We start from the raw sequence: 57,671 nt of genomic DNA, 5'->3' as shown, positions 1-57,671 counted from the left end.
AATTCTGCCAAAGGAAGATCGGCCGGATGCGTTATTTTTATATTTGCCGGACTTCCGCTTACCATGGCAACTTTGTAGCCTTCAAGCTCCATGGCAGAGGCTTCGTCTGTGATATTCGCGCCTTGTGATAAACCACTTTGAAGCGCGCGTTTTAGCGATGTTGCTGGAAAAAGTTGCGGCGTTAAAGCGTGCCAAAGACCGTCTCGGTCTTCAGTGTGAGAAATAACATTTGTCGAAGGTCTGACCCGCTTCATGGTGTCACGAACAGGGGTAGCTAGAATACCGCCAGAAACGTCATCACTGCTCATTAATTCGAGCAGCGCGGAAATATCGCTCTCTTCTATACAAGGCCTCGCGGCATCGTGAACCAGTGCCCAATCGTTCTCGCCAAGTGACATAAGCCCGTTCAATACACTATCAGCGCGTTCCTTTCCGCCATCTACAACGCGAATGGGTTTTTCACGTAACCGATATTGATCAAAATACGCGTCACCTGGGCTTATCGCTACGATCACGTCATCGATTAACGGATGCTGTAGCAGCGCGTCAATCGTGTGTTCAAGAATGGTTTTACCATTTAAGGTGAGGTATTGCTTTGGGCGGTCAGCCTGCATTCGGCTGCCAACTCCGGCTGCGGGGATAACCGCAACAACGCGGGGCGATGTCATTTTCTTCACTTAGAATCTGCGGGCAAAATACGGTAGAAGGTTTCTCCCTTTTTAATCAGACCGAGTTCATTTCGGGCTCTTTCTTCAATGGCTTCTAGACCAATTTTTAAATCGCTAATATCAGCTTTAAGTAGGGCATTGCGCTGAGCGAGGTTGGCATTTTGAAGGGCTTGAGAGTGAACTTCTTGTTTTCGGTTGAAGTAATCGGGAATACTATTTTTTCCAAACCATAGCCTGTATTGCAATAGACCAAGCAGTACTATCAATACAATGGGAAGCCATTTACCTTGCAACACAGATTCACCTGACAATGTGGTTAAGCGGAAAAAAAGCAGAGGCTCTTCGCCTCTGCTGTGTCTTATTATGCCGCGAAGCAGCGTCGAGTCAAAGGCGCATTATTCACCTTGGCCCAATTTTCCTTTCAATTTATCAAACAGCTTACTTTTTTGCTGCTCAACAACGTTGTTAAGTTGAGCTTGAAGCAGCTCCTGAAGGGCGGCACTGTCGCCTTGGGCTGCACTAAGCATACTGTTTACGTCAACAAGCTCGCCTGATAGCAATGATTGTTCGTTACTTATCATGCTGTTGAGTTTGTTGTTTAATTCATCCAGCTTGTCTTTTTGGCTGGCAGTAAGCTGTGAAAGCGCCGCTTTAGCCAGCTTATTATCCAGATCAGACTTAATGTTAAAGCCAGGGTCTGAAAGCGTGCCGTCTAGCAGCATCGTCATGTTTAGGCTGGTTAACGTTTGCAGTGCCTGCGCAATAGCACTGGTGATATCACTGGTGCCAGTTGCTTCCATAACGAGCTGCTGAAGGTCAACTTCGCCCGTACCGGTAAGCATGTTATCAGTGACTTTCATCGATCCATTGGTTTTCATCAGCGCTGATTTAAGCACCGCATTTAGTGTTTCATTACCGCTAAATGAAATGTTAGACATATTTACGCCGGCTAGCTGCCAGACTTGACTGGCATCAACACCGTCGCCGTCAATCCAGAATTCACCGCTGGAAGTAAACGACTTTAGTAACTCGCCCGCTGCTTCAATAGTAAAGGTGGTGGGGTTACCGAATACTTCGTGAACGTTTGTAATGTTGTTCCATTTGCTGGTGATAGATTCATTTTGCCAAAGCACTGATACATTGGCTTCTTTCACCAAAATCGACGGCACTTCAGTCGGTGCTTCACTTTTTTCTTCACCTTGAATGAGCGGCATAACAATTTGCATTGCTGCCATAAGGTACTCAGTGTATTCCGCCGCTTTGTCGCCAAACACAAAGTAAGTGACTTGAGAAAGTGCCGCTTGGTCACCTGCAATTACCCCTTTCAGCAACACGTAATCTTCTTGTGGCGCTTTCTTAAGTGCTTCAACACTTTCACTAAGGGCTTGTTTGGCATCGCTCGCTTTTTCCGTGAAATTGCTAATAAGCGCGCGGTCGGCCTGCATTTCTTCTTTCAACTTATCAAATGAAGACTTTGCCTGTACCAAGGCTTGAGGGTCTTTGTAGTTCGTTTCTTTAAGCTGGGCTACCTGCGTTTTGTAGTACTCAATGCGCGACTTATCAGGTAAAGATTTATAGTCGTCTTTCAAACCTTTTCCAAAGGTTTCGTAGGCAGACTTTGCATTTTCAATGGCAGCAGTGGTTTTTAGTGGATTGCGGGCGAGAAGTTCGTCAACCGTAGGCACGGCTTCTTTGGCTTTTGCTTTAATTTCGTCAAATGACAGAGAACGTTCTGGAACGCGATACACTTCACCTTCAGACTCGCGCTGTGTATCGAACTGCACTTTCAGTAAATCAAGATTGTTTACGATAACTTGATCATCTAACAGTGGCTTCAGCTCAACGTCTGCGTGAGCTTCACCTACAAAAACTTGATTGTGAGTAGGCTTTGTGGGGTTGGTGAGTGCAATACCTTTCAGCGTAACAGTTGTTGGAAAAAGAGAGTGGTCGAACTCGTCGATATTCACTTCTGCTCCATAGGATTCGCCCAGCTTGGACTCAAGAATAGATTTGATGATGGTATTGGCGAACAGGAAATACACCAAAAATAGCAACACGAAAAAACCGACAACCCATAATAAAATAGGCTTACCCTTTGAACCACTGCTCATATTCAACTCCTTGATTTTTTGCGCGTCTGGCTTTTATTGCGCATAAGTCACTACTTTGGTGGCTAGTATATCGCTCAATAAAAAGTAATCGATTAACCGCCACTTATGGTGCCTCTGAGTGTAATGCACTCAGGTCTTTTCTTCCATACGCAGAAGGTAGGTGTATTGATTAAACCATGTGAGCTTTTAAACAACTTGACGTAAGAGAAGCAAAATTCGGCAAAGTTTACTTTTTTAAAAGAAAATCACCGTGAGCTATGGAGTGGTAGCAGCAGTAAACGGAGCCTGCTTCTCAATGCTTTGCAGCAAAGCGCAGCAGGCTCGTTGAAATGTAAAATGCTTTAAAGCTTAAAGCGGTTCGCAATGTCCATTATTGCTATACAGCTTGCGCGTAACGCTTGGCTCGCAGCTGCTAATTCATCTGCCGTTCTCAAGCTACTATCAGCAGCACCTGACAGTGCATTGATGCGCATATTCGCTTCGGTAGCGGCTTCCGCTTGCTGCTCGGTAGCCCGCGCTATTTCACTACTCATATCTGCAATTTCAGTCATTAAGCGATCAGCTTCTTGCAGATTTTGATTCGCCTGTATAGCGTTGTCTACCGTTTTGGTTGACGCTGACTGGCTTACTTTTACTGCATCTACTGCGCTTTTGGCATTACTTTGCAGCTTTTCTATCATCGCTTGGATTTCATCGGTACTTTGTCCGGTTCGGCTTGCTAGCGTGCGAACTTCATCCGCGACTACCGCAAAGCCTCTCCCTTGCTCGCCTGCTCTAGCGGCCTCAATAGCGGCGTTAAGTGCCAGTAAGTTAGTTTGTTCTGCAATACCGCGAATAACGTCTAATACAGCACCAATACTGTCTGTTTGCGCAGCAAGTTCCGTAACCACGGTACTTACACTTTCTATATCCGATGTGAGTGAACGAATGTCTTTAACCGTGCTATCAACCACTGCTGCGCCATTTTGAACATTGCCGCGAGCGCTAATGGTACTTTTTTCCGCAGAGTCAGCATTACTGCTGACATCGTTAATTTGTGTTGTCATCTCCTCCATTGCTGCGGCAACTTGTAGCATGTTCTCGTTCTGTGTCTGCGCTTGCGCATTGCTATTTTGACTAGACGTTTCCACGAGTTCTGCTTGCTGTGTGAGTGAACTGATATTTTCGCGAATACCCAATAATGACTGACGCATTTTATCTGTGTACTCATTGAAATAACGCGCCAAACGGGTAATCTCATCTTGCCCTTTCTCTGGAAGAGAACGCGTTAAATCGCCTTCTCCCTGAGAAATATCTTTCATACGCTCTGTTACTTCTTGAACAGGCTTTACAATGCTTCCGCCTATCACATATACCAGTACCACAACCAGTACGACGCTAACCAAACAAAACACTACAATTAGGTTTCGAAGATGGGAAAATTCCTTTTCGAGATTGGTAAGGTATATGCCCGAACCTACCGTCCAGCCCCACGGCTTGAACTCTTTCACATAAGAAATTTTATCGGTAGGGGTCTCTTCGCCGGGAAGGGGCCAGACATAATCAACGAAACCATCACCGTTCGCTTTGATTTTTTGCGCCATTTCAATAAAAAAGGTTTTGCCTTTCCCGTCTTTAAAAGTTCTTAGGTCCTTACCATCTAGCGCGGGCTTTATGGGGTGCATAACCATAGACGGCGTTTGGTCCTGAATCCAAAAGTAGTTACTGCCGTCATACCTCAGCGCCTTTACCGCCTCTAGCGCCTGTTGTTTAGCAGTAGCCTCATCTATGTCAGTACGCGCTTCAAAGCTACCAAGCATGGTATGAACCACTTCAACAAGATGCTGGTTTTCATCGTAAGACTTTTGCTTCAATGCTTCGTAGTGCCTGTTTAATACAACTGCCGTTAGCAATATAAACAGCAGCGTAATTAGCCCAACAATAATGCCCAAACGTTGAATTAAACTAAATTTTCGTAACCACATTGGCAAATACCTATCTATTTATATTTTTGTTTTTTTATAGTGTAGACGGTTTTTTAATTTCTACTTTAGAGCCTAAATTAAAATAAGCAGGCCTAGCGAAGACGAAAAGGCAGAGCACGAATATTCACAATTGCCTTTGTGGAGAGACGGGCGTAAATGTGTGGCCCGTCGCGCTGGGATAATCTATAGGTGTTCAACACTCGCTCAGTTAGCGAGTGGGAGTCGATTTGATAACTTAAGTTCTCTTAGCGAAATGCTTGATGAAATATCTGATATGCCGGGTAGTTTTCGTAATACACTATCTACAAAGTGCCCGTAGTCGTCCAAGTCTTTTGCTACAACTTGTAGCAAAAAGTCAGCGCCACCAGTGGTGTTGTGACAACTTAATACATTGTCGCACCGTTGGATAATATCAATAAAATCATTCGTCGTTTTTGAGTCATGGGCAGTATAGGTAAGTTGCACAAACGCCAACACGCCATAGCCTAACTTGCGTTTGTTCAAGTTTGCTTGGTAACTCTCAATGTACCCCTCGTTTTCTAAACGTTTAACACGCCTCCAACAAGGGGTTTCACTCATATTTAGCATTTCAGCCAGCTTGGCGTTTGACAGTTTCCCGTCTTGCTGAAGCAACGCTAAAATTTTCTTATCTACATTATCCATGCTTTTCTTTGCGTCCGGTTTGGCGGATTCTTTCTTTAATTTAGCATTGCTTGAAAGGTCCTTGCAACTTTAGCGGACCAAGCCAAACAAAAAGCAAGATTATTTCTTAACTATTAGCGTAATCTTTACGACTGTCGGTGGATGTTTATTGAACATATTTTTAAGGGGCTGTAATTATGAAAGCAGTAGTATTTGAAACGTTTGGCGGAAAATTAAATATTCAGGACGTGAAGAAGCCCACGCCTAAATCTCATGGGGTGGTGATACGTGTAAAAGCCACGGGTGTGTGCCGCAGCGATTGGCATGGCTGGATGGGGCATGACGATGGAATAAGCTTACCTCATGTACCAGGTCATGAATTTGCTGGTGTTGTCGAGTCCGTTGGAAGCGATGTAAAGCGATTCAAAGCCGGCGATAAAGTTACAGTTCCTTTCATTAGTGCGTGTGGAAGATGTTCAGAGTGCTCTTCGGGTAATCATCAGGTATGCGGTAACCAAACACAACCCGGCTTTACCCACTGGGGCTCGTTTGCAGAATACGTAGAAATTGACTTTGGCGACGTTAATCTGGTTCATCTCCCTGAAGAAATAGACTACGTGACTGCGGCTAGCTTGGGTTGCCGTTTTGCTACATCATTTCGCGCAGTGGTTGACCAAGGTAAGGTGAGCGCTGGGCAATGGGTTGCTGTTCATGGCTGCGGTGGCGTTGGTCTATCTGCTGTGATGATTGCATCGAGTATTGGCGCAAACGTTATTGCTGTTGATATATCAGATGACGCATTGGCATTGGCGAAAAAGTTAGGCGCTGATGTAGTGATTAATGCTAAGAATGAAAAGGATGTGTCTGCAACAATCAAGCGCCTTTCATTAGGCGGTGCGCATGTGTCAATTGACGCCCTAGGAAATCCTATTACCTGTGTAAATTCAGTAAACAGCCTAAGAAAGCGCGGCAAGCATGTCCAAGTTGGTCTGCTGTTAGCTGAGCAATCGACGCCACCTATTCCTATGGATGCGGTTGTTGCACACGAGCTTGAAGTAATAGGTAGTCACGGTATGCAAGCGTATCGATACGACGCCATGTTTGGCATGATCGCCACAAAAAAGCTGAATCCCCAAGCACTCATTGGGAAGATAATTTCACTGGAAGAAGCGCCCAAAGCGCTCTCTGAGATGGACAAATACTCGCAGCCAGGTGTGACGGTCGTTTCTTTTGATGAGAAGTGAAAAGCAGCGGCGATTCAGCGACATGTAAAATGTCATCCAACGCACTGACTACATAGCTTGACAGAGAAACTGAAAAACTTTGTGAGCGGGGGCTTGGCAGGGCAATTTTGTGTGCTACCATCCGCGCAAATTTGGCCCAGTCGTGATCTTCATCCAAAAGTATAAAGTTAAAAGAAGTACGACAGGTCAACGCAAGGTTCCGACTTTGCTTGTTTTTTAGCCGCTTCCATGTGACCGTGGGCAGTCTTACACGGCGGGAACGCTTTTTATTACAGCTATTTCTATGAAAGGGTTGCAATGCTCATTAACGACACGCTTCATACAACTTCACCCCTACGCCAGCGCATAAGAGATTACTATCGCATTAGTGAATCGGTGGCTGTGGATCAAATTCTTCCTATCGCAGAGGTTAACCCGCGTGCGCGAAGCCGCGCATGGGAACGGGCTCGTAAGATGGTACTTCAAATTCGCCGCGAACAAGAAGGGCACGGTGGTGTTGACGCATTATTAAATGAATACTCGCTATCTACAGCAGAAGGTGTGGTATTGATGTGCTTGGCTGAAGCCTTGCTGCGTGTTCCAGACAAAGCCACTCAAGATGAGCTTATTCGTGACAAACTGTCTCAGGGACAGTGGACACCTCACTTGGGGAATTCAGAGTCGTTATTTGTTAACGCTTCGGCGTGGGGCTTGTTATTTACGGGCAACATGGTGAACTATGCCGACAAGCGCAAGAAAGAACAGTTTGGCTTGTTAAAACAAACCCTTGGCCGCTTAGGTGAACCTGTTATTCGCCGCGCCATGAACATTGCGATGCGCGTTATGGGTCGTCAGTTCGTTATGGGCGAAACCATTGAAGATGCGGTAGATCGCGCCAAAGAGAAAGAAACCAAAGGGTACGTATATTCTTACGACATGCTAGGCGAAGGCGCACGCACTATGCGCGACGCTGAGCGTTACTACGATGCATACGTAAAAGCAATAAAAGTAATCGGTAAAGCGGCTAACGGACGCGGTCCTAAGCGTTCACCGGGGATCTCGGTAAAGCTTTCTGCTATTCACCCACGCTTTGAATTTTCTCACCGCGAACGCGCCATGGCAGACATTCCGCCGCGCTTGAAAGCGCTGTGTATGATGGCGAAAGAATACGATATCGGTTTAACCGTAGATGCGGAAGAAGCTGACCGTCTAGAGCTTTCTCTAGATATTATTGAAGCTGTATTTCGCGATGAAGACCTGAACGGTTGGACAGGCTTTGGCTTGGCCGTACAGGCCTACCAAAAACGCGCAATCCACGTTATAGAGCACTTACGTGAACTTACCCTAGAGGTAGGTCGTCCGCTAATGGTGCGTTTAGTTAAAGGCGCTTATTGGGATACTGAGATTAAGCTTACTCAACAAGCGGGCCTTGAAGAGTTCCCTGTATTTACCCGTAAGTCGTCAACAGATGTGTCATACCATGCCTGTGCGAACCGTCTACTTGAGTATCGCGACACCATTTACCCGCAGTTTGCGACTCACAATGCCTACACAGCGTCTGTTATTGTTGAGCTTGCTGGTGACGACAAAGAAGGTTTTGAGTTCCAGTGTCTGCACGGTATGGGCGATACCCTTTACGATCAGGTGGTAACACAGGATAAGATTCAGTGCCGTGTTTATGCCCCTGTAGGTGAACACGAAGACTTATTGGCCTATCTAGTGCGTCGTCTTCTTGAAAACGGCGCGAACTCGTCGTTCGTAAACGCTATTGTTGATGATGAAAAACCGGTTGAGTCTTTGCTTGAAGATCCGGTAGAAAAAACACAACGCCTGAAAGTACGTTATAACAAGTTAATCAAAACCCCACGTGGGCTGTATGCGCCAGAGCGCGATAACTCCCGTGGTCTGGACCTAACCGACACCAATGCGGTAACGGCGCTTAAACACGAACTTGAACGCTGGCAGGATTACTACAAAGTAACCGGTGAAGTGCCGGAAGGTGCGACAGCGGTACTTAGCCCAACTAACCACAACGACGTGGTAGGTTATCATCATTACGCTACGCCTGATGATATGCGCAAGGCATTAGATGAAGCCGAAGCTGGGTTTGAAGCATGGTCTAAACGCGATGTAAGCGAGCGCGCTGAAATACTTAATCGAACGGCAGATGCGCTTGAGCGCCACATGGCTGAGCTTATCGCTATCTGTATGCGTGAAGCCGGTAAAGTAGCGCAAGACAGTATTGATGAAGTGCGTGAAGCCGTTGATTTCTGTCGCTACTACGCGGCGCGTGCAGAAGAGCTTGCTGAAGATCAACGCTTACTTCCTCGTGGTGTTGTGCTTTGTATTAGCCCGTGGAACTTCCCACTAGCCATCTTCTTAGGCCAAGTGGCAGCGGCACTTGTAACAGGTAACACGGTTATTGCTAAGCCTGCTGAACAAACCAGCATTATTGCGCAGCGCGCGGTAGATATTATGCACTCGGTAGGGCTGCCAGAAGACGCACTGAAACTTATTGTATCGCCTGGTAAAGAAGTGGGCGAAACCCTTCTACCAGACGAGCGCATTAAAGCGGTAATGTTCACAGGTTCAACGCAAACCGGTACGTTAATTTCTCAAGTGCTTGCAGAACGTGGTGGCGAACAGGTGCCATTGATTGCAGAGACGGGCGGTCAAAACTGTATGATTGTTGATTCAACTGCACTGCCAGAGCAGGTAGTTGATGACGTGATCCACTCTGGTTTCCAAAGTGCCGGTCAGCGCTGTTCAGCGCTTCGCGTATTGTTCGTACAAGATGAAATTGCTGATGACCTTATCGAAATGCTAACCGGCGCCATGAAAGAGCTTACCGTTGGTGATCCAACGCAGCTTGCTACCGATGTGGGCCCTGTAATTGACGAGAAGGCGCTTAAGAGCCTAACCGATCACCAAGAGTATATGGAAGATAAAGCTAAGCTGCTTTATCGCAATGAAATGCCAGCAGGCTTTGAAAACGGTACTTTCTTTGCGCCGACCTTATATGAAATCAAGAACATTGATGTGCTTGAAAAAGAAGTGTTCGGTCCTGTGGTACATATTGTTCGCTTTAAGTCGAAAGACCTTGATAATGTGCTAGAGCAAATCAATGGCACAGGTTACGGCCTGACTATGGGCATTCACTCGCGTATTGAAGAGCGTGCCAACGAGCTAGCAGCGAAGAGCCGCGCGGGTAACGTGTACATTAACCGCAACATGATTGGCGCTATTGTTGGCGTTCAGCCATTCGGTGGACGTGGATTGTCTGGTACAGGCCCAAAAGCGGGTGGTCCTAATTATCTGCCTCGTTTAATGATGGAACGTGCCACACCTAAGCCATCGCACATTGATGATGTAGACGGTACTGATGCAGCGCTTGTCGGTGATGAAAAGATTGCCGAGCGTGCGCACGTAATGATGGATAAAGCGAAAGCGGTAGAAGTGCAGTGGCGTCATACGCCGTTGAATGACCGTATTTCTATGGTACGTCAGCTTCTGGCTAAAATTGCGAAAGTGGACATCGTTGACGAGCTTGCTGATGACTTGAACCGTACGCTTGCGACGGCGCGTCAGCAGTTAACCAGTGTTGAACGCAAGCTTGCCAAGCCTCAAACCTTGCCGGGCCCAACAGGTGAATCGAACAAGCTTTACTTGGAGCCTCGCGGGATCTTGGTGTGTTTTGCCGATAAAGAAGTAACTTTCGAATACTGGTTGCTGTCTATAGTGACCGCGCTATCAACGGGTAACCCGGTAGTATCAGTTGTGTCTGAAATCTTCTATGAAGAAGCAGTAGAAATTCAAAACAAGTTTGAATCTACTGGCGCACCAAAAGGCTTATTCCAGGTAGCGCGTCTTGCGCATCTAGATACCTTGCTAATGGATGAAGATTTATCTGGCGTGGTGGTCGACTCTGGTACAGAGCGTACTGCGCGTATTACAGCAATGCTGTCATCTCGCGAAGGCGCTATTTTGCCGGTTATCACAGCAGAATATAACGATAACCTTATTCAGCGTTTGATGACCGAAAAAACCATCAGTATTGATACTACGGCGTCAGGTGGTAACACATCGTTGATGACCCTAGTTGAAGATGATGAATAAGCAGGAAACCTAGGGTATGTTCACAAATGTTGAGCAGACCCTAATGCTTAAAATCAAAGCGTTAAATACAAAAATGGCCAGCTTTATAGCTGGCCATTTTTTTAATCGTGTTACTAAAACTCGGTGCCTAGCACTACATCCACTCGCTGCTTCTGCGTTTGCGCTTGGGAAGGTAAGTCAGCATTACGCCCAGTAATATACCCACACCGGCTACCATACCACCGCGTGTAAACCAGGTAACCAGCTCATCTTTATTCGCGCTATCTACTTTGGCGGTAAGACGAGTTATCTCAGAGGCTTGTTCCTCGCTCGTTGTTGTAAGCTTCGATACCTGCTGACGTGCATCGTTAAGTTGCTGACGAAGCCTGGCGTTTTCAGACTGCGCTGTTTGCAGTGCGCTTTGGCTCTCAGCTAGCTTCTCACTTATGATTGGCAATTGCTCGGCTTGCGACATGGTATTTGACACAAAGCGGCTTTCAACCCAGCCTTCGCGACCTTCGTTGTCGGTAATTTGCGTGAATTCAGCATCGTTATCGCGTGTAAGCACAGTAATAGGTGTGCCTGCTTCAATTGAACCTAGAATACGGTAGTTACGACCAGGTCCAGTATGCATAAAGATAAACAAGTCATCTCTAATGTAATGCGAAGAAGACGCTTCTAAATCAGCGGTATCTTGTAGCGAAAATGCTTGAAAAGAGCATGCAATAAGGGCTGCTGCTAACCACTTTCGAATCATATGAAGTCCAATTTTAGAATTTAAAACGTGAAGATGGTATTGGTTGACCGCGATAAAGGCAAGTTTGTTCCACTTTTGTCTAATTAAAGCATCTTGTTTCATGGCGCCAGCATTGCGAAAAGTAAGCGACAAAGGTAAGGTGTCAGCATCATAAGCTGTGCCTAGCGCAACCATGTCAGAAATAGAATTAAAATTTGTAACGGGTGACAACGCCCACCATGCGTTTAGTCAACGTGTACTTCCTCTTTTCGAAAAAAACAGCATTCAGGTTAACTCTCATCGTGAAATGCGCCTAGAGAACGACTATTACGATACAGATAAGCTCGATTTTCAAAACAATAAAATGGGCTTTCGTGTTCGAGGTAACAATGGTGAATACGAACAGACGCTAAAGACTAACGGCGTGGTCAGCGGTGGTCTGCACAAACGCATGGAATACAATGTGAGCCTTGATAATTCAAGGCCCGACCTCACGCTATTTGAAGCCGGCGCTTGGCCCCAAGATTGGGACGTGGCGGCAAAAAACACGCGTCTATCTAAACAGTTTAGCACTCACTTTACTCGCAATGCCTATGTGGTTAGTGTGGGTGAAAGTGTGGTTGAGATTGTGCTGGACTGTGGCGAAGCAAGTACAGAAAAAGCCAGTTCCCCAATCAACGAAATAGAGCTTGAGTTGATGTCAGGCGATATCAACAGTTTGTTTACGTTGGCGGTGTTAATAAACGACAACATGCCGGTACGCCTCAGTGATGTATCAAAAGCGGCGCAGGGATATCAATTACTTCACGGCTTTAACGCTAAAGTTCGACACCTGCCAGATTTCCTTGCGCTTGAAGACACAACCACCACGGAAGAAGCATTTAGCCACGCGGTTCAAACTGCATTGGCGCATTGGCAGCACCACGAGCATGTGTTTTGCGAAAGTGGCTCAATAAAAATGCTGGCTGAAGTTGCTAAAAGCGTACGTCTGTTACTGCAAAGTGTATCGCTTTACTTGCCGGTTCTGCAGTGCCCTGAGCTACTAGCCCTGCATAAAAAGCTGGTCACCCATGCGCAAAAGTGGGGCTGGCAAGACGACTTACAAAGTTTGCGTTACTTGCTCTCTAAAAAGAGCATGTTTAACAAAACACTCAGCAAACATCCTGCAGTAGTAAGCTATTTGCAAGGACGACAAACAGGCTTAATGCAGGCTCATGAGCCTGAAAAGCTGTTTTTCGACAACGATGCCACAGACATTAAGCTACACGCCATAAGTCTTATCCAGAATAAGCCGTGGCAAAAAGTCGCAACGGGTTTTGACCATCCGGTGCTTGATCATGCAAAAGGTTGGCTGTCGCAAGGTTGGCAAACTGTACAGCAAAGCATGCCGCTAAATAAAACCATGGGGCCTGCCAATTACAGCGCTGTAGAAGTGATGCTTAGGCAGACATTATGGAGTGGATTTCTGCTCGGTGACTTGTTTGTAGAAGAGCGGGGTAATTTTCGCGCGCCGTGGTTAGATTTGCTCACTGGTATTGATGAGCTGAATGCGCTGCTTATGTTAAAGCAGTCGATAGACGACGCCGAAGTAGACTCTCATGACGAGGTGCGAAAATGGACGTCAGAAAAGCTCAGTACATTAATTCGTATTATGGAACGAACTCGCACAGTGGCTATGCAACGTGACGTTTACTGGTAATTGTTTTCTATGTATATGTGGTTACTGTAAACATGCACGGTAAAGGCAACTCGAATCTCAAGGATGGAGGGCGCTGATGACCTCAGCCATAAATGACTATTTCCTTTACGCACTGCTTGGCATTTATGTCATTGGCTTTGTGCGTTTGTTTGTTCAAAAAATCAATTTACGCAGTGGACGTTGGCTAACGGCAGCGTTTTTGTGCTGGCCTGTATTTATGCTGGATGAGTGGCTCCGTATGGCAAATGCCACAGGGCTGGCTAGTATCTACGGGTTATCAGAAGTATTTGCTGTTATCGCGATTACGTGTTGTTACCGCGCGATAAAACCCATGCTGTTAGCTTATCCTACGGCACGAAAGCGGCTGTGGTGGCCGGTAGTAGTGACCGGCGTTTTTCAGTGCGCCATTCTCCTGATACCCGTAGACGATAAGCAGCAATGGCTCTCATCGTCTCCTCATGGTCAGCCTCTGCTATTGTGGCCTGCCTATATTGCATCACTGTTAACGGGGTTTAGCGTGTTGCTCATAGGTATTCTTATTACCGAGCATATTCAAATGTACCATAGGCACTTACCAGAGCAGGCGGTGGATATAAAAAACCTGAAAATGCCTAGGCTTGCCGGAGTAATGGGGAGCTTGGTTGGCGTAGCGTTTATGAGTATTCTACTTGTGACGGCCGCAACATTCGGCTTCTTCCCTGTTCCTTTTTGGGAAGGGTTTCATCATCTGATGATTGGAACGGCAATTCTAATTGTACTGTTTTCACTAACCTTTATACGACGGACGTCCCCGTCGCCACTCGATTACGAACGCTTAGATGAAGGCAAGGCAACGCCTTATGAAATTAGCAGTATTATTTCTAAAGCAGAACGCTACACCATAGAATCAAAGGCGTACAAGGTTCGCTTCCTTACCCTCAGTGAGTTTTGTAGAGGGGCAGATATCGACCCCACCTCGCTCGCATTGGCCTTGCAACTTACTGAAAAGAAAAACTTTAGACGTTTCATTTTCCACTACCGCTTAGAGTACGCCAAGAATGTTCTGCTGCGCAGCGACGCTAAACTTGAAGCCGTGGCAAAACGCATGGGGATAAATTCAGAAAAGTTCTTGAGTGAGTATTTGGTTAAACACCTAAACTCCACGCCGCTAAGATAACAAGAGTATTGTGCTAGACGTTGAGTTTGCGTTAGCCACCAAATGCATTTATCAATATTTGATGGGTGAAGGTTTTACGTAAATAAAAGCCGCGAGGGCGGGTTTTAATACGCTGACCTTCTGGCCCCAGCGCGTCGGTGAGCACTTTCCCGTTTGCCGCCTTAGGACGAATATGTAAGGCCTCGCCTTGACGAGAGGTGATCGACTCAACCTGTCCAGTCGCAATTTGCTCGACCAGTTCCTCCCAATCGTGTCTCAATACCGCATCTTCGTGTTCATCCGGTCGCCAGTAAAAGCCTGTTGCTACCCGCCTATGGGCCAGCGGAATAGCTCTGTCACCTTCAATAGGTAGCCACAATACCTGCTGTAGTTTGTTTCGCACGTTAGACGTTTCCCATGTAATGCCGGGCGTCATCAAAAGCGGGGCAAAACAGACGTAGGTGGTTTCTAAAGGCGAAAAATGGTCGTCGATGGGAATGGTTTTAAGTTCGATGCCAAGTTCAGGAAAGTCCTGCTGAGGCTTCGAACCTGCACTCGCGCCCAGCCACTTCTCTATCAGCATGCCTGGCCATCCCTTATGACGTTGTAAATTGGCCGGAATGGCTACATTTGCCATGTCCGCAAGCTCTCCAAGCGTCAAGCCTGCTATCGCATGACAACGAGCTAAAAGGCTATCTGGAGATGACGGGGGAGACGCTGGTGGCTGCATAAATATGGTTAATTTCCTGTTTGAAAAGCGGGTACGAATATTAAGACTATGATTGGAGCATAGTTTGTGGAAGAATGAAAACATATAACAGTATAGTGTGCCCGGGAGTCTATGTGATAGATGCCGATGGATTCCGTGCGAATGTGGGCATAGTGATTTGCAACAAAATGGGTCAAGTATTTTGGGCAAGACGTTATGGTCAACATTCATGGCAGTTCCCTCAAGGCGGAATTGATGAAGGGGAATCTGCTGAACAAGCTATGTACCGCGAGCTTCACGAAGAAGTAGGGCTGACACCGAAAGATGTCACTATTTTAAGTGTTACCCGTAACTGGCTTAGATATAAGCTGCCGAAGAGATTAATTCGACAAGGCAGTAACCCTGTTTGTATAGGGCAAAAACAAAAATGGTTCTTGTTGCAGCTCGATTGTAACGAGCGAGACGTTAATGTACTTAAAACAGGTCATCCTGAATTTGATGACTGGAGGTGGGTAAGTTACTGGTATCCAATAAGAAACGTTGTATCGTTTAAGCGCGATGTATACAGACGAGTAATGAAAGAGTTCTCGCCTGTAGTTATGTCTGCGCAGCATCGGCCTCAACAGCGCCAAAACGCAGCGCCACATAAACGTGGCAAGAAACGCAGGCGTGGATAAGCGTATGCGAAGTTCAGGTACGCAAGAAAGAGGTGTGCAATATTGCGGTGTGCGGAGTAAGCAGCGAGTAAACTGCGAGTAAAAAAGGAAAAACCGGTGAGCCCTCAGAGCCAGCAAGGAACAATGTTAACCACGTTAAAGCGTATCGTGCAGGAAATGAATCAAATTCCTGCTCTCGATACGGCGTTGTTTAGGCTAGCCTCACGGGTTAAACAGACCCTAGATGTCGATTCATGCTCTATTTACCTTGCCGATTACGACACCCAAGAATTTATCCTTAAAGCCACTGACGGACTACATCCCGATGCAGTCGAGCAGGTACGCATTGGCTTCTCAGAAGGGCTTATCGGGCTGGTAGGTCAGCGGGAAGAGCCTCTTAATATTGTTAATGCTCATAGCCATCCTCGATTCAAACATTACCCCGAAGTTCAGGAAGAAAACTATAACGCCTTTTTAGGTACGCCTATTATCAACCAACGGCGTGTGCTTGGTGTTATTACCCTTCAGCAATCACAAATGCGACGCTTCAGTGAAGACGAAGAAGCATTCTTAGTCACCCTTGCTGCGCAGCTCGCGTTAGAAATAACCAATGCTGATATTCGCGGGGCTTTGACGCTGTCAAATTCGAACGACAATACTGCGCGGCAAAAAAATGTGCGTGGTATTGCGGGTTCTCCAGGCCTTGCTATTGGCAAGGGAGTGTCTCCAGACAAATCTATTAACCTTAAAAACTGGGTCGTAAAGCGCACGCAATCTCCTCAAGATCAAATTCAACTCTATCGCAAAGGGGTTGAAGTTACGCGAGGTCATGTCGATGCGTTATCGAAGCGGTTAGATGACGGCATTCCCGACGATGTTAAATCCATTTTTCAGCTGTATCATCATCTGCTAGATGCCAACAGCCTTGGGCGGGAAGTAGAAGAAAAAATTCGCCAAGGTTGGGATGCGGCGTCTTCATTGAAAATGGTTGTAGAAAGCTATGCCGCGCGCTTTCAGGCAATGGACGACCCTTACATGCAAGAGCGTGCTATTGATATTGTCGATTTATCCGATCGTATTCTTGCTAACATTTTGTATGAAGCGAATGGCAAAAAGGTTACTGAAAAAACGATAACCGAAGCCAGTATTCTCGTAGCTGATGAAGTGTCAGCGCCTATGCTTGCCGAATTTCCAAGAGGTAAGCTAAAAGGCATTATTTCTATTCGCGGTTCAAATAACTCACACGCGGCAATATTGGCTAGAGCCATGGGCGTGCCTGCAGTGATGGGCTGTCAAAACGTTACGCCAGCACTACTCGAAGACAAAGAGATTTTGCTTGATGGGTATTCAGGCGAGGTCATTGTATCGCCTGAACGTAACATCAAGTCTGAATTTATACAGCTCATTGAAGAAGAGTCGGCCATCGCAGAGAAAATTGACGCCGAGGCTGATAAACCTTGCGAAAGTGTTGATGGCTGTAGAATGTCTCTTTATATCAATGCTGGCCTTTCAGCTGAAGTCGAGCTAAACGCTGAACAAATTGGCGCGGGTGTAGGGCTTTATCGCACCGAGATCCCCTTTATGTTACGCGAGCGTTTTCCTTCGGAACAAGAGCAAGTAAAGCTGTACCGCCAAGTGCTTGAGGCCGCGCCTTCATTGCCTATCACTATGCGTACTCTCGACGTAGGAGGCGATAAGCCACTACCGTACTTCCCCATTAATGAAGAAAACCCATTTTTGGGGTGGCGAGGCATCCGCCTAACCCTTGATCATCCAGAAATTTTCTTGGTTCAGGTTCGCGCCATGCTGCGTGCAAGTGTAGGCCTAAGCAATTTGCAAATTATGCTGCCTATGATCTCCACCGTATCTGAAGTGCAGGAGTCTAAGCGACTAATTAATCAGGCATATTATGAAATTTGTGATGAGATTGCAGAGTCAGGACAAACGTTAACCAAGCCTAAGTTAGGTATTATGCTAGAAGTCCCGTCGGTACTTTATCAGCTACCTCAATTAGCAAAGCACGTGGATTTCTTTTCGGTAGGCAGTAACGACCTGACCCAATATCTGCTCGCGGTGGATAGAAACAATACGCGGGTGGCAGGGCTCTACAACAGCTATCATCCTGCGGTATTAGGGGCGCTTTACGACGTGGTTCAAAAAGCCAATCAAAACCAGGTGCCCGTAACTATCTGTGGTGAAATTGCAGGTGAGCCAGCTGGAGCATTACTGCTGATGGGAATGGGTTATCGCCGCCTAAGTATGAACGGCTTTAACTTAAGAAAAATAAACTGGCTTATTAGAAAAGTCACGCTGGATGAGTGTAAGCAACTACTGTCATTGGCGCTCACCTCTGTTAGCCAAGAAGAAGTCTTTGTGCACTTGAATCAATATCTTGAAACCAAGGGCCTGGGAGGCCTTATCCGAGCAGGTGCTTAAGGAATGGATCCATTAGTTGTAATAGTTCTTAGCTGCCTTATTTTAGGTTCTGTGGTAGGTGTTCTGGCGGGTATGCTGGGCATTGGCGGTGGGCTTATCATCGTTCCTGTGTTGTCGTATTTGCTTATACATTTCATGGGAATGACCACTGAAACCGTAATGCCTGTCGCTATCGCTACCTCATTATCTACCATCATCTTCACAGGAATGTCGTCGGCCTTCGCGCATTACAAGCTGGGTAATATTCAAAGGCATGTTGTGCTTTACACAGGCTTAGGTATTGCTTTTGGCGCATTTGCCGGAGCTCAGGTAGCAAGCCATATTTCTGGTGAACTGCTTAAAGATGTGTTTGCGGTGCTGGTTATTTTAATTGCGATGCAGATGATATTTGGTAAGCAAAAAGCCTCAGAAAATGACGCATCAAAAGGTACGCTTGCGACTGTTGGTGGTGGAGCTGGTTTACTAAGTGCACTTATGGGGATTGGTGGCGGTGCATTATTGGTACCTGCGCTGGTATGGTTTCGTGTTAATGTACGGGCGGCAATTGGCTGCGCCGCTTTTTGCGGACTTATTATTGCCGTTTTTGGTACCACGAGTTTTATTGTGGCCGGTTACAATGCGATAGATGTACCAGAACATAGTTTAGGTTATGTGTATTTACCGGCAACAGCTGGTATTGTTGCCACCTCTATGTTTACCGCAAACATAGGTGCAAAGCTTGGGCAGCGAGTAAATGTTCGTGTGTTAAAAGCGATGTTGGCGTGCTTACTCGTGTTGGTGAGCATTAGAATGATTTTAGGAATTGAATAAAGTAATGGAACAGAGCAGTTATCTGGTATTTCCCAGTATCGACCCCGTTATCTTCAGTGTCGGTCCGTTAAGTGTCCGCTGGTACGGCCTTATGTATTTGGTGGGCTTTATCGCCGCGTACCTATTGGCACAAAAGCGTCTTTCACAAACCAACTGGAGCCGTGAGCAGTTAAGCGACCTGCTTTTCTGGAGCTTCGTTGGCGTAATATTAGGCGGTCGAATAGGCTATGTGCTTTTCTACCAGTTTGGTATGTTTCTCGACGATCCCTTGTACTTATTCAAAATTTGGGCTGGTGGAATGTCCTTTCACGGCGGGCTTTTAGGGGTGCTAGCAGCCTTATTCTGGCGCGCCAAGTGTATGAACACGACCTTCCTTCGACTAGGCGACTTTGTTGCCCCGTTAGTACCCATCGGCTTGGGTGCTGGACGCATAGGTAACTTCTTAAACGCTGAACTTTGGGGGCGTAGCACCGATGTGCCTTGGGCGGTCATTTTCCCCAACGCGGGTCATGTTCCTCGGCACCCGTCCCAATTGTACGAGTTTGCGCTTGAAGGCGTACTACTCTTTATTATCCTATGGCTATATTCTGCCAAAAAGCGTCCAGTAGGGGCGGTCAGCGGCTTGTTCTTACTTGGTTACGGCACCTTCAGATTTATCGTTGAATACTTCAGAGAACCCGACGCACATATTGGCTTATATCAAATGGGACTAAGCCAAGGGCAACTTCTTTGTTTACCTATGATAGCTTTAGGAATAGGATTAATAGTCCGTGCTTACATGCGCGGAAAAGACCATGTTGAACAGCAAAAAATATAAGAATAACGATGAAAGAATATCTCGCTCTAATGCGCCATGTACGTGATACGGGTGTGAAAAAGGAAGATCGAACTGGTACAGGTACGTTAAGTGTATTCGGCTATCAGATGCGTTTTAATCTACAGGAAGGTTTCCCCTTGGTGACAACAAAGAAGTGTCACCTTAAATCCATTATTCACGAACTACTTTGGTTTCTTAAAGGCGAGACGAACATCGCTTATTTGAAAGAGCACGGTGTGAGTATTTGGGATGAGTGGGCTACCGAAGAAGGCGAGCTTGGTCCGGTTTATGGACATCAGTGGCGCAGTTGGGCTCGCGGTGATGGCACATCGGTAGACCAGATTGCCGAAGTGGTTGAGCAAATCAAAAACAATCCAGATTCTCGTCGACTTATCGTTAGCGGCTGGAACCCTGCGGTACTCCCTGATACCAATTATTCTCCTAAAGAAAATGCAGCGATGGGCAAGCAAGCACTGCCACCTTGCCATACACTTTTCCAATTTTATGTATTAGACGGTAAGCTTAGCTGCCAACTTTACCAGCGAAGCGGCGATATTTTCTTGGGCGTTCCTTTCAATATCGCAAGTTATGCTTTACTGACCATGATGATGGCACAAGTGTGTGATTTAGAGCCCGGTGATTTTATTCATACGCTAGGCGATGCGCATTTGTATTCAAACCATCTTGAACAGGTAGAGTTGCAGCTAAGTCGTGAGCCTTTCGAGCGCCCAACTATGGAAATTAACCCTGAGGTGAAAGATATCTTCGGGTTTTCCTTCGACGACTTTACGCTTAAAAATTACCAGTCACACCCACACATTAAAGCCCCTGTTGCCATATAAGGAGTTACCATGAGTACTCCTATATTGATATGCGACGACTCAGGTTTCGCAAGGCGCCAGATGGCGCGCAGTTTACCTGATGGGTGGGACGTGGATATTTCGTTTGCCGAGAATGGTGAGCAAGCCCTCGCGCTTGTTCGCGAAGGCAAAGGCGATGTGGTGTTTCTCGACTTAAACATGCCGGTAATGGACGGTTATCAAACCATGGAAGCCATTCGCCAACAGGATCTTCCTTGCTTGGTAGTTGTCGTTTCCGGTGATGTACAAGCGCAAGCGCGAGAAAAAATGCTCGCTCTTGGTGCTCTGGATTTCATAAGAAAGCCAATTGATAACGAAAAACTCAGCCACATCCTAGCCTCTTACGGGATTTACAGTGGCGAGACGCATTCTTCTGGCGCGAGCTTACAAAAAGCGCAAGACGATAGCGACTCAAATGCCGTTTTAGCCAAGCGCCAGATGAGTAAAGAAGATCAATTAGACGCATGCCGTGAAATGGTCAATATTGCCATGGGGCGTGCGGGTGAGAATCTTGCTCAACTGCTAGGCGAGTTTATTGATTTGCCTATCCCAAACGTCAACTTAATTGAAAGCAACGAACTGTCTATGGCGGTTGCGGAAATTAATCGTAACGACAGCGTGTCGGCAGTTTCAAAAGGCTTTATTAGTGAAGGTATAAGCGGCGAAGCGCTGGTTATTTTTAACGACACAAACTCTCAAAACATCGTTGAACTATTAAAGTATCCGCCGTCGGCTTCCTCCGACAAACTAGCGCTAGAAGCACTAATGGATGTTTCCAATATTCTTATCGGGGCCTGTTTAAACGGTTTGTCAGAGCAGTTAAATGTCGCCTTTAGCCACACGCATCCGGTGTTACTGGGGCAGCACCAAGGACTATCAACGCTTTTAAGTGATAACGTGCAGCGTTGGGGCAAGCTCATGGCTATCGAAATAGGTTATGCCATTAAGGCCAGAGATATTTCCTTTGACCTGCTGTTGCTATTTCCTGGTGATGCCATGAACCATATCTATTCTCGGCTGCTCGATGATGACGCTGTCACACAAGACAAGGAAAGTCTATGAATGCATCAACAGACGCACTTTCCACCGGTGCTTTAGTTAATTCTTCTCAAGTACCTGCAGAGCTTCTCGATTCCATTGAAGTGGGCATTGCAGTGCTAGACCGCAACTTCAAGGTTCAAGTGTGGAACAAGTTTCTTGAAAACCACGGTGCAAAGAAAGCGGAAGCAATCATTGGAGACAGTCTTTTTTCTCATTTCCCGGAAATAGAAGAAAAATGGCTGAGAACCAAAGTCGACCCTGTGTTCAATTTGAAGAGCCCGGTGTTTATTATTTGGGAGCAGCGCCCTTACTTATTTAAGTTTGGTTGTAATCGTCCTGTAACCAGCGCTGCAGAGTTTATGTACCAAAACGTGACCATGTTCCCTATTGTTGATAAGCGCGGCAACGTAGAGCGGTTTTGTATGCTTGTTTACGATGTCACTGAGCAGGCGCTCGGTAAGCGTGGAATGGAGCATCTTAACGAAGAGTTGAAAACTGCGAGCCGCGTGGACGGTCTAACAGGGCTATATAATCGTCGCTACTGGCAGGAACGCTTTGATGAGATGCACAAACTTTGTGTGCGCCGAGAAAAGCCAAGTACTGCGCTTATGCTCGATATCGACCATTTCAAACGCATTAACGATACTTATGGTCATCAGGCTGGGGATAAGGTGATTAAGATGTTAGCAGCGCTGATTAAGCGCTGTGTGCGGGAAACCGACCTTGCAGGGCGCTACGGAGGAGAGGAATTTGCCATTATTCTGAATGACTCTTCAGTTGAAGATGCCAAGATCGTTGCTGAACGTATCCGACAATTAGCACAGCGTTTAGTGGTAGAACACGAAGGTGAGTCAATAAGTTTCACTGTTAGTTTAGGCCTTGCACAATTCTCTCCTGACTTTAAAGGAGCGATGGCATGGCTTGAGTGTGCCGATCAGGCGCTTTATGAAGCAAAAGAAAACGGCCGAAATCAATATCGCATTTATGCAGCGCCTGGCGCGTTATAGTGCTAGGCGTAGGGTGTTTTTGAGCTCTTGAAAGGTGACAGGCTTCACTAAGTGATATCGAATACCTGCCTGCAGCGACGCTTCTTTATCGCTTCTGTGGGCATTGGCCGTAAGTGCGATGATTGGAAGGTCAGGGTGACCTTCTTTCATTATTTTAGCGACTTCCAAACCATTGATATCTGGTAAGTTGATATCCAACAGCACACAGTCAAACGCATTTTCACTCACTCTAATAATAGCGTCGTCACCGGTGTAACTCACAGTAACTTCGTGGCCCATACACTGAAGCATATACTCCACCATTTCTGCATTAATGGGCTCGTCTTCTACCAGTAACACGTTGGCCTTTTTCGTTGTTTCAGCAACTCTTCCGTTACTTACTGTAAGGTGATGGAGCGCATCTACAAAGCGGTTTCTATCGATGGGTTTAACAAAACTTTGATAGATGGGCAGTTCACTGTTTGCAATAATGTTGGCAATATCTGGGGTTGCTGATAACACAATAACGGGCGGTACCCGTTCACCAAAAATCGCCTTAAGCGTCCTCACTAGTTCAAGACCATTCATGCCCGGCATATACAAATCGGCAATAATGCCTGAAAACTGGAGTATTTCTTCGTGCAGATTGAGCAAGTTCGCACCAGATGAAAACGTGCGTGCGCTAAAGCCCTCTTTGGTAATAATTGACTGTAAATGCAGCCTAGATATCTCTAAATCGTCAACTACGGCGAAGGTCGCATTAGACGGTGCTGAATTGGTAGCGGGAAGGTCCTCAATAGGTTTCAGAGGCAGTAAAATTTTAAACTCTGTACCAACTCCAACTGTACTGGTTACCTGAAGTGCACCGCCCAGCTTATCAACGCTGCGTTTAGCTACAGACAAGCCAATTCCTGCACCCGGGAAGCGTTGGCCAGTTGAGTGTTCGCCGCGATAGAAGCGTTCAAACATGCGCTTTTGCGTCGCCTCATCAATTCCTATTCCAGTATCACTAATTATAATAACGAGAAAAATCCCTTGGTTTTTCACCAAGGTTGTAACGGTGACGTCGATCAGTCCATTAGCCGTAAATTTAACGGCGTTATCAAGAATGTTAACTACTACTTTAGAAAGGGCGACAGGATCCGTTTCTGCGTAATGGGGCACACTGTGACTACAGTGCATGTTAAATTCTATTTTTTTGTCTTTTACGCGTACAGAAAACGGCGAGATACATTCGTCGAGCAAGCTGATTAGGTCGACATCTGAAAAGTGCAGGTCGTCTTCAGTGTTATTGATTAATACATCGGTAAGGTTGTTGGTAAGATTAAGAAGTCGATAGCTGGATTGTTCAGCCTGCTGAATTAGTCTGGTGCGCTGTTCTTCCATGTTAGGAATAAGTTCAAGAGCACTGATAATTGCACTTATTGGCGCTCTGAATTCATGACTAATCAGTTGCAAAAATTCTTTGTTTTGCAAATCTCTATCGTCATCCACAACGGCAAGTCTCAACTTCGATTTACCAAACTTTTTAGGCGACTTGTTTGCGTTACTTTTGTAAAAAAGCCATGCAATAAAATACCAAAGTACAATGACGACTGCGCCCAAAATAGTAGTGAGAAGCATCTTATTGCGCAACGCCTGAATACGTAGTAACAACGCGTTTTCTTCCGCCTGCATGGCATTGACCATAGGCAGCAGGCTAAATTGCTGTTGAATACGTTGAGTTGCGTCGGCTATCGGCAACTCAATAAGAGTATGAAGTAAATCTAGTGTGGTTTGCGCGACCTGCCGTGCAGACGCGCTATTCAATCCTTCTTTTGCTATTGCAAAGTCTCTTTCGGATAAGACTGTGGGCGAGATTGCATGGTCTGCACTACTGCGAAGGTATTCAGATATACCTTGAACGGTGACCTGTAGCTCGCGCTTTAAAATAGTGTAATTCGCGGGTCCAGAAAACGCGCTGCTCTCCATCCGAAACGTAAATTGATTGATACTAGACTCAGTGGCAAGAATATTATCCTCTAAATAACTCTGCTGCTTTAAGGCTATTATGAGTGCTTGTTGCTTGCTCATCAGCGCGATTAAAACCGCAATAACAACCATAGCGATCAACAGTGCTGTAACACTCACTTTTGAAAAAGTGAATGTCCGCGAAATTGATGATGATTTGCGCTGCGACTGGCCAGCCTGATTTGAGCTCACGTTCATCCTTGCAAGTAATATGCGGTAGAGATACCTACCTTAAATGTAGGCAACTAACGCTAACTTGCAAGGAAGTAGAAAAAAATTACGGTGACTCAACGCGCTTTATGTGGTGCCTAATTGAATACAAAAAGCAAAGGCTGGGAATTACCATGACTGCTGTGAGAATAAAGAACAAGCTCCAATTGCCTTCAAGACTATCTACAACAAAGCCGCTGCTAGAAGCGACCAAAGTTCTGCCTGCAACACTCAGGGAGGCCATGAGTGCGTATTGGGTTGCACTAAACGCCCGATTACACAATAGTGAGATAAACGCGACCATGGCAACGGTGCTCCAAGCCCCTGTAAAACCATCGACAATAACGGTTATGGCTAAAAGAGATGTGGAAGGGCCTGTTTGCGCGATCAGTGCAAATAATAAGTTAGACGCGGCCATGGCCACACCCGCAATCATTAATCCGCGGTAAATACCGTAGCGAATGTTAACCAATCCACCTAACAGTGAAAACACAATGGTTACCCACCAGTTGAGCAATTTTGAGTAAGTAGCGATATCGCTATTAGAAAAGCCAATTTCTTTATAAAACACGATACTCATGCGGCCTAGAAAGGCTTCACCGATTTTAAATAGAAAGATAAACAGTAAAAACGACGCCGCTAATTTAACGCCGTTTCGATTGAAAAATTCGGCGAATGGCGTGACCAGAGTAGTTTGTATCCAGTGAAAAACGGGAGACTGCTTTGTATCTTTGGCTGTTATCTTTTCAAGCAAGGCTTCGCGGTCAATTTGTGGCTCGTTCGCTAAACACGTGGCGCACATTAATAAAGCCATGAGAGCACCGAGTAAAAGATAAATGTTTGGCCAAGTCCAAGATGTCATGTCAGCCAAGAAGAACGGGATAGCACCAAGCCCGCCATAACCTGTCCACCAGCCGGCGGTGGCTACTGAAGACGCAGCTGACATGCCGTCTTTGTCGTCTTGGGCAATACAGTCAATGCGAAAACCATCGATGGCGATATCTTGCGTGGCTGAGGCAATAGCAATAAGCAAACCGACTAATGCAACATAAAACAAATCTTGGTCTGCAGTGAGTTGAGACATCACTAAACACAGCAAAACTACACAGCCTTGCATAGCGAAAATCCAACCTCGTCGTTGACCTAATAGTGGGGGCTTGATTTTGTCGACAAGCGGAGACCAGAGGAAATTAAAAGAGTATGTCGCGAAAATAATGCCGAATAAGCCGATGGCCGAGCGAGACAAACCTTCATCTTTGAGCCAAGCAGATAGCACTGAACCAATCATGATCCAAGGGAAGCCACTGGAAATGCCGAAAAGAAATATACTGAGGTATCGTTTGTCGTTAAACGTTTTTAAAGCGTTGAGCAAAACTGCGGCCTTAGGCAAGAATACAAAAGCATATTGAGCCATGAACCACAGTGAGAAGCAATAACGCGTTGAAGTGAAAGTTTTACTATGGACGAATGCCTACGCAGTCGAGTGGGCAATGACCCAAACCTTCAAGGAAATTCACGCAGTTATTTAGTTCATCTACAAGAAACTGGTCGTTAATTAGCTTGTCTTCATTCCAATAATGCACTTGATGAAGTAAATGCCAAAAAACCCGTTCTTTTTGTGTATAGGGCTGCGTTAAGGTGTAATCAATTTGCCCCCATTCTTCCATACTATCCCAAAAGAATAGCTCGATCTCCTCGATAGGAAGCTCTCCTTGCCAAAATGCTCTCAAATAGAAACACAGCTGCTTTGCTTTGTTATCTACGAAATCTTGAACACTCACAAGTAACTCAACCGTTTATGTTTGCTAAAAGTATTATAGTTCATAACAATCTTACTGCTTAGGACAGAGGCTTGCTATTTACACCATTAAATTTAGGTAATTGTTTTGGATACTAATTTAGCGTAATCGGTTAATTATCGAATTACCAGCCTAGGTGGCGAGTCCAACCAATAGTACTATTTGCAACTATCTGAATATGAGGGGATTTCTGAAACTCCTTTATACTAAAGGCTAATAAATTGCTGGGAATAATTATTTGTCGATAGTGCATCTTTAGTGCGTTTTTTGCGCTAATCTTTCGCTTTTGCGTGGTACTGTTCGCCCAGTCGTTAAATCCACTTAGTGACAGATCCAATATTGGAAAGCTGGACTGCGCTATATTATCTATAACTAATGTGTTCGTTGATTCTTCTGGCCAAAAAGGTGAAATGGCTACGAAAGTGTCTGGATGAAGTTGAGGCTGTTGCTCTACGACGGACAAGTAAGTTGTGGCCAGCATGCCTTGTGCAATGACCATACGGTAGCCTGAATTGTCTTGTAAATAATTATTCAATGCATTGAGTTGTAAACCCAGCGCTGAAGTTGCAGATTCAAAATTGAGATATTGCGTAAGTTGATTACTTCTGGGGTGGATATTTTGGGCTGACATAGACGTAGTTTCAGAGTCTGACATGTCGGTGTTTGTAGATTCAGCAGGTTGGTTTTGCTGGGAAGTGACATTGACCGGCAAATTAAACGGACTTATCACTACATTCCAGCCTTTTTCAGCAAGCATGTTGGCAAGGCTATTTCCCTGCGCGAGCGTAAGGCTAGAGGGAAAAGGCTCTGTGAGTATGATAGCCACACCCAAAGATAATGGTGTTTGCGCTTCAATTTCAATAATTGGGGATTCAACTTCTCCAATCATCAAAGGTTTCACTTCTCCAGGCAGATAGGCGTGACTAACATCTGTGAAAAAGTCACAGTGAGCTGTCATAGGCAATAGCGAAACAATAACAGCAAATGTTAAAAGGAGAGCGTGCCTTTTCATAAAATGTGGTTTGCCTTTACCTTAATCTGGATCTATTCAGCCTGGACAGCATCAAATTAATTCGTACATCAAACGTTATACGAAGGTTATCGGCAGGGTGCGTAAAAACTAAAATGGAGTCTATTGATAAAGTTGAGTAGCGTTAGAACGCTACTCAATACTTTCTGAGAGCGGCTTTGGGCAAAACGGACTAAAAGGGATGGCGACATTAAAGTGCAGCCAATGCCCAAGTGTCGGGTGCGAAAGACTCAAGCTTTCAGCATGAAGCTGTAAACGAGGCGCCATGGATAACGCTTCTTCATGGGCATAGAGTCTATCTCCCAAAATAGGGTGACCCAAAGCAAGCATATGTACTCGCAGTTGGTGAGAGCGACCGGTAATGGGATAAAGGGCAACGAGAGAATAGGGTCGCTCTTTTTCATCCAGTGTGCGCTCAATGACGTCAAAGTGCGTTACGGCTTTTTTACCGCGCTCGAAGTCTACCATTTGCTTTGGCCTGTTTGGCCAGTCGCAAATAAGGGGAAGGTTAACCTCTCCGCTGTCTTGTTCTACATGTCCATGAACTCGGGCGAAGTAGCGCTTTTTAGTTTGACGTAACTCAAACTGTTTCGAGATATGGCGATGGCTGTCTTTATTAAGCGCCAGCACCAAAATACCCGAAGTCGCCATGTCTAAGCGATGCACTACTGTGGCGGTGGGATACACTCGGTTAACCCGGCTAATTAGCGAGTCGCGGTGCTCCAATGCTTTGCCCGGAACGCTCAATAGCCCGCTAGGTTTATGCGCAACCACCATGTCCTCATCTTGATACAAAATATCAAGATAAGGTGTCATCGGTGGGTTATAAACAAAACTTGGGTTCGCCATTATGTACTCGTTACTTCACAGTCGCTTTTGAATGTTTAACCTTTCGAGGTTACGGGTTATTTACCACAATACGAATGGCGTCCAGCTGAACATCTGCATCCTGAATAACTTTATCAAGGGCGTTCATTTGCGTTTCAATAAACTCAATTTCGCTGTCACGTACTGCTGGGTTACGCTTTTGAAGATCGCGCAAGCGCTGTATTTCTTCGTTAAGCGTGCTGTGCATGCTGTTAAGTGCGTCGTGTTGCTTTTGGTTAGCTTGCTGATGGGCAAGCTTACGCGCCTTTTCAATGGCAAGCTCAAGCGGCTGTTGCAAGGCTTTTAGAAGCTGAGCCGAGATCTTACGTCCAATCTTACGCTTAACGTCGAAGCTTAATTCAGACGGGTTTCCTTGCGCATCTAGACACACTCGCACGGGCGTTTGAGGTAAGAAGCGACCCAACTGAAGCGCTTTAGGCGCTTGCGCTTGCAGCACAAACAACGCCTCAACCCAATAAGCGCCTTTTGGCAAAGACGGCTCGGCAATGAAGCCCATGCTGCTCTTTCCGTGTACGTCGGTGAGTACTACGTCCATGGCGGTATGCACAAGTGGATGATCCCAGCTTAAAAACTGCACGTTTTCTAGCGTAGTGGCAACACGGCGCTTGTAAGTGACTGTCATGCCTTCTGGGTCAAGACCTGGAAGCTGGCTCACCATCGACTCGGTTGGCATAAGAATAAAGCAGTCATTGCCTTTTTCATCCTGCTGAACACCGATAGCATCGAAAACGCGACCCATAAAGCGCGACAAATCTTGTTCGCTATCAAGGGTAATAATGTCTTCAAGCAGTTGTTCTACGCGGCCTTCACCCGAGGCATTAAGCTCAAGAAGACGATCGCGACCGGCTTCAAGCTGCGCTACGAGCTGGCTATTAAGCGTAACACTCATGTTCACTAGCTCGTCACGCGCGCTCATATCGTCAGGGTGTAAGCACGCACCAATAAGCAGAGGCTTAACGTCGTCGAATACACCAGAGCCCGTGGGGCAGGTCTTTTCGAAGGCATTCAGCCCTTCGTGATACCAATCTAGTAATACGTGCTGCGCGGTTTTCGCTAAATACGGCACGTGAATTTGTACGGTTTGGGTTTGGCCAATACGGTCAAGACGACCAATACGTTGTTCAAGCAGATCTGGCGTGATAGGCAAATCGAACAGCACCAAATGATGAGCGAACTGGAAGTTACGACCTTCGCTACCAATTTCACTACACAGTAGAATTTGTGCGCCGTCTTCCTCATCAGCAAAATAATGGGCCGCCTTGTCGCGCTCCACAATGCTCATGCCTTCGTGGAATACACTGTGGCGAATACCGGTTTGCGTGCGAATAACCTCACCTAACTCTTGCGCTGTACGGGCGCTTGCGCAAATAAGCAGAATCTTTTCTGGCTTAACGCTTTGCATGAAATCAAGCAGCCATTCAACGCGCGGGTCTTGTTTGGTCCAGCTGTTAACCACGCTTGCCATACGTTCAGGATACAGTGAATAGGTTAAGTCGCCGCCGCTCACGGCATCTGAATAAACCTCAGGCAAAGCCAGTTCGTAAGCGCTTAATTTACGCATCGGAAAGCCTTCGATATTGGCGCGGCGGTTTCTAAACAGCATACGGCCTGTGCCGTGACAATCGATAAGTTGGTGCAGCAGCGCATGGCGATTTTCCGGCGAGCTTAAATCACCCGCATGTTCCATTACGTCAGGCGCGAATTCTGCGATTTTGCTGCGTTGTTTGTCGTTAGGCTCGGCGTCTGAAAGTAATGGCGCTACTGCATCGGCCAGTTGGCTGTATTTCGATTCTTCATCTAAGAATGCATCGTAGCTATGGAAGCGAGCCGGGTCGAGCAGGCGCAAGCGGGCAAAGTGGCTTTCGTGACCAAGTTGATCAGGCGTTGCGGTAAGCAGTAATACGCCTGGCGTTTGGTTTGCCAGCGCTTCCACACACAAGTATTCTGCAGAGGGAGCCTCACTTGACCACGCAAGGTGATGGGCTTCATCGACAACCATTAAATCCCATCCTGCAGCTTGAATTTGCTGCTGGCGTTTTTCGCTCTTGCTTAGGAAGTCGATACTACAAAGTACTAGCTGGTCGTTTTCGAATGGATTCACAGCGCTCGCGTCAGATGTTTCTTCATCTTGTAAGCCTTCGCTCTTCTCTATAGCCTCGCAACGACTTTCATCGTAAATGGCAAAAGGAAGGTTAACGCGACGAAGCATTTCAACTAACCATTGGTGCATGAGCGAGTCTGGAACCAAAATAAGCACGCGCTCTGCGCGGCCTGTTTTAAGCTGCTGGTGAATAATCAACGCGGCTTCAATGGTTTTACCAAGACCTACTTCATCGGCAAGTAATACGCGAGGTGCGTGTCTGCCGCCTACCTCTGACGCAATGTGGAGTTGGTGCGGAATAAGCGATATGCGCGCACCTGCAAGACCAATGGTGTTTGAACGTAAGTAATCGTATTGATGATCTAAAGCACGCTCGCGCAAATCGAACCATTTAGGGTTGTCTAATTGCTGACTGAACAGGCGCTTTTCAGGTTGGTTCAAGCGAATGTGGCTGTCTAGCATGGTTTCAGGTAATCGCGCTTGCGCTTTGGTGTCTTCGCGAAGCCCGTGATAGATGAAAAGATCTTGGCTTTCTTCTTTTTCAGTAATGGTCATTTCCCAGCCGTCTTGGCTTTTGACCGTTTCGCCAATTTCAAAAATTAGTCGCGTAAGCGGCGCATCTTGCTTAGTATACTTTCGCGCTTCGCCTGTTGCTGGATACAACACTTCGACAGAACGGAAGTCGCTACCAATAACGACACCTAACCCCAGCTCTATTTCTGTGTTGCTTAACCAACGCTGACCAACTGAAAATTGACTATCTGAACTCATAAATCACCAACCTATTTTTCGGGGGGCGGTATTGTACGCATTGCGTTGTGATAAGTCATTAATACTAGCTCATTTGATTTGCGGTTGCAGGTGGGGGGATTGAGTACCTATGCTTCTGCGTTAACAAGACGATTAGCACTAGTAGGCCTTCATTGCTTCACAACGAGAATGCTGGTAGCAAAAGAATAAGAACGTTAACGTGCCCATCAGGCTTGCTTTGTCACAGGGTTGGCGTAAAACTGTCGTATCACTGACCATGGATATTTCTTACTGTTAACCGCGTTACGTTTTTAACGTATGTGAATCGCAGCTAACAGGAGGAAGCGCGAGATGGATATGAAAGTAGACAGTCAAAAGCTTATACAACTTCGCAATGCTAGGGCATGGAGTCAGCAGCATCTGGCAGATGTGTCTGGATTGAGTTTGCGTACTATTCAGCGAATTGAGAAAACACAATCTGCATCACACGATTCAATAGGCGCACTTGCTTCAGTTTTCGAAACGACGCCCGATGCGCTTTTAATGGGTGAAACCCACGCCACTACAAGTCATGCTCAAGGGCAGCCAACCTCGCAAACTTCTACTGCGGGTGAGAATGCCGCAGCTCATCATTCAATTAAGCTGCAGGGTGACCGGCCAGCGTCGTTGAATCCCCAGCATGTTCTTTGGGTCACGCTAGCGCTCGCCATCAGTTTGTTTGTTGCTATTTATTATGCGCAAACGGTCAATGCGAACAATGGTAGTAACCAAGTAATTGAAGAAGGCAAGCCAGTTAATGTCAGTAGCGAAGTCCTTGAAGATGCAACAAGTTGGCTGGAACTTATCGACAGCGGTGAATATGAACAAAGCTGGAAAGAGAGTGGGGCTATTTTTAGAAGCGGTATTTCAATAGCTAAATGGACCGAGGCGATGCAGCTAGTCAGGGAGCCATTGGGGGCAGCCAAGTCGAGGGAAATCGCGTTAGCACAAGCGCCAACTTCACTGCCGGGATTGCCTAAAGGAAACTACCTAATTTTGTCGTTCACCACTGACTTTGATTCCCAGACCACAATGAAAGTAGAGACCCTTTCTATGGTGGAAGTTGATGGCGAATATAAAGCAATAGGCTACTTCATTAAGTAGCCTACTCAGGTAACTGGTACAAAGTTTCAATTCCTTGAATGGCTTTGAAAGCATCATCGCTCGTTGCATTGTTGATGGCTTTGATAAGTTCAGGTGCATTGTAGGGCTCTAATAAGGTTAGGAACGTAGCTGTGCCAGGTGGCATGCCACTATTCACTGCTTTTTGAAGTCGCTTCCATACGGTGAACAGCGACTCCTCACCTAACGTTTTTTGTTGCACCACGCTATCGATGGCGCGGTGCATTATCATCCCGCATGAATAATAAAGATTGAAGTGTCCGTTTTTATAAGCACGAGCCAGCGTTGTCTGCGCCAGCCCTTCAGTACAGCTCTCGAAAGCGCGGGTCATTCGGCTTTCAACATAGCTATTGGCGTCTTCGTAGAGGAAGTTCATGGCGATTGCCGCAAAGTAGTCGGCGTTGCCCTCGTGCAGCCAAGACTGCTCCTCGTTTTCTGATACACCTTCAGTACTGCCGGGCTGATATAAATGGGCGACTTCGTGAGCAAAGAACCAAAGTGTTTGGTTAACAAAGCTGCTGTTATCGGCCTGCTCATTTAAGTCTTGTCTGTTCCAATGCATAAATATCTGGTTAGGTAGTGTTCCACCTTGTGTAGAGTGATCATCTACGTTTGCATAAGAGGCAAATAACATGGGCTTTTCGCCCTTAAGCGGATTAAGAGAATGGGAGAAAAACGCCATCATGTTGGGTATATCTTCTTCTAGCGAAGCTTTAATGCTTTTCAGGAAGCCCGGGATCAATTAGGGCAACCACATCATCGGTAATAATTGGCTGTTGCTTACCCACATACACGACTCTTCCATCATTGTTATCTGTCCACGACACGCTGCTTTTTATTACTTTGCCATTCAACACTATGTGTTCATCACTGGGAACATTGAGTGTCAGGTGCCATTTATTATCTTCTTCAGTACAGGCATTAGCACAAGCAAACAGTCGCCCAGAGTGAAAGGCATTTCCACCATCAGAAAAAGGAGAAAATGGTGCGTAATCTTTACCCAGGTGTTTATAGGTGGGTGTCAGTAAAAATGACACGGTAGAGAGGGGCTTGCCTGACTTCGAACGTACAAGTTCTTGGTGTTTGACGTTATCAAAGACGATTTCTATGTCATTGTCTTGCGCGAACCAACGTGTTGTTCTTGATGTATCTGGGTTTCTAACAAAAGCCAGCGTTTTGGCTGGCGTAGTTAATGTGTAAGTGACTACCCATTTTTCAGACGTATCAGCCGTGCTTTTCTCAACCTTGATTAGAATAGTAGAAGGGGAAGAATCATTGAGCGCTTGGCTATTCGCCCATGCAATTTCAACGTTAAAGCACGCCAGTAGCGCTAACGTCACGCTTATGGCCGTTTTTATTTTTGTGATGTTAAGCCAATTCATAGCTGATCTTTCCCTGAGTGTTATTAATTTAAACGCATCCACTTTATTGAGGTGTTGTGGCATTGGGTTAGCACCCGTGTTTAATTCACCGCTTCAACAAATACACCTTAGCCTATTTGGGTATCAAAAACGCAGCTAAAACTGCGCTAACTGTAGTTAAAGTGTGAGCATTTGTTACGAACCAAGTATGCCAGTTTCTTGTTTAATGCAGAATGGGAGCGCTGTGCTATCTCATATAACGTGAAAGGACTGTTCGTCGCTTCTCACTTGTTCTAACGAAAAATAAAAAGAAAAAACAGTGCTAAATCTCAAAAACTGGATTATGGTGGAATTAAGGGTTCGCTAATTTAACAAACGAACCTTTGAGGCAGAAAGAGTAGTACTGCTTCTCAGTCGACGCGAGTAGGGGAAGAAGTCCTGTTTCGAGCGGCATTCTCCTACAACCGTAACTGTAGCTTGTTAGCGCGTGCGTTCATAAATGAACAATACGTCTAACCTGGCTTTATTTACCGGAGTGAAGGATGCCAAGAAAAAATTCTACCGATACTAAGATTTACGTCCTCGATACCAATATTCTGCTGCACGAACCTCACGCTTTTCTCTCCTTTAAAGAACATGACGTTGTTATTCCAATGACCGTATTGGAAGAGCTCGACTACATCAAAGACAGCAAAAAAGACGTGGCGCGTGATGCACGGGTATCCATTCGGGCAATGGAGGATTTACTCCACGACGCAACGCCAGAAGATATGCTAGCGGGTGTATCGATGGAAGGGTTGGGCGCGGGTCAAACGGCACCTACAGGGAGTCTGTCTATATTTGCCGACCTCAACATGGTTGAGGCTCAGCAAGTGTTTACCAGCAACGAGAATGACAACCGCATTATTAACGTAGCGCTGCACTTGCAAAAGACGTTCGCGCCGCAAAAAGTGGTGTTGGTTACCAAAGACTTAAACATGCGCCTTAAAGCGAAAGGGGCAGGCCTCGCTCATGTTGAAGACTACCGCACCGACCAGCTAATTACTGACATCAAATATTTATCTCGCGGGTTTCATACCTTTGAAGGTAATTTTTGGGATAGCGTAAAAAGCGTGGATAGCCGCAGCGAAGGGCGCGACACTATTCACACTATCCCCAAGTCTATGTTGCCAGAAGCGTATGTAAACGAGTTTTTGCTCGACGAAACTAAACAGTTTGCAGGCTTAGTAGAAGAGATCACCGACGATCATTTAGAGGTGTTGGATTTAGGTTACGAACGCTTGATGGGTCGTCATGCCTGGGGCATCACACCCAAAAATATAGGGCAGGCCATGGCGCTTCATGCGCTGCTAGACCCACACATTGATATGGTTATTCTCACAGGCCCTGCCGGTAGTGGTAAAACGCTCCTTGCGTTAGCTGCAGCCCTTGAAATGGTGGTAGAGCGTAACATGTATGACAAAATCATTGTCACGCGAAGCACGCCGGAAATTGCTGAGTCCATTGGCTTCTTGCCGGGAACGGAAGAAGAAAAAATGTTGCCTTGGTTGGCAGCAATTACCGATTCTTTGGAAGTACTCCACAAGCACGACGAAAATACCAAAGGTTCTATGAATTACATCATGGAAAAAGCCAACATTCAGTATAAGTCGGTAAACTTTATGCGAGGCCGAAGTATTCAAAATGCGATTGTGATTTTGGATGAGTCGCAGAACTTAACCGCGTCACAGCTTAAAACGATCATCACACGTTGTGGTGAAGGAACGAAGCTGATAGTGGGCGGTAACTTGGCGCAGATAGACAGTAACTATCTGAGCGCAGTGACCTCGGGGCTTACTTACTTGGTTGAGAAGTTTAAAGACTTTTCGGGCAGTGCCACCATTAACTTAGACGGCGTGGTAAGAAGTCGTCTTGCGAGTTTTGCTGAAGAAAATCTATAACCTAAGATAATGCGTAAATTGGTAGTATTGTTTTTATAACAGAATACTGTCCTCACTGTTATACTCCGCTGGTGGGAACTATCGGAGTATAACGTGGCTAAATACGAAGTTTTAGCTCACCAACTTAAAGAGCAGATTGAGCGCGGCGTGTGGGTAGAAAACGAAAAACTCCCATCGCTTCGCAAACAGGCAGCACAAACAGGCTTCAGCCTAATGACAGTGCTGCACGCCTATCAGATGTTAGAAAGCCAAGGCATAGTCAGCTCCCAAGAACGTTCGGGCTTTCTGGTAACAGCTAAAGCGAGCAATTCCTCAAAAGAACGTGTACAGGCCACAGAAGCCGTCAGCATTAACGACTTTGTATATGAAGTGCTGCAGGCCTCTCGCGACCCCCACATGTTCAGTTTAGGATTTGCTTACCCCGACCCAAGCCTTTATCCAAGGCAACATTTAAATAAGTCTATTGCAGCTGCCGCCCAGCAAATTTCCTTGACCAGCGCCATGGATAATTTGCCTCCAGGTAACCTGGACCTTAGAAAAATCATCGCTAAGCGCTATGCCGCCAAAGGCGTGAATATATCGCCTGATGAAATCATTATTACCGCTGGTGCGCTAGAGGCGCTGAACTTGAGTTTGCAGGCATGCACCACACCAGGAGACTGGGTGGTGGTCGAGTCGCCGGTGTTTTATGGAACGCTTCAGGCGCTTCAACGTTTAGGTCTAAAAGCGATTACTGTAACGGTATCACCCAACACTGGCCTGGATGTAGCTGCACTTGAGCGCGCATTTAAAAATCATAATGTGAAAGCCTGCTGGCTTATGAGCAACTTTCAAAATCCAGTTGGATACTCATTGAGTGACGGTCAAAAACAGCAGGCGGCCGTGTTACTCGATAAGTATAATGTTGCCCTTATTGAAGATGATGTGTATGCCGAGCTTTATGCTGATAAGCGTCCACCTCTGCCAATTATGCATTTTATGAAAGAGGGAGATAGCATGTTGTGTTCATCGTTCTCCAAGTCTTTAGTGGCAGGGTACAGAATAGGGTGGGTCGCCGCAGGTAAGCGTGCCCTTGAAATACAAAAACAGCAGCTTATGAGTACATTGGCAACCAGTGCGCCGATACAGCTTGCGCTTGTAGACTATTTATCCACAAAAAATTACGAGTCTCATTTAAAGCAGCTGCGAAAAAAACTCATCGCTCGTAAGAAGACGATAACGGCGCTGCTTACCGACCTTCTATCAGACGTTGCGACTATTCATACACATAGCGGCGGCTATTTTTTGTGGGTGGAATGCCGGGGGCATGTTGATGCAATGGCTATTTATAAAGAAGCGTTGCGTTTACACATCACCATTGCGCCAGGAAAACTGTTTAGCTTAACCAATGAGTTTAACCATTGTTTTCGTTTAAATGCATCGTTTGCTCTGAATGAAGCGAAGCGCAATCAACTGCTTAAGCTTTCGCTATTTATAAAAAGTCTTTCATAAATAACGCGTTATCACTCTGTGTAACGCAAACCGTAGTTTTTGCACATTCTGTAAAGGGAGCAAGTTTGAAACAAGAAAAACATACACCTTAAAAATCTGCGACTTCAAAGTCTACGCCTTAAATATCTACTCCTTAAAATCTATTGCAACTGATCTATAAAGAAACCCCTAATCTGTTTCTATTTTAACGGCCTTAAATCCCTACCATTAGCGCAAAATTTTCGGAGAAAGCTAATGACGGCAGTTAAAATTCGGCAAGAAGACATCATTGCTTGTACACCCGTAGAAAGCAAAAAAATCTATATCCGTGAGGAAACCGGGCACTTTCAAAAAATACGTCGATACTTGAATGTAGTATTAGTGACGCTGTTTGTTGCGCTCCCCTTTATTCAATACCAAGGACAGCAGGCGATTTTGTTTGACGTGGGGCGTCAAACCCTCACGCTTTTTACATGGGTGTTGTATCCACAAGACCTCATGATTTTTGCCTTTCTGTTTATTCTTGCGGCTTTTGTTTTGTTTTTAGTAACCCGTCATTACGGGCGAGTATGGTGCGGCTTTACTTGCCCTCAAACCGTATGGACTCTCGCTTTCAATTGGGTAGAGCGCCGTATTGAAGGTACGCACAATCAAAGCAAGGCTTTAGATAAGCAGCCTAGCTCACTAACAAAAGTAGTCGTGAAGGGGGCAAAACACAGTGCATGGTTGGCATTAAGCCTTATTACTGCGCTGGTTTTTATGTCTTACTTCTATCCGGCATCTCGTCTATATACGGAGTTTTTCACTTTCTCTGCGCCTGCGTTAATTTCAGGCTGGACAATGTTCTTTGCCGTTTGCACTTATGCCAATGCCGGTTGGCTTCGAGAGAAAATGTGCACGCACATGTGCCCCTATTCTCGCTTTCAAGCTGCGATGTTTGATAACAGTACGTCATTGGTTACTTACAACGAAACGAGAGGAGAAAGTCGCGGACCAAGGAAGCGTTTTTCACAGCACAAAGACTTGGGCGATTGTGTCGATTGTAATTTATGCGTTCAAGTCTGCCCGGCAGGCATAGATATTCGTGAAGGAATTCAGTACGAGTGCATTAACTGTGGCCTGTGTATTGACGCATGCGACAAGGTCATGGCCAAATTTGGCTATCCGCTCAAACTTATCAATTTTTCGCGAGCCGGCAGGAATTCTGGGCGTAAATTCACTAACTATCTTTACGGCGCCGCAATCATTGCCATACTGCTCGCAATGGGCGAGTGGGCTATCGACAGGCAGGACTTCGAAGCTTCAATTAGCCGTGACCGCAACGCGCTTTACAGAGAGAACAACGCGGGACACATTGAAAACACTTATACGTTAACCGTTTTAAATAAATCCCGCGTGGCCAAAACCTATGAAATTGCTATAGAAACGCCATCAGGTATGCAGCTTATTAACGTACCGACTATAAACGTAGCACCAGGCGAAAAGCGAAATGTGCCGTTTTCAGTTGAAGCATTGTCGCCAATGGCTAATATCATGCAATCTGTTAGCTTTGTTATTATCGATAAATCTACCAACAGTGTGATTGGCAGTGAAGTGATGTTCTATTCAGGGAATAACAGGCAAATGTAGATGAAACTTACTCTACTACTTCCACTTGGTAGCGCCCGGTCACAATGTTGCGCTCTGTATCTTCGGATACTTGCCCGAAAGGAATGAGTGCCGGACCCGTAGGATCATAGAGCACGTAAACGTCGCCATCGTGCTCTATGGTTCGGTCATCTGCCATGGGGGTTAATGCAATTCCAAGCAAGGCATGGTTGGGCAGGTAAAGCACAATCATCTTTGTAGTAGGTAAAAAAGCTCTTACCATTGAAGACGCTAACACTGCTTTACTGTCACAGTCCCCTAGGTTCTGCATAAGCACACTTATGGGCGGCGCATACCCAGAGCCATTACTCACTACTCTATCTTCTAACGTGTCGTAAGGGATGCTTTGCAGCCAACTGAGAATTAAAGAAAAATAGGCTCTAGAATCTGACTCAGACGCGACTTTCTCGTAAAACGCTTGAGAAACGGACACCAAAGGTTTTACTGACTCAGAGATGTAACGCAGGTGATCTGGCTTTATGGCACTTTGGTTAAATATGGTCGTAAAGCGCGTGAAGTAATGTTCATGCAAGTAGCTATCGTAAGCGTTTTGCTGTACGTCACGTAAATGCGCTTGAACGTCTTCTATTTTCTCTTCGTCAGTCCCCGACACTTTAATATTAATGGCTTCTCTCATGGGCTTGATTGTTACTTTTGCGTCCTTGGGGTCGATAGCCTTTGCTGCTTTGGTCAACGCAACAGTCACGTGTCGCTGTGCTATTTTGGGCTTGTAATTAGTTTGCCTTAGCGGCAAGTCTTCAATTGACTCAAAGGGAATTTCAAACCTGAGGTTATGTCGCTGCTTCGCACCGTCAATCCATTCGTAATAGAACTGAATGCCGGTATCAGTCTTCTTTCTTTTGAACTCGAGTTGTTCAGAGAGCGCATGCTGAACATGGAAAACCACAAGGATCGTAGCAAGACCAAGGTATCTCGCTACCTTACTAATAAAGCGCCAAATGTTCTTTTTTTTCGAGTTAGTGTGAAGCTTCATTGTTATCGTTGGGGTAACTCAATAATTGATCACTTATTTTGTGAGTATGCGCGTGAAAATGAAAAAAACAAGGCAAAGGCTATTTTGAAGCCTTTGCCTTGGGTCGTGCCAGCCCATTACCCTAGCAAAGGGCTGTGGCCGTTAATAATGCATTGAGAGATCTTGGGATTGTGCTACTTGATTCAAAAACTGTCGATTAGTGGGTAAACCACTGAGTTGTTGCTGAATACATTGTACATGTTTTGCGTAGGCCTGCCGCTGTTAATAAGCGGAAAGCTGGTACAGAGCCCCTTTATTTACACAAAGGGGCAGGAAGGGATTATTGGTACCAGTTTAGTTCGTCACGTAAACTAACAACTGAACCGACGATAATAAGTGTAGGAGGCTGTAATTGCGCCTCTTCTTGCTTAGCCACAATATTACTCAGCGTGCCTGTTAGTACCGCCTGCTTTTCGGTAGTCGCCGATTGAACTAAAGCGATAGGCGTATTGGCATCAAGACCGTGTTCAATGAGCTTTTCGCAGATAATCGGCAAGCCTGTCAAACCCATATAAAACACAGCGGTTTGATTCTTCTGTGCAAGGGCAGGCCAGTTGAGGTCGATAGTGCCATTTTTTAGGTGACCGGTGGCAAATACCACGGATTGTGCGTGATCGCGGTGAGTTAGGGGAATACCCGCATAGCTAGATGCCCCGCTTGCTGCGGTAATGCCCGGCACAACCTGAAACTCAATACCGTGCTTAATAAGTGTTTGAATTTCTTCTCCACCACGTCCAAATATGAATGGGTCGCCGCCTTTTAAACGCACCACACGATTGCCTTTTTTAGCTTCATCAACCATTAGTTGGTTAATGTCGTCTTGAGGAAGCGTGTGATTGCTTTTGGCCTTACCCACGTAGATTTTCTCAGCGTCACGGCGTACAAGCTCAAGAATTTGCGGCGATACTAAGCGATCATAGACTACCACGTCGGCCTTTTGCATTAAGCGCAAGGCGCGAAAGGTAAGAAGATCGGGGTCGCCAGGACCTGCTCCCACCAAATACACTTGCCCTTCTACTTTTTTGTCCTGAGCCGCGGCTTGCAGTGCTAATTCGAATGCATCATCGGCTTTGTTGTCTTGGCCCTTTTCAACCATTTCAGCAATGTCACCATCGAGCACGTCTTCCCAAAAGTATCGACGAGCGGTAACGCCATTAAGCGTTTGTTTTACTTTTTCGCGGAATTTTTCAGAAAATGCGCCAAGTCGACTTAGGTTAGCAGGCAGTACAGTCTCTAACTTTTGACGTAAATAACGAAGCAAAACAGGCGCTACACCACCACTACTCATAGCAATAACGATAGGAGAGCGGTCAACAATAGAGGGGGTGATGAATTGGCAAAGCGGCGTATTGTCCACCACGTTCACCAACACTTTGTTAGCGCGCGCTAAGTCGTGAATATGTTGATTAACATCGCCTTTATCGGTGGCAATGAAGACCATATCTTTATGGGTGAGATCACTATTTTCAAACTCTCGTTCAATAAGTGTTACTTTCTCATTTTGCGCCAATTGCTTCACCGTATCGCAAACCCAAGGCGCCACTACAGTGATGGTCGCAGGTGTCTTCATAATAAGCTCTAGCTTACGGGCTGCTACTTCACCAGCCCCAACAATTAGAACATTGAGTTTTCTGGCGTCTAGGAATAACGGAAAGTAATCCATAAAGGTTTTCTTAGCTTCAAATACAAAAAAAGAACTGACACTATTTTGCGCCAATTCTTTTTAATTAGAAAACAACGAAAACAGCCTTTATATTGCTATTAGTTATATAAAGGCTGAATGTATTGCTATTTAGTTCTTACGCTTACGGTTTTCGCGATCTCCGCGATTAGGGCGGTCTTCACGATTGCCGCGAGGCGCTCTGTCACCACGGTTACCACGATCGCCACGACCTTTAGCCGGCGGTGTATCTGACCATTCGCGAATATTCAAACGCTGACCAGCAACACGGGTGCCCTGTAGCGTATCGCGCGTTTCCTTAGGCATACCTTCAGGAAGGTCTACCGTGCTGAAGTTGTCATAAATTTCGATAGCGCCAATGTGCTTCGAATTTATGTTTGCTTCATTAGCAATAGCGCCAACGATATTTCCAGGCTTCGCACCATGTACGTGACCTACTTCAATGCGGAAGCGCTGCATGCCTTCTTCAGGCTTGCGGTTTCCACGAGGAACTCTTGGCTTTCTCTCACGACCATCACGGTCACGAGAGTTTCTCTCGCGGCTGTCGCGCTGAGGCTTGCTGTTAATATCTGGACGATCTGATTCTTTAAGAATTAACGGTTCGTCGCCTTGCGCAATTTTAAGCAGTGCCGCCATCAATACTTCAGGGGACGCTTCGTTTTCTTCTTTAATCATCTCAACAATAGGCATTAGTGATTCAATGCTATCGTCTTGGGTTGCTTCGGCAACTGATTGTTTGAAGCGGCTTAAACGTGTTTCATTAATTTCGCTAATTGAAGGAATTGGCATTGCTTCAATAGGCTGCTTGGTAGTTTTCTCGATAGAGAATAACAAGCGCTTTTCGCGATGAGAGATAAATAGGATCGCATCACCTTGACGACCAGCACGACCAGTACGGCCGATACGGTGTACGTAAGATTCGCTGTCGTACGGAATATCGTAGTTAATAACGTGGCTTACACGCTCAACGTCAAGACCACGGGCTACAACGTCGGTAGCGACAAGGATATCAATTTTACCCTGTTTAAGTTTTTCAACAGTGCGCTCACGAGCTGCCTGAGGAATATCACCGTTTAGTGGTTCTACGTCGTAACCACGAGCAGAGAGTTTATCTGCTAGTTCAACCGTAGCGGTTTTCGTACGTACGAATATGATCATACCGTCGAACACTTCCACTTCCATGATACGCGTTAGCGCTTCAAGCTTGTGGTGTGGTGCAATTTGGCAATAACGCTGGCGAATGGTGCTAGCTGTACTTACCTTAGACGCAATTTTAACGTGCTTAGGGTCTTTCAAGTATCGCTGAGTAATCTTCTTAATTGGGCCAGGCATAGTTGCCGAGAACAGTGCGGTTTGGCGCTCTTCTGGTGCGTGGCTAAGAATAAGTTCAACGTCATCGATAAAGCCCATACGAAGCATTTCGTCAGCTTCGTCTAGCACTAAGAACTTAAGTTCGCTTAAGTCTAGCGTTTTGCGCTTAATGTGGTCGATGATACGGCCTGGGGTACCTACAACAACCTGAACGCCGCGCTTAAGCTGGCGAATTTGGTTGTCGTACGACTGACCGCCGTATACTGGAAGTACTTTAATTTTTTGACTAAAGCTCGCATAAACCTGAAACGCCTCTGCAACCTGAATAGCTAGTTCACGGGTTGGGGCCAATACCAGTAATTGCGGCTTACGTTCTTCAGGATCGATATTTGCCAACATAGGTAGGGCAAACGCAGCGGTCTTTCCTGTCCCTGTCTGTGCCTGACCGAGTAAATCGTGACCTTCAAGTAGAAGAGGAATACTCTCAGCTTGAATAGGAGACGGTTTCTCGTAGCCAACTTTTTCAAGGGCTTGTAAGATAGGTTCTGGTAAATTGAGGTCTTTAAATGTCATGTCGACAGTTGTGGTCATTAAGGATCCTGGTGCATTAAGTAAGGAGGGTGCGGCATACGATTAAACCGTACTTTTTCGGTTTATTATCGCAAGACGCTATACAGCGATGAACTGGCCTTTCGGGCGAGTTTATGAAGCGTATTCGTAGCGTATTTCGCGATATGCTTGCCAGCAGTGTTGCAAAAAACCATATTATATTCGAATAATGGCAAGGTTGCCACGAAATTGCACAGTTTAGATGAAATAATAAACAGTACACCATGCGCTATTTTCAATGTGTAGCGATGTGACAATAAAAAGTTGAGGTAGGGCAAGGAATTACAATGACAAAAATGAAACCCAATACATTACTTAAAAGCACAACGTTAGCGGTGATGCTGACCAGCGCGCTTTTATCTGGATGTAGTGAAAAATCAATGGAAAGCCATTTAGCAGATGCAAGGAACTACGCCTCTTCTCAACAAATCGACGCCGCCATTGTTGAATATAAAAATGCCATTCAAAAAGCGCCCGATGCCGCAGCACCGCGCTTCGAACTTGGCAAGCTGTACTTGCAGGAAAGTAATTTTTCAGCTGCTGAAAAAGAACTCAACAAGGCAATGGAACTTGGGCATCCTGTTAGCCAAGTCATTCCTCTATTGTCGGTCGCTTACCAACAGTCAGGCGCAGAAAATGCGCTGGCCGAAGTAGATTATCGCGCAGAAGGGATGTCAGCAGTTGAATCAGCCGAGGTGGGTTTTTATAAGCTACAGGCTTTAATGCAGCTAGGTAAAAACGAAGAAGCTCAAACGCTACTGGCTGATTTATCAACCCTAGATACGAGCTCAGTCTACAAAGGCCTTATTGACAGTTATGCCTTTGTTTTAGACAACGACATGGATGGAGCGCTAGCCGCCACCGAGAAGCTGCGAGAACAAGCCCCCACCAATAAAGACGTGCTACAACAGCTAGCAAAAATTTATCTTCAAAAAGGTGAGCCGAGTAAAGCTGCCGAAGTCTACGGCGTGTATGTGAGTCAGTATCCTGACGACGTAACCAGCAAATTTGCCTATGCAGCGCTACTGATTGAAATAAGAGAGCTCGACAAAGCAGAACCTATTGTAGATGACTTGTTGACCTTAAATGAAAACCATCCGCTGCTTAATACCTTTAAAGGCATCATTGAGTCGGCCAACGAAAATTATGCTAAGGCCCTAGAGCACTTGGAAATTGCCGTTCAAAATGGAAGAAGTGATCAGGTCGTGCGTTTGGTTGCGGGCTTCAGTGCATATCAAATACAAGACTTTGAAGCGGCACAGCGTCACCTGACAATGGTGGCTTCTAGTCTTCCTGATAATCACCCTGGTCTTCGTATGCTGGCAGACAGCATGCTGCAGCTCGGTGAAAATGATGAAGCGCTTGAAGTATTAGCGAGGGTAGAAGGCGAACAAGGTATTGATGCCGCACTATTCTCTAAGGCAAGTTATCAGCTTTTAAAAGACGGGAACGTAGTCGGTGCACAGCAAATGGTGGCAAAGTCTGAAGCGGTGAGTACCACAGCAGAAGATTTATCTCGTTTAGGTGTTTTGCAGTTGTCACTAAATGATATTGATGGCTTAGTTAATCTTGAACAAGCCGTAGAGCAGTCGCCAGAGTCTGTGACGTCACAAGCCACATTACTTCGCGCCTACATTGCTACTAGTCAGCTTGAAAAAGCAAAAAGTGCGGCGAAAGAGTGGCATGAACAGTCACCTGAAACTGCAGCTCCGCTTATTTACCTAGGGAACATTGCGACGGCAGAAGGAGCCTACCAAGAGGCCGCCCAATATCTAGATAAAGCCAGTGAGCTAGAAGGTGCAAAGAATGAGGTGTTTTACTCTCGCGCTAAATTACTGGTAGCCGAAGGTAAAAACGATAACGCGATTTCCTTTGTTCGCGCCTTTATTGATAAGAACCCCGCCGATGTACAGGCGCTAGCGCTATGGTTTGCCCTCGCAATGGAAAACGGGAACGCACAGGACGTTATCAAGCATACTCAAACACAGTTCAACACCAATAAAACAAATCTGAACTTAAGACTTCTCCTTGCAAGAATGTACTCGTTGAACAGTCAGCTTGATAAAACGGTTTCGCTTTTGTCAGATGTCGAAGGTAATGAAGCGTCGCCACAAGCGTTTTGGAACTTAAAGGGTCAAGCGCTTATCGCCACCAACAATGTAGAAGACGCGACAGCGTTTTTCGATCGTTGGCTATCGTTTTACCCGCAAGATAAAAATGCGGTATTGGGTAAGTTGCTGATTGTCGACTCTCAAAAGCAATTTGATCAGGGGCTGACGTTAACCAATAAGGTGTTGGCTAAACGTCCAGATGCACAGTTAACCTTATTGAAAGCTTACTTTCACAGCCGACTTGGGCAGGCAAAACCTGCATGGGAAATCATTAATAGCACGGCCGATGATGTTAAGGCTCTGCCTTTCGTTAGAGGCGTAATAGCGCGCTTGCATCTTATCGATAAAGCGCCTGAGCAAGCTGTAGAGCATGCCAAAGCCGCCTATGACGCTACGCCTAACTCAGATAACGCTTTGTTGTTGATAGCGGCGCTTGAGATGTCGGGTAAAAAAGCTCAGGCATTTACGTTTCTTGAAAAACACGTTCAGGCGCACAGTAACGACATTCCAAGCGCCATGCTGTTAGCAGAGCGTCAAATCGGCAAAGACAGAGCAGCAGCCATTAAAACCTATGAGCAGGTGCTAACTAAAACACCGGATAACTTTGTTGTCTTAAACAACTTAGCGTATTTGGCGTTTGAAGATAAAAACCTTACTCGAGCTGAAGAACTCGCTAAAAAAGCCGTATCACTGCAACGTGAGAACGCTGACGCAGTAGATACGCTAGCGCAGATTTATGTGGCTAAAGGTGATAAAGCCGCTGCCCTCAAACTGTACGAAGAAGTTTCTGCACGTCCTATTGCGAACGACGATGTGTATTTAAATCACGTGAGTGTATTGCTTGAACTCGATAAAAAAGCGCTTGCCTCGCGCAAGCTAGCAAGTCGAGAGTTTAAGTCTGAAGCTGCAAAACAAAGGGCTGAGTCGCTTAAGCAGCAGTACGGGATTTAGGCTCGTATAGCTTATTATGCCGTAGCTTAAATCTAAACCTTCCATTTGCGAGAAACGAAAAAGGCCACATCAATGTGGCCTTTTTCAATTATGCTATTGGAGCAAAACGCGCCTAGCTGGTTTTGCTTACCGTGCTATGTTCGTTATTAGCAGTAATCTGCGCCTTTAGCTCTCGTAGTTCTTTCATTACATCTTGAAGGGTTGGCTCTACGTTTCCTTGTGCAATTTGCTCTTCGAGTAAAGCGGCTTCTTTTTCTGCTCGTGCTTTTTCGTTTTCTCTTTCCATCACGTTCACCACGATCCCAATCACCATGTTCAAGAACGCGAACGCAGTAAAGAAAATAAAGGTAAGGTAGAAAATCCAGCTTAGCGAGTAAACCTCCTGAGTCTCGTACATTACATCGGTCCAATCTTCGAATGTCATAATTCTAAAGAGCGTTAGCATCGAGATAGTGATATCGCCCCACAGCACGGGATTGATGTTTTCGAATAAAGTACTGCCTATAGCTGCGTAAATGTAGAAAATGATAAACATCAACAGCATGACATATGCTAATTGGGGCAGTGCTTTAACCAAAGAAACTAACAGGATCCTAAGCTCGGGGATGATCGAGATCATACGCAGGACGCGGAATACTCGCACCAAACGAGCGATAAGTGCCAGCTCAGTGTCGTCTGCAGGAATGAGACTGATGACCACAATCAGTGTGTCAAACCAGTTCCAAAAGCTCTTGAAAAAGTAGCGTTTACGTTTTTCAGCCAAAAATCGTATGGTGATCTCTGTCAGGAAGAATGCACTGATAAACCAATCTAAGAATAACGTGACGGATGACATGCCTGCTGGCAATTCATAGGTTTTGGCACCTACGAGAAGCGCTGAAATAACGATAACGCTAATTACAAAGGCTTCGAACCATTTATTGGCTCGAATGCGCTCAAATTTATTTTGAAGTTCAGAGGCTTGCATTTCTATTTATCACTCAAAGAAAAACCATATAACCAAAGGGCTTGTGGTAAGCGCGATTGGCGGTATATTAAATAATCAGTAGTGCTGAATAAAGGCACTTATTGCTTACAAATGTAGGGGCACAAAAGGCGTTTTAAAACCTGTGTCGCCACACGTGACCTAAACGCTTATCTAGCCAAATACATAGGCTTAAAAATAAAGGGCATAATCATGGATGATGAATTACGGTTGTTGCAAGAGAAATTGCATATCGTGGCTGAACGCCTATCTAATTTCGCGCCAACAAAACAAAATGCTGAAGCCTTGCGCGCAGAATATCGCCAACTGCTCAGTGCACTAAAAAGATTTACGCCCGCGGCGTAGCATTCCTTTCTCATCACCGTTTGGATAGAGCCTGCTTTTGCTATTAACTAAGTAAAACTAGTAGGCATAAAAAAGGGCAGCATAGGCTACCCTTTCATTCTTTTGACAGCGCTTGGCGCAATCAACTACTTAATGTTAGCCATTGGTTTTGGTTTCTGCTGGCTTAAGACCACGGTTGATCATAGCCACATCTTCACCTGTCAATGTACCTGCCGCTTGCTTAAGCGTAACCACTGACTGAATAAAGTCATAGCGTGCGCCCGCAAGGTTACGACGTGCATCAAACAAGTTACGGGTGCTGTCCAATACGTCAACAATAGTACGTGTACCTACATCAAAGCCCGCTTCTGTGGCTTTAAGTGCGCTATCTGCAGACACCACTGACTGCTCAAGAGCACGAATAGTAGAGATAGACGCTTTTACGTTATTAAACGAGCTACGAACTGACTGTACCGTTTGACGATACGTCTGCTCTGCGGCTTGGCTGGCCGCTACGTAGTTGTACTTCGCTTGCGACGTTTGCGCGCTTACGCTACCGCCTTGATAGATTGGAACGCTGAGCGTTACACCTATTGACTTACTATCAAGGTACGGCGTGTCGTAAGCAACGGGTGCGGTTTGACCATCATCAGTAATAAACTCACCTTCAACATCGTCTTTAGAGCGGCCATATCGACCCGACAATGCCAAGGTTGGTAAGTGGCCTGAACGTGCAATGGCGATGTCCTCTTTTGCCACGTCCATGGCCAAACGGTCAACTAATAGAGCAAGGTTTTGGTCCTGCGCGGTCTCTAGCCAGCTGTCTACCGTTTCTGGTACTGGCATAGTCGCAGAGAAATTCTCTGTATTTAGACCGAAAAGGCGGTCGTGGTACTTGCCGGTAATAACACGAAGTGCTTCAAGGGCAAACTCAAGCTGGTTTTTCGCTTGGATTTCTTGAGCTACTGTACTGTCGTAGTTCGCTTGTGCTTCGTGTACGTCAGTAATAGCTGTTAGCCCAACCTCGAAGCGCTGGCGTGTTTGCTCAAGCTGACGCTCAATGGCGCGTTTTTCAGCACCTACAAATTCTACGTTGTCACGAGCGCGCAATACGTCAAAGTAAGCTGTAACCGTACGCACGATAACGTCTTGCATGCTAGCGGCAAGTTGTGCATCGCTTTGTTCTGCAATTTTTTCGGCGCGATTCAAGTTAAGCCAGTTTGCGTGGTCATAAAGCGACATTGTTAGGGAAATACCATAATCCGTGGTGTCGACAGTAGTATCTGATGTAAAGGACGTATCCGGACCAAGCTGCTGAAAGCGTTCAGACTCGGCGTGAGTGTAACCCACAGAGCCAGAGATTTGGGGTAGTAGGCTTGCGCGGTTAAGACTGATTCCTTCGAACGCAGCATCACGTTGCGCTTTCGCTTGATTTACCAATGGATCGTTCGCCAGTGCTTGTTGATATACCTGCATTAGGTCATCGGCTAGCGCACCAGTTGTCATCGAAACACCGATAACTAGCGACAGAAGTGTTCGTTTCATGCTTACGTCTTCCTGTTGTGTTCAAGTTGCGTCGTCGTTTATTCGTTGAGACGACTTATTAAAACCAAGTGTATGAAAATTCAACCACAAACCGAAAGTCCAAACTCGTAACAGTATTCGATTAACTGTAACAGAATATGTGATCTACCCACGCAATTATTATAGTAATAGACGACTTGTAATATGAGTTTTCTGTTATTCGCTCACACGCCGTATCGCATTTTTCATGCGTATACATGGTTGGTGTGTAAATGTACTATGTATGATAAATCTATTTGAACCATAAGTGTCAGCAAATGAGCAAGGAATTCCTTTCATTTACCTCAAATGACGTCGAAATCACCGACATTAAGCCAGTGTATCGTGGTTTCTTTACCATGAATCAGTATCAATTTAAGCACAAGTGTTTTAATGGAGAATGGAGCGACACGGTCACGCGAGAAATATTTGAACGCGGTCATGCGGTGGGGGTCTTACCCTACGATCCTGAACTCCAAGAGTTTGTGCTCATTGAGCAAGTTAGAATTGGGGCATTAGCCACATCTTCAAGCCCTTGGTTAATAGAAATTATCGCGGGCATGATCGACAAAGGAGAAACACCGGAGTCTGTATGCCATAGAGAGTCGATGGAAGAGGCAGGTATTACCCTAGATAAATTAACCAAAGCGCTGAGTTATTTATCCAGCCCGGGCGGCACGACCGAAAGATTACACATTTTTATAGCAAAGACTGATGCTAGCCAAGCGCAAGGCATTCACGGCCTAGAAAGCGAGTCTGAAGACATTAAAGTACATCGAATAAAAGAAAATACCGCCCTTGAATGGTTGGAAAATGGCCATATTGACAACGCCGCAGCGGTAATTGCGCTACAATGGTTCTTTATGCACAAAACACAACTTCTGGAGCAGTGGCAGACATCGTGACACAACGCAATCAACGAAAATACGTACCTCATCTTCCTTCAATGCAGGCGCTTTGCGAACTGAACTACTCCCATGTTCTGAGAATTTTGCCTGATTGCGATACGGAAGATTTGAGCTATGAATTTTCGGTTGGTGTCGGCCTGTCTTATGAAATACGTATTGTAGAGTCTGCTCGCTACACCAGTACGTTAAGCATTAAGCAAACCACTAAAGATATGCCCTCATATTTAACGCCCAGCATGACGGTACGCTTATATCACGATGCGCGTATGGCAGAGGTTATCAATAGCCAAAATACGGGAGCGCTTGAACCGTCGTACGAGTATCCGAATTTAAAAATGCGCCAGCGTAACGAAAAGCACATGGTGAATATCTTTTTAGCTGAATGGCTAAACTTCTGTTTGCAACATTCCTCAAACGTTACTTCTGAAGCGTGATAACACTCATTCAGCTAAGTGATTGCCACTTACTAAAAGACAAAGATAAGACGGGATATGCGGGCATCGCGCCCTATGATTCACTAGCACGCGTGCTTTCTGATATCCAAAATTACATTGTTCAAGAAGTTGCAAGTGAGCCAGAACAGAGAGCAAAGCACCAAGTAGTCGTGCTGGTTACTGGGGATATTAGCGGCGATAATTCCCCTGAGAGCTATCAGCATTTTATTGCATTGATGGAGCAACATATTGAGCCAGCAAATATAGAATGGTTTGTGCTGGCGGGAAACCATGACAATAATCCGTACTTCGAAAAGTACGTTGGCAGTCGGCACTTACAAAACAATGACTCGTTAAGCTTGTGCAATTGGCAAATACACGGCATGGATACCCGCGCTACAAGTAATATGCATACGGCAGCGGGGGAAGTAAAAGAAAGCGATATACAGGCGCTTGAGCAATCGTTAACTACGTCGCCGCAGACAAATCATCTTGTTGCGCTTCATCATCACATATTGCCTTCGAACAGTTGGATGGATAAGCACTCTTTGAGTGATGCTCAGCGGTTAGTATCGCTTACAGATGAATATCCGCAGATAAAAGCCTTCCTACACGGACACGTACATTCGCCGTTGCGCCAGCTGATAGGAAAGCACAATACGCCTTCTTACGGCAGCCCTTCTACATGTTGGCAGTGGAAAATGCGGCCCGAGTTTGGTGTTAGCAATGAAGCGCCGGGGTACCAGGTGATGAGTTTAATGGGTGACGGCACGGCAAACGTTACCGTTGTTAGGGTTTAGCTCAGTCGAGCTTGGCTTTGAAGGATGCGCTCGGCGCGTTTGGCGTTAAAACCCGTTTCATACTCGCATCGAGTTTAGAGCAAACAAAGAAACAAAAAAGAACAGAGAACACAGAGTAGAGAAAAATATGCAGCACATTTTATATCTCCACGGCTTTTTAAGTTCGCCGAAATCCATTAAGGCGCAAGCCACTAAAGCGTATTTTGAGCAGCATCATTCAAACGTTACCTTACACATTCCTGAGCTGTCTAATTTTCCTAGCAAAGTGGAAGATCAGCTAATTTCACTTATTGAGAACACTCCGGCATTGCTTGAAAATGGGCTGAAACTTATTGGGAGTTCAATGGGGGGGTATCTCTCTACGTTTTTGCTTGAAAAGTTTGGTGGCAAAGCCGTGTTGATCAATCCTGCTGTTCGCCCTTACGAACTGCTGCAAGGCTTTATTGGAACTCATGAAAACCCGTACAGCAAAGAAAAGTTTGAAATAGTAGAAAGCGATATGGGAGTAATTCAAGCATTAGAAGCTGCCTCAATTAAAACGCCAGGCAATTATAAAGTGCTGCTTCAGACCGAGGATGAAACACTGGATTACCGCTTAGCTGCTGAAAAGTACGCACAAAGTCATCTGGTCATTGAAGAAGGTGGCGATCACAGCTTTGTAGGTTATGAAAATCACTTACCTGCTATTGCCGAGTTTTTGCTGAAATAAGCGCATTGCCAGTCTTTACTCGCCCTGCTAACATCAAACCTATGCTGTGCGGCGCTATGCTTACTATAGCTAACCTTAGTGCTGCGTACCTCTTTCTTTGTCGCTGGCTTAAATAACAACCATAACTATGTCAAATCAATACAATTCAGATGCTATCGAGGTTTTAAACGGCCTTGACCCCGTAAAACGCCGCCCTGGTATGTATACCGACACCACCCGACCTAATCATTTGGGTCAGGAAGTCATAGATAACAGTGTGGATGAAGCGCTTGCTGGGCATGCCTCTAACATCAAAGTTATTTTGCATGAAGACCAATCGTTAGAAGTTATCGACGATGGTCGTGGTATGCCGGTAGATATCCACCCTGAAGAAGGGATATCAGGCGTAGAGCTTATTCTATGTAAGCTTCACGCGGGTGGTAAATTTTCAAATAAAAACTATGCCTTCTCTGGTGGTCTTCACGGGGTGGGGATCTCGGTAGTTAACGCGCTTTCAACTCGCGTAGAAGTAACTATTCGACGAGACAGTAACGTATACCAAATTGCCTTTGAAAACGGCGACAAAGTCGAAGACTTACAAGTTATTGATACCTGCGGTAAGCGCAATACAGGAACCCGTGTTCACTTCTGGCCTGACCCGCAATACTTCGACTCGGCAAAATTCTCCGCCAGCCGACTTGTACACAACTTGCGTGCAAAAGCGGTATTAAGCCCGGGTCTGCGCATTCGTTTCGACAACAAGATCACCAAAGAAAGCCAAGAGTGGTATTACGAAGACGGTCTTAAAGACTACCTGTATCAAGCGGTAGAGGAGTTTGAAACCTTACCATCTGACACGCCATTTGTAGGTACATTCAGCGGCAACACAGAAGCCGCCGATTGGGCCGTAATGTGGTTGCCTGAAGGTGGTGATTTGGTAACGGAAAGCTACGTTAACCTTATTCCTACAGCGCAAGGCGGTACACACGTTAACGGGCTGCGCCAAGGCTTACTAGAGTCAATGCGCGAATTTTGCGAATTTAGAAACTTAATGCCCCGAGGTGTTAAGTTATCGCCAGATGACATTTGGGACCGCTGTGCCTATATCCTGTCGACTAAGATGCAGGACCCGCAGTTTGCCGGGCAGACTAAAGAACGCCTGTCTTCACGTCAGGCCAGCGCGTTTGTATCAGGCGTGGTGAAAGACGCATTCAGCCTTTGGTTAAACCAGCATACGGAAATTGCTGAAGCCCTTGCTGAAATGTGTATCAACAATGCACAGCGCCGTCTGCGTCAGACCAAAAAGGTTGCCCGTAAAAAGGTTACCCAAGGGCCGGCACTACCAGGCAAACTGACCGACTGCTCATCACAAGATATTTCTTACTCTGAACTGTTTTTAGTAGAGGGTGACTCGGCGGGTGGCTCGGCTAAGCAAGCGCGAGACCGAGAGTTTCAGGCAATTATGCCGCTGCGCGGTAAAATCTTAAATAGCTGGGAAGTTGACTCTTCTCAGGTATTGGCATCACAGGAAATTCACGATATTTCAGTTGCGCTGGGTATCGACCCAGACTCGACGGACCTGTCTGGTTTGCGCTACGGTAAAATATGTATTCTTGCCGATGCTGACTCCGATGGGCTACACATTGCAACGTTGCTATGTGCGCTCTTTGTACGTCATTTCAGAACCTTGGTTGAACAAGGTCATGTGTATGTTGCTATGCCGCCGCTATTTAGAATAGATGTAGGCAAAGAGGTGTATTACGCGCTAGATGAAGGCGAGAAGCAGGGCATTCTTGACCGAATTGAAGCGGAAAAGAAACGCGGTAAAGTCAACGTACAGCGCTTTAAAGGCTTGGGTGAAATGAACCCGCTACAGCTTCGCGAAACAACCATGGACCCGAACACCCGTCGCCTTGTTCAGCTGACCATTGAAGACGCGGAAGAAATGATGGAGTTGATGGACATGCTACTTGCTAAGAAGCGTTCTGGCGACCGTAAAATATGGCTCGAAAGTAAAGGTAATATGGCTGAAGTGGCGTTGTAGATTGCAGAAACGCGCCGCTTTCGTGCTTATTTATAGAAGCGTGTATTGATAACGCTGTACAAACAAGTGACCGCTAGACAAGCAGTCTTATCGCTACATGAAGCAAATCGAAAACGCCGAGATACTATCCTGATACGGAAATTTCTCGGCGTTTTAGTTTGTGCATCTGCAATAAAATACTGCCACGCATAATTACGCTGGTGCCGTTTAGGATAAGTAGCGGCCAGCTTTGGCTTAATGGCATTGTTAGGCCAAACAATAAAGTGCTAACGTCTTTTATCAATATATTGCGAAACAGCGCAAATGACAGCGACCCCACTTTTTGTCTGCGCTGCAGTACAAACCACTGGTGCAGTGAACCTTGAAATAAGATAACGGTAACGACCAGCATTAAGGTATTTGCGCCAAGCTGTGCAAGCGTTGGGAAAGGGCGAAAAGCAATGGAAAGTGTGCCACCAATGAGAGCTAGCAGAGCAACAGCGGCAACGTAACCTGAAATTGTAGTGCGCCTGTGTTGCCATATTTTCCAAATGATAATGAGCGTAAGTATGAGCGCGCCAAATCGTGTCCACACCAAGTAATGGTTGAAAGGCTCTACCGAAATGCCAAATAGGAAAATTGAGAAAAAGGCAAAATAGCTAGAGCCAAACTGGTTAAGTGACAGACTGTGGTTAGCATCGTCACTTTCGCTAGAAACGGGCACTTGAAAGCGCGTCATGGCCTTAATTTGTGACCATAATCCTAACCATGTCAGTAAAAATAGCGCAGCACTGGCAAAACCTAGTATGTGGTAAAGCACCCAATTTGCTCCACGTTGAAAATGTTCTAGCTCGTGAATGCCCCAGTGTATCACAGGACTGGCACTGTTCTGGCATGTTCTGACATATGGCATGCAAACAATCACTATTAACAAAGCACTGCAGCAGGGGCTAAAGGTGTTATCGTTTTTGCGGGATCGATGACACCCAATATATTTTCTCAACTTTAACTTTAAATTAGCAAGGAGGTTTATTTTGGCATTGCATTCAGTTTCTTCATCAACACGCCAGTTAGCAGTAAGCGATAAAACCACAACGCTATTATTTGATCACGACGGTACCCTTATTGACTCAGAATCCGTACATTTTGACCTGTGGAAAGACATTTTGCTGAAGTACGATGTTGAACTAAGCGAAGATTTTTATTGTGAAGTGATGGCGGGTATTCCAGTAAAGCAAAATGCTGTCGATCTCGTCGAACATTTTAATATTGATGTAGCGCCGCAGCAGCTAGCAGAGCAAAAACACAAAAGCATTAGCGACTACTTAGATAAGCAAGCTTTCCCCTTAATGCCGTTTGCTAAGGAAGCTATTAAACAATGTGCAAACAAAGGCTATACCATTGGCATTGTGACTGGGGGAAGTAAAAAGTCGGTGGAAAAAACCTTATCTCAGTATCATTTGAGTGCTTTTATCTCTTGCGTGGTTGCCGTGGAAGATGTCGAAAACAGCAAACCAGCACCTGATTGTTACGCGCTTGCAATGGACAAGCTAGGAAAAACACCCGGTGAATGTGTGGCAATTGAAGACACGCAAACCGGCATGACAGCGGCACTTGCTGCAAACCTAGCCTGCGTTGTGATACCCACGGATTTGTCGAAACATCATGACTTGTCTGGGGCCACAGTGCGGTATACAAGCTTGAAAGACTGGGTGGACTGCGAACTCGTTTTTTAGCGAATGCGGTGGTGGTTAATTGCCGACTTGTCGTGCCACTTGTCACTGGTGGCGCGAAAATAGATAACGTAGTATAACCAGCACGTTAGGGCGTAACTTTCTTTGTTTTACAGCAAAGAACGCCAGAGGCGCTAACTTATTTTTTATTCAATGTAATGACAGGTACAGCTGATTTCTCATGATTTTGCGTAGCGTAAAATGGCTTTTGATTACTCTTGCCATCATTGTGGTTCTGCTTGTAGTAAGCGTTGCTACGATTACGGTTATGGCTGTGCAAAAAACGCCATTAGTCGCATCGACAGCGCCCACACAGCTAGATGGTGCTGATAGCGTTAATGAACTCCTCGGTCAGCTGCAACAGGCGTTTTCCCGCCGAGAAGAGGGGCATCAAGTTACGCTCACCGAAACCCAAGTCGAAAGCTTAGTGGGTGTGTTACAGCGCGCACTACCTGACTTTAAGGGCGTAGTGAATATCACGCCGTTGGCGGGAACCATTAACGTCACTTACGCTATCAACAATACGGGGTATTATGTAAATGCGTCAGCACTAGTACTGCCTGGAGATAGCTTGCGTATAGAGCAAGTCCAAGTTGGCGACTTAACCATTCCGGGTCGTTTTTTACTTGGGTTTTTAGAGCGTACGGTGAACTCTTATACGCAATCAGAAATAGCCACCATTGCGTTATCGCGGGTTGAACGTGTGACCATGAGAAGCGGTGAACTTACCCTTGATGTTGGGCGTTTAGATGAGCTGCTAAGCGAGTTAAACGTAGTGGCGTCGAATATGTCGGTAAGCGAACAGACCGAGCTTCAGCAGTTATCTGCGTACTATTTACGTTATTTGTCTGGTAGAGAAATAGCCTTATCAAATAAACCAGTATCTCTTATTGAATACTTGCGTGAAGGGATGGCACGGGCGCGAGAACAAAGCCAAACCCCTGAAGATGCAGTACTGCATAACAATGCGGTAATCCTCGCTTTAGCGGTTTACGTTGGGCATCATCGTGTTGGGACTCTGGTGGGCGACATACAGCCAGATGCCGATAAGGCGTTAAAGCCTCGCAGAGGGGCAGTGCTGCACAAGCGCAACGATTTGGCTCGTCACTTTATTATTTCTGCTGCATTAGAGTTAATGGCAGAACAAGGTATGTCCCTAGCAATTGGTGAGTTTAAAGAGCTAATGGACAGGGGCAACGGTGGTTCGGGCTATAGCTTTGTAGACTTAGCGGCAGACATGTCGGGTACTGAGTTTGCAAAGGTCGCTACCCATCCAAATTCAGCGATGGAAGTGCAAAACGCGATTGCGCGCATTCAAAGTGAACTTGAAATCATCCCGCCTATTGAAGGCCTGCCCGAAGGCTTAAGTAAGCAAGCGTTTACTGAACAATATCAGCGGGTGGACAGTGAAGCCTATTTGAAAGAAGTGCAGGAAATTATGCGGAGAATTGCCTTGCTACCGCTTTATCAAAAATAAGCGGTAAGGCGCGTGAGAGTTCGCCGTAAGCGAGAAGCTAATGTCAAAAAAAGCCCGCAAATAAAGCGGGCTTTTCGTTTATAGA

Annotated in this window: 45 protein-coding genes (1 of these 45 running past the window's edge); 24 read left to right on the top strand and 21 right to left on the bottom strand. The window is 45.8% G+C overall.

The features are described from left to right. From ispD to KUL49_RS09105, 5 genes are all read right to left on the bottom strand, one after another. Window positions 1-668 carry the 5' portion of a 2-C-methyl-D-erythritol 4-phosphate cytidylyltransferase gene (gene ispD, locus KUL49_RS09125; protein ID WP_131137087.1) on the bottom strand. Its footprint begins 94 nt before the window's first position, so the window shows 668 of its 762 coding nt (coding positions 1-668); its start codon is at window positions 666-668; its stop codon lies off the left edge, out of view. Between the two features lie 5 nt (window positions 669-673). Beyond that, window positions 674-964, bottom strand: a complete 291-nt coding sequence (ftsB, locus tag KUL49_RS09120; protein WP_014948164.1) for a cell division protein FtsB — start codon at window positions 962-964, stop codon at window positions 674-676. 99 nt (window positions 965-1,063) lie between these two features. Then, window positions 1,064-2,779 carry a TIGR03545 family protein gene (locus KUL49_RS09115; RefSeq protein WP_131137086.1) on the bottom strand — a complete coding sequence of 572 codons (1,716 nt, stop codon included), beginning with the start codon at window positions 2,777-2,779 and terminating at the stop codon, window positions 1,064-1,066. 341 nt (window positions 2,780-3,120) lie between these two features. Further along, window positions 3,121-4,743 (bottom strand): methyl-accepting chemotaxis protein, encoded by a 1,623-nt coding sequence (locus KUL49_RS09110; RefSeq protein WP_131137085.1) that lies wholly within the window; start codon window positions 4,741-4,743, stop codon window positions 3,121-3,123. A gap of 204 nt (window positions 4,744-4,947) precedes the next feature. Then, on the bottom strand, window positions 4,948-5,406 hold the full coding sequence (locus KUL49_RS09105; RefSeq protein WP_131137084.1) for an Lrp/AsnC family transcriptional regulator: 459 nt from the start codon (window positions 5,404-5,406) through the stop codon (window positions 4,948-4,950). Window positions 5,407-5,582: 176 nt separating this feature from the next. Here KUL49_RS09105 and KUL49_RS09100 point away from each other — a divergent pair, with 176 nt between their 5' ends. Next, the gene (locus KUL49_RS09100; RefSeq protein ID WP_131137083.1) at window positions 5,583-6,629 is read left to right on the top strand and encodes a zinc-dependent alcohol dehydrogenase family protein; all 1,047 of its coding nucleotides are present in this window, start codon (window positions 5,583-5,585) and stop codon (window positions 6,627-6,629) included. A gap of 297 nt (window positions 6,630-6,926) precedes the next feature. Continuing rightward, on the top strand, window positions 6,927-10,724 hold the full coding sequence (gene putA, locus KUL49_RS09090; RefSeq protein WP_014948170.1) for a bifunctional proline dehydrogenase/L-glutamate gamma-semialdehyde dehydrogenase PutA: 3,798 nt from the start codon (window positions 6,927-6,929) through the stop codon (window positions 10,722-10,724). A gap of 133 nt (window positions 10,725-10,857) precedes the next feature. Here putA and KUL49_RS09085 read toward each other — a convergent pair whose 3' ends face one another. Beyond that, window positions 10,858-11,670, bottom strand: a complete 813-nt coding sequence (locus tag KUL49_RS09085; protein ID WP_131137082.1) for a TIGR04211 family SH3 domain-containing protein — start codon at window positions 11,668-11,670, stop codon at window positions 10,858-10,860. On the opposite strand from KUL49_RS09085, the gene KUL49_RS09080 reads away from it, so the two are divergent. Continuing rightward, window positions 11,633-13,138: an inorganic triphosphatase gene (locus KUL49_RS09080; RefSeq protein WP_131137081.1), complete on the top strand. Its 1,506-nt coding sequence runs from the start codon at window positions 11,633-11,635 to the stop codon at window positions 13,136-13,138. The genes KUL49_RS09085 and KUL49_RS09080 overlap by 38 nt on opposite strands. Window positions 13,139-13,214: 76 nt before the next feature. Further along, window positions 13,215-14,294 carry an AraC family transcriptional regulator gene (locus tag KUL49_RS09075; RefSeq protein WP_131137080.1) on the top strand — a complete coding sequence of 360 codons (1,080 nt, stop codon included), beginning with the start codon at window positions 13,215-13,217 and terminating at the stop codon, window positions 14,292-14,294. A 31-nt stretch (window positions 14,295-14,325) separates the two neighbouring features. Here KUL49_RS09075 and mutH read toward each other — a convergent pair whose 3' ends face one another. After that, window positions 14,326-15,003: a DNA mismatch repair endonuclease MutH gene (mutH, locus tag KUL49_RS09070; protein WP_131137079.1), complete on the bottom strand. Its 678-nt coding sequence runs from the start codon at window positions 15,001-15,003 to the stop codon at window positions 14,326-14,328. Between the two features lie 113 nt (window positions 15,004-15,116). Here mutH and rppH point away from each other — a divergent pair, with 113 nt between their 5' ends. From rppH to KUL49_RS09035, 7 genes are all read left to right on the top strand, one after another. Beyond that, window positions 15,117-15,659 (top strand): RNA pyrophosphohydrolase, encoded by a 543-nt coding sequence (rppH, locus tag KUL49_RS09065; protein WP_014948179.1) that lies wholly within the window; start codon window positions 15,117-15,119, stop codon window positions 15,657-15,659. 123 nt (window positions 15,660-15,782) lie between these two features. Beyond that, the gene (gene ptsP / locus KUL49_RS09060; RefSeq protein WP_039224899.1) at window positions 15,783-18,074 is read left to right on the top strand and encodes a phosphoenolpyruvate--protein phosphotransferase; all 2,292 of its coding nucleotides are present in this window, start codon (window positions 15,783-15,785) and stop codon (window positions 18,072-18,074) included. A gap of 3 nt (window positions 18,075-18,077) precedes the next feature. Continuing rightward, complete coding sequence (locus KUL49_RS09055) at window positions 18,078-18,884, top strand: sulfite exporter TauE/SafE family protein (RefSeq protein ID WP_014975612.1); 807 nt, start codon at window positions 18,078-18,080, stop codon at window positions 18,882-18,884. A 4-nt stretch (window positions 18,885-18,888) separates the two neighbouring features. Then, entirely contained in the window at window positions 18,889-19,701 is an 813-nt protein-coding gene (gene lgt, locus KUL49_RS09050; protein WP_131137078.1) for a prolipoprotein diacylglyceryl transferase, read from the top strand. A gap of 8 nt (window positions 19,702-19,709) precedes the next feature. Then, window positions 19,710-20,543 carry a thymidylate synthase gene (locus KUL49_RS09045; RefSeq protein WP_131137077.1) on the top strand — a complete coding sequence of 278 codons (834 nt, stop codon included), beginning with the start codon at window positions 19,710-19,712 and terminating at the stop codon, window positions 20,541-20,543. 9 nt (window positions 20,544-20,552) lie between these two features. Then, window positions 20,553-21,623, top strand: a complete 1,071-nt coding sequence (locus tag KUL49_RS09040) for a response regulator (protein ID WP_039224447.1) — start codon at window positions 20,553-20,555, stop codon at window positions 21,621-21,623. Next, a complete protein-coding gene (locus tag KUL49_RS09035; RefSeq protein WP_039224448.1) occupies window positions 21,620-22,609 on the top strand; it encodes a sensor domain-containing diguanylate cyclase in 990 nt (329 codons plus the stop codon). The genes KUL49_RS09040 and KUL49_RS09035 overlap by 4 nt, the downstream gene beginning before the upstream one ends. On the opposite strand, the gene KUL49_RS09030 is transcribed toward KUL49_RS09035, so the two are convergent. The 6 genes from KUL49_RS09030 to rapA all read right to left on the bottom strand — a co-directional run bounded on the left by KUL49_RS09030 (window position 22,604) and on the right by rapA (window position 31,397). After that, a complete protein-coding gene (locus tag KUL49_RS09030) occupies window positions 22,604-24,796 on the bottom strand; it encodes a response regulator (protein ID WP_242633787.1) in 2,193 nt (730 codons plus the stop codon). The genes KUL49_RS09035 and KUL49_RS09030 overlap by 6 nt on opposite strands. A gap of 79 nt (window positions 24,797-24,875) precedes the next feature. Beyond that, window positions 24,876-26,222, bottom strand: coding sequence for an MFS transporter (locus tag KUL49_RS09025; RefSeq protein ID WP_131137075.1), 1,347 nt, complete (start codon window positions 26,220-26,222; stop codon window positions 24,876-24,878). A gap of 43 nt (window positions 26,223-26,265) precedes the next feature. Continuing rightward, complete coding sequence (locus KUL49_RS09020; RefSeq protein ID WP_014948188.1) at window positions 26,266-26,589, bottom strand: hypothetical protein; 324 nt, start codon at window positions 26,587-26,589, stop codon at window positions 26,266-26,268. 142 nt (window positions 26,590-26,731) lie between these two features. Continuing rightward, entirely contained in the window at window positions 26,732-27,619 is an 888-nt protein-coding gene (locus tag KUL49_RS09015; RefSeq protein WP_131137074.1) for a DUF3530 family protein, read from the bottom strand. Window positions 27,620-27,769: 150 nt separating this feature from the next. Further along, on the bottom strand, window positions 27,770-28,486 hold the full coding sequence (rluA, locus tag KUL49_RS09010) for a bifunctional tRNA pseudouridine(32) synthase/23S rRNA pseudouridine(746) synthase RluA (protein WP_014975619.1): 717 nt from the start codon (window positions 28,484-28,486) through the stop codon (window positions 27,770-27,772). Window positions 28,487-28,535: 49 nt separating this feature from the next. Continuing rightward, window positions 28,536-31,397, bottom strand: a complete 2,862-nt coding sequence (gene rapA, locus KUL49_RS09005; protein ID WP_131137073.1) for an RNA polymerase-associated protein RapA — start codon at window positions 31,395-31,397, stop codon at window positions 28,536-28,538. Window positions 31,398-31,727: 330 nt separating this feature from the next. Between rapA and KUL49_RS09000 the strand changes: the two genes are divergently transcribed. Continuing rightward, complete coding sequence (locus KUL49_RS09000; protein ID WP_131137072.1) at window positions 31,728-32,519, top strand: DUF4019 domain-containing protein; 792 nt, start codon at window positions 31,728-31,730, stop codon at window positions 32,517-32,519. Window position 32,520: 1 nt separating this feature from the next. Here the strand turns inward: KUL49_RS09000 and KUL49_RS08995 are convergent, their stop codons facing one another. Both KUL49_RS08995 and KUL49_RS08990 read right to left on the bottom strand, forming a co-directional pair. Further along, window positions 32,521-33,279 carry a M1 family metallopeptidase gene (locus KUL49_RS08995; RefSeq protein ID WP_165477894.1) on the bottom strand — a complete coding sequence of 253 codons (759 nt, stop codon included), beginning with the start codon at window positions 33,277-33,279 and terminating at the stop codon, window positions 32,521-32,523. Continuing rightward, window positions 33,251-33,919: a hypothetical protein gene (locus tag KUL49_RS08990; RefSeq protein ID WP_131137070.1), complete on the bottom strand. Its 669-nt coding sequence runs from the start codon at window positions 33,917-33,919 to the stop codon at window positions 33,251-33,253. The genes KUL49_RS08995 and KUL49_RS08990 overlap by 29 nt, the downstream gene beginning before the upstream one ends. A 521-nt stretch (window positions 33,920-34,440) precedes the next feature. Here KUL49_RS08990 and KUL49_RS08985 point away from each other — a divergent pair. From KUL49_RS08985 to ccoG, 3 genes are all read left to right on the top strand, one after another. Then, entirely contained in the window at window positions 34,441-35,838 is a 1,398-nt protein-coding gene (locus KUL49_RS08985) for a PhoH family protein (protein ID WP_014978266.1), read from the top strand. Between the two features lie 93 nt (window positions 35,839-35,931). Beyond that, complete coding sequence (locus KUL49_RS08980; RefSeq protein WP_131137069.1) at window positions 35,932-37,329, top strand: PLP-dependent aminotransferase family protein; 1,398 nt, start codon at window positions 35,932-35,934, stop codon at window positions 37,327-37,329. 234 nt (window positions 37,330-37,563) lie between these two features. Beyond that, window positions 37,564-38,937 carry a cytochrome c oxidase accessory protein CcoG gene (gene ccoG, locus KUL49_RS08975; protein WP_131137068.1) on the top strand — a complete coding sequence of 458 codons (1,374 nt, stop codon included), beginning with the start codon at window positions 37,564-37,566 and terminating at the stop codon, window positions 38,935-38,937. Between the two features lie 7 nt (window positions 38,938-38,944). On the opposite strand, the gene KUL49_RS08970 is transcribed toward ccoG, so the two are convergent. The 3 genes from KUL49_RS08970 to KUL49_RS08955 all read right to left on the bottom strand — a co-directional run bounded on the left by KUL49_RS08970 (window position 38,945) and on the right by KUL49_RS08955 (window position 43,571). Then, the gene (locus KUL49_RS08970; RefSeq protein WP_242633786.1) at window positions 38,945-39,949 is read right to left on the bottom strand and encodes a hypothetical protein; all 1,005 of its coding nucleotides are present in this window, start codon (window positions 39,947-39,949) and stop codon (window positions 38,945-38,947) included. 319 nt (window positions 39,950-40,268) lie between these two features. Then, window positions 40,269-41,651, bottom strand: a complete 1,383-nt coding sequence (gene cysG / locus KUL49_RS08960) for a siroheme synthase CysG (protein WP_039224905.1) — start codon at window positions 41,649-41,651, stop codon at window positions 40,269-40,271. A 129-nt stretch (window positions 41,652-41,780) separates the two neighbouring features. Then, the gene (locus tag KUL49_RS08955; protein ID WP_014948201.1) at window positions 41,781-43,571 is read right to left on the bottom strand and encodes a DEAD/DEAH box helicase; all 1,791 of its coding nucleotides are present in this window, start codon (window positions 43,569-43,571) and stop codon (window positions 41,781-41,783) included. A gap of 305 nt (window positions 43,572-43,876) precedes the next feature. On the opposite strand from KUL49_RS08955, the gene prsT reads away from it, so the two are divergent. Further along, window positions 43,877-46,651 carry an XrtA/PEP-CTERM system TPR-repeat protein PrsT gene (prsT, locus tag KUL49_RS08950; RefSeq protein ID WP_131137065.1) on the top strand — a complete coding sequence of 925 codons (2,775 nt, stop codon included), beginning with the start codon at window positions 43,877-43,879 and terminating at the stop codon, window positions 46,649-46,651. A gap of 112 nt (window positions 46,652-46,763) precedes the next feature. Here the strand turns inward: prsT and KUL49_RS08945 are convergent, their stop codons facing one another. Then, window positions 46,764-47,618, bottom strand: coding sequence for an ion transporter (locus tag KUL49_RS08945; protein WP_110288529.1), 855 nt, complete (start codon window positions 47,616-47,618; stop codon window positions 46,764-46,766). A gap of 210 nt (window positions 47,619-47,828) precedes the next feature. On the opposite strand from KUL49_RS08945, the gene KUL49_RS20790 reads away from it, so the two are divergent. Beyond that, window positions 47,829-47,981 (top strand): hypothetical protein, encoded by a 153-nt coding sequence (locus KUL49_RS20790; protein WP_014948204.1) that lies wholly within the window; start codon window positions 47,829-47,831, stop codon window positions 47,979-47,981. Window positions 47,982-48,116: 135 nt separating this feature from the next. On the opposite strand, the gene tolC is transcribed toward KUL49_RS20790, so the two are convergent. Beyond that, the gene (gene tolC, locus KUL49_RS08940) at window positions 48,117-49,505 is read right to left on the bottom strand and encodes an outer membrane channel protein TolC (RefSeq protein WP_131137064.1); all 1,389 of its coding nucleotides are present in this window, start codon (window positions 49,503-49,505) and stop codon (window positions 48,117-48,119) included. A gap of 296 nt (window positions 49,506-49,801) precedes the next feature. Here tolC and nudF point away from each other — a divergent pair, with 296 nt between their 5' ends. The 5 genes from nudF (at window position 49,802) to parE (ending at window position 54,397) form a co-directional block, all read left to right on the top strand. Next, a complete protein-coding gene (nudF, locus tag KUL49_RS08935; protein ID WP_014948206.1) occupies window positions 49,802-50,428 on the top strand; it encodes an ADP-ribose diphosphatase in 627 nt (208 codons plus the stop codon). After that, entirely contained in the window at window positions 50,425-50,865 is a 441-nt protein-coding gene (locus KUL49_RS08930) for a DUF1249 domain-containing protein (protein ID WP_014975631.1), read from the top strand. Before nudF ends, KUL49_RS08930 begins: the two co-directional genes overlap by 4 nt. Beyond that, window positions 50,862-51,665 carry a metallophosphoesterase gene (locus KUL49_RS08925; protein ID WP_131137063.1) on the top strand — a complete coding sequence of 268 codons (804 nt, stop codon included), beginning with the start codon at window positions 50,862-50,864 and terminating at the stop codon, window positions 51,663-51,665. The genes KUL49_RS08930 and KUL49_RS08925 overlap by 4 nt, the downstream gene beginning before the upstream one ends. Before the next feature lie 127 nt (window positions 51,666-51,792). Next, entirely contained in the window at window positions 51,793-52,374 is a 582-nt protein-coding gene (locus tag KUL49_RS08920) for a YqiA/YcfP family alpha/beta fold hydrolase (protein WP_131137062.1), read from the top strand. 127 nt (window positions 52,375-52,501) lie between these two features. Next, window positions 52,502-54,397, top strand: a complete 1,896-nt coding sequence (parE, locus tag KUL49_RS08915; RefSeq protein ID WP_131137061.1) for a DNA topoisomerase IV subunit B — start codon at window positions 52,502-52,504, stop codon at window positions 54,395-54,397. A 124-nt stretch (window positions 54,398-54,521) separates the two neighbouring features. Here parE and KUL49_RS08910 read toward each other — a convergent pair whose 3' ends face one another. Beyond that, complete coding sequence (locus tag KUL49_RS08910; RefSeq protein WP_014975642.1) at window positions 54,522-55,196, bottom strand: hypothetical protein; 675 nt, start codon at window positions 55,194-55,196, stop codon at window positions 54,522-54,524. A gap of 214 nt (window positions 55,197-55,410) precedes the next feature. On the opposite strand from KUL49_RS08910, the gene KUL49_RS08905 reads away from it, so the two are divergent. Beyond that, window positions 55,411-56,112 carry an HAD family phosphatase gene (locus tag KUL49_RS08905; protein WP_131137060.1) on the top strand — a complete coding sequence of 234 codons (702 nt, stop codon included), beginning with the start codon at window positions 55,411-55,413 and terminating at the stop codon, window positions 56,110-56,112. A 178-nt stretch (window positions 56,113-56,290) separates the two neighbouring features. Beyond that, on the top strand, window positions 56,291-57,586 hold the full coding sequence (locus tag KUL49_RS08900; protein WP_131137059.1) for a hypothetical protein: 1,296 nt from the start codon (window positions 56,291-56,293) through the stop codon (window positions 57,584-57,586). Window positions 57,587-57,671: the final 85 nt, after the last annotated feature.

This window comes from Alteromonas sp. KUL17 (genome assembly GCF_006538305.1).
In the GTDB taxonomy this organism is placed as follows: domain Bacteria; phylum Pseudomonadota; class Gammaproteobacteria; order Enterobacterales; family Alteromonadaceae; genus Alteromonas; species Alteromonas macleodii.
This window is presented reverse-complemented; position numbering and strand designations above follow the sequence as displayed.

Bases quoted from the DNA above. Each gene is read 5' to 3' on its own strand.
- KUL49_RS09115 (WP_131137086.1), bottom strand. From the start codon at position 2,779: ATGAGCAGTGGTTCAAAGGGTAAGCCTATTTTATTATGGGTTGTCGGT.
- KUL49_RS09110 (WP_131137085.1), bottom strand. From the start codon at position 4,743: ATGTGGTTACGAAAATTTAGTTTAATTCAACGTTTGGGCATTATTGTT.
- KUL49_RS09105 (WP_131137084.1), bottom strand. From the start codon at position 5,406: ATGGATAATGTAGATAAGAAAATTTTAGCGTTGCTTCAGCAAGACGGG.
- KUL49_RS09100 (WP_131137083.1), top strand. From the start codon at position 5,583: ATGAAAGCAGTAGTATTTGAAACGTTTGGCGGAAAATTAAATATTCAG.
- putA (WP_014948170.1), top strand. From the start codon at position 6,927: ATGCTCATTAACGACACGCTTCATACAACTTCACCCCTACGCCAGCGC.
- KUL49_RS09080 (WP_131137081.1), top strand. From the start codon at position 11,633: ATGTCAGAAATAGAATTAAAATTTGTAACGGGTGACAACGCCCACCAT.
- KUL49_RS09075 (WP_131137080.1), top strand. From the start codon at position 13,215: ATGACCTCAGCCATAAATGACTATTTCCTTTACGCACTGCTTGGCATT.
- mutH (WP_131137079.1), bottom strand. From the start codon at position 15,003: ATGCAGCCACCAGCGTCTCCCCCGTCATCTCCAGATAGCCTTTTAGCT.
- ptsP (WP_039224899.1), top strand. From the start codon at position 15,783: ATGTTAACCACGTTAAAGCGTATCGTGCAGGAAATGAATCAAATTCCT.
- KUL49_RS09055 (WP_014975612.1), top strand. From the start codon at position 18,078: ATGGATCCATTAGTTGTAATAGTTCTTAGCTGCCTTATTTTAGGTTCT.
- lgt (WP_131137078.1), top strand. From the start codon at position 18,889: ATGGAACAGAGCAGTTATCTGGTATTTCCCAGTATCGACCCCGTTATC.
- KUL49_RS09045 (WP_131137077.1), top strand. From the start codon at position 19,710: ATGAAAGAATATCTCGCTCTAATGCGCCATGTACGTGATACGGGTGTG.
- KUL49_RS09040 (WP_039224447.1), top strand. From the start codon at position 20,553: ATGAGTACTCCTATATTGATATGCGACGACTCAGGTTTCGCAAGGCGC.
- KUL49_RS09035 (WP_039224448.1), top strand. From the start codon at position 21,620: ATGAATGCATCAACAGACGCACTTTCCACCGGTGCTTTAGTTAATTCT.
- KUL49_RS09030 (WP_242633787.1), bottom strand. From the start codon at position 24,796: ATGAACGTGAGCTCAAATCAGGCTGGCCAGTCGCAGCGCAAATCATCA.
- KUL49_RS09025 (WP_131137075.1), bottom strand. From the start codon at position 26,222: ATGGCTCAATATGCTTTTGTATTCTTGCCTAAGGCCGCAGTTTTGCTC.
- KUL49_RS09015 (WP_131137074.1), bottom strand. From the start codon at position 27,619: ATGAAAAGGCACGCTCTCCTTTTAACATTTGCTGTTATTGTTTCGCTA.
- rluA (WP_014975619.1), bottom strand. From the start codon at position 28,486: ATGGCGAACCCAAGTTTTGTTTATAACCCACCGATGACACCTTATCTT.
- rapA (WP_131137073.1), bottom strand. From the start codon at position 31,397: ATGAGTTCAGATAGTCAATTTTCAGTTGGTCAGCGTTGGTTAAGCAAC.
- KUL49_RS09000 (WP_131137072.1), top strand. From the start codon at position 31,728: ATGGATATGAAAGTAGACAGTCAAAAGCTTATACAACTTCGCAATGCT.
- KUL49_RS08990 (WP_131137070.1), bottom strand. From the start codon at position 33,919: ATGAATTGGCTTAACATCACAAAAATAAAAACGGCCATAAGCGTGACG.
- KUL49_RS08985 (WP_014978266.1), top strand. From the start codon at position 34,441: ATGCCAAGAAAAAATTCTACCGATACTAAGATTTACGTCCTCGATACC.
- ccoG (WP_131137068.1), top strand. From the start codon at position 37,564: ATGACGGCAGTTAAAATTCGGCAAGAAGACATCATTGCTTGTACACCC.
- KUL49_RS08970 (WP_242633786.1), bottom strand. From the start codon at position 39,949: ATGAAGCTTCACACTAACTCGAAAAAAAAGAACATTTGGCGCTTTATT.
- cysG (WP_039224905.1), bottom strand. From the start codon at position 41,651: ATGGATTACTTTCCGTTATTCCTAGACGCCAGAAAACTCAATGTTCTA.
- KUL49_RS08955 (WP_014948201.1), bottom strand. From the start codon at position 43,571: ATGACCACAACTGTCGACATGACATTTAAAGACCTCAATTTACCAGAA.
- prsT (WP_131137065.1), top strand. From the start codon at position 43,877: ATGACAAAAATGAAACCCAATACATTACTTAAAAGCACAACGTTAGCG.
- KUL49_RS08945 (WP_110288529.1), bottom strand. From the start codon at position 47,618: ATGCAAGCCTCTGAACTTCAAAATAAATTTGAGCGCATTCGAGCCAAT.
- KUL49_RS20790 (WP_014948204.1), top strand. From the start codon at position 47,829: ATGGATGATGAATTACGGTTGTTGCAAGAGAAATTGCATATCGTGGCT.
- tolC (WP_131137064.1), bottom strand. From the start codon at position 49,505: ATGAAACGAACACTTCTGTCGCTAGTTATCGGTGTTTCGATGACAACT.
- nudF (WP_014948206.1), top strand. From the start codon at position 49,802: ATGAGCAAGGAATTCCTTTCATTTACCTCAAATGACGTCGAAATCACC.
- KUL49_RS08920 (WP_131137062.1), top strand. From the start codon at position 51,793: ATGCAGCACATTTTATATCTCCACGGCTTTTTAAGTTCGCCGAAATCC.
- parE (WP_131137061.1), top strand. From the start codon at position 52,502: ATGTCAAATCAATACAATTCAGATGCTATCGAGGTTTTAAACGGCCTT.
- KUL49_RS08900 (WP_131137059.1), top strand. From the start codon at position 56,291: ATGATTTTGCGTAGCGTAAAATGGCTTTTGATTACTCTTGCCATCATT.